A 57671-nucleotide genomic window follows, 5' to 3' on the forward strand; every position below is an offset into this window, starting at 1 on the left:
TACAACGAAGAGCGCCCCCATGATGCGCTGAATGATCTGACACCATGGGAATATTTAACCAAGCATGAACTGGCCGAAACCTCTAATTATGGGTGTAACTAATTAGGGGAGGTTTACATTATTAGCGTGACTAAAATAACCAACCCAGTTAATGACTTAGAAAGAGCATCTTTATGGTACTCAAAAGTTTTGCATCTGGAACCTGAATACCAAGACAACATGTCCGTTAAATTCAAAGTCGGAGATATTGAACTTGTTTTCATAAAATCATCTGAAAAATACCCACCACAAAGCGCGGTAATATACTGGCAGGTAGAAGACGTGGAGCAAGACTTAGCGCGTCTGCTTAAATTAGGCGCGACATTAAAAAAACCGCTAAGCATAAATTTCTCAAGTAAGAAAGAAGCCGTTGTTATAGACCCATTTGGCAACGTAATTGGGCAAACATCACGACCAGTTCACTAATATTTCACACAAGCTCTGACATGTTTTTCTTCGGCTACAAAAACGTGAGAATAGATATAGAAAACCAATTAAGCGAAATAGGTATTTGAGAAACGATGAAAAACTTATTAAAACTTTTAATAATCGCAGGAACTTGCCATAGCTTGGTTATTGAAGCAAAAGTGCCAGAAACGACATTGATAAACCAAACTAATACCCCAGCCTTACTTGACGGTCATTGTGGAAGCGATGAGTGGGAAGCAGCAACTAAGATTGAACACCCGGCATCAGCAACGGTGTATGTGATGCATGACGACCAATACTTTTATATATGTGCCAAAGGCAACGAAGGGGAACTGACGGTTTTAGATCTGTACATTCAAAATACAGAAACTGAAAAACTACACAAATTCCATCTATCGGCGCAAATGGGTGAAGCTATATTCGAAGATAATGATTGGAAAAATGTAGGGACATGGCAGCTTAAAGACTGGGCTGGCTTTTGGGTGCCTTACTTCGGTACCAGAGACACCGATAATGGGAAAGCACCGAAATTTTATTCAGACGCTCACAGACAAGTTCAGATTGCCCGGAGAAAATTTCCAGGTAATACATGGAAAATGATGTTTACAGTTAGTATTCGTCGCGATGGTAATTGGCTAAACATCTTATTTCCAGAAAAAGCTAAGGATAATGACGAAACAACTTGGAACACTTTTAGCTTCTCAGAAAATAACGAACATGCGAAATAAATAATAAATATAGCAACGCCAATTTCATTACTTTAACTGCGAATAAATACACATGGAGCACGCTTTTGGATAAAGCTTACCTGACAAAAATTTCAATATTATTCACGTTTTGGGCATATAACAGCTTTGCTCAGGAGCTATCTGATACATTAAAAGGTCCGTATCTTGGCCAAGAACCACCAGGGAAAACAGCTAAGCCTTTCGCTCTAGGCATCGTAAACACAGAACACTGGGGCGATTCAGGTCGTTTTTCTCCTGACATGAATGAATTTCATGTCAACAGATGGAAGCATTCCAAAGATGCTGCAGAACCAGAATCAGTAACTTTTAGACGAGTTGGCGATCATTGGGTTAAGACGGTATTACCTCCTAAAACCAAAGCACCATACCAATCACCTGACGGCAAGAAACAGTACTTTGGTAAACAATTCAAGCAGCTCACAAATGAAGGCTGGTCAGAATTGCAGAGCCTGGGGCCAGCTTTTGAAGATATACGCGTCATGAGTCTTTCTGAATCAACCAAGGGCATGTTGGTTATCGATGAAGTTGGTAGCGCTAAAGGCGACGGCATTATTCGATATTCAAAGCTCATTAATGGCAAATGGTCCCCTCCAGTAGCATTTGGTAAAGCAATTAATACTGGCACCTGGAATGCCCACCCTTTTATCGCGCCAGATGAAAGCTACATAATGTGGAATGGGCGAAGAGATAACGGATTTGGCAGCAGTGATATCTATATTAGTTTCCAGCTTCAGGATGGTTCATGGGGGGAAGCGATAAACCTTGGTGATAAAGTCAATACTGAAGCAGAAGAAGGTGGGCCAAGAGTAACACCTGATGGTAAGTTTCTGATGTTTAATCGAATGGTACCGAAAAAAGACAACCCACAAGCTTCTCAGTCAGACTTATATTGGATTGACGCAAGCTTTATCGAATCACTTCGTAATAAACAGTAAATGGATAGTTGGAATATCTTACCGGCTATACATGATAATTTACCCTGAAAACGCATCAATAACTCGATTGAACAAGCCGCATTATAAAGCGGCTTGTCTTCCCTTAATATCTTGGAAAGACCCCCTTTAAAACGAGCAAAGTATCCAACCGGTAACTTAGCGAGCCGCAAAACATTACAAATGACAAGTTAAATTTCACCGCTATTTCACACAGCTAAAGTTAATTTGCCAACACGTTTAAAAATCAGGTTATGACTTTAAAAGTTCAAGTAAGCGCATCCAAACGTCGTTTGCTGTGCCTCTAATTTAATTAGCGGATTGACAAGTTATCTGAATACAACCTGTTAATACGTGGAGTCTAATTCTGTCATTCGTCTAAGTGTTGTTGGTAAAGCTTGTCATGTTGCCAACCGGATTATTCGATGCTCAGAAAGTATATGTAACCTAAAGATGAGAGATAAAGATGTCTGAACTATGGATCCCCATTACAGCAATGATTTGTGTTGCAATAGTGACAGTGGCAAACCTGATATTGTCAGCGCACGTGAAAAAGGCAGTTCAAAAAACCTTACAACAGCATTTGGAAAACGGTGGACTATTAACTCCCGACCTTCTCAAACACTTAGGCGCGAATCCTGATAGCAGTACAACAGAATTGAAAAAAGGCTTTGTTCTAACTTCAGTCGGTATTGCTTGTTTAGCAGCAGGGTTCGCCTCTAGCAATTTAACCATCGGTTTGGTTTTCGGCGTATTCCCGTTATTCATTGGCTTTGCTTTTTGCATTGCAGCGCTGCTAAACAAATGATTAGTGACACCGCTTTAATATCAAGGATCGTTCTGGCAGATGACCATCATGCTTTTTCGACCTTGGTACGAAAATACCAACAACCTATTCGCCAGTTTTTGCTACGCCTTACCTTAGGCGATACAGCGCTAACGGATGATCTGGCTCAAGAGGTATTCGTCACACTATATAAAAAGATATCGACTTACAGAGCAGAGTCGTCCTTTAGCACCTGGCTTCATACTATTGCTTATAGACGATTCTTAAATGAGCGGCGAAAGCTTCATTATTCAGAAGAGACGGCAATACTTGATTACGATTGTGCAGAGCTCTGCGCTTTCGGTGCCGAGCCGACCATTATGGTAGAGAGGCTGCTTAGCCATTTAACGTTGGCCGAAAGAACATGCCTGACATTGGCCTATAGCGCTGGATTTAGTCATCCAGAAATTGTGGCGATTACAGAGTTACCGCTTGGCACTGTTAAGTCACACATTAGCCGGGCTAAAACCAAACTTTCAAAATGGTTAGAACAAAGCCAAGAGCAGAATGGAGGGTAACAATGAAAAAGATGACAGAAGACGAGCTAAAAGTGTTACTTAGCTACAAAATGGATATGTTAGATGATGGCTTTACTGAGTCCGTCTTAGGTAGGCTTGGTAAAAGTTATAAGCGGAAAAGTGTCTTAATACTGGCCGCTACGCTTTTAGCGACAATATGTGCGTTCGCTTTTGCCAGTCTATCCGAGCAAAGAATCTTAGAAGTGATGCTTAAGTTTGTTGGTGAAAATCCGCAATTTATTACACTAAGTTTGCTCGGCGCGGTGGCGAGTTATGTGTTACTCCCGCAAGAAAGCGCTTAATAATGTGCATCCAATCTTACCTAGTGACGTGTCTAAGTATTGAAACAATCACATTGGGAATTCAATAATGAAATTTTTACCTTTTAGTTTTTGGGCAACACTCGCAACATTGTCAGTTAACCCTATTTCGGCAAAAAGCATTAACAATGCCGATCTTGCTCGCATCCAAAACACGTTTCCAGAGAATATAGAAACCCTTTACCGCCAAAATGAATTAAAAGGCGACTTGTTAATTGCGGTTGTTGATTCAACAGGTCTTCGCTACAGCTATACACTCAACAAAAACGGGGCAAATGAAAGTAGCGGATTGACAACATCTACCCCATTCTTAATTGCATCACATACAAAAGCATTAACAGGCACGTTAGCACAAACTCTCGAGAGCCAGGGACGTTTTGATATTAATGCGCCAATCAAGACTTATCTTGCCGATAATATCAGTGATAAACGAATAGCGACGAATGACATCACTATAGGGCAGTTGCTAAATCATACCGCTGGATTTACCAGTATTCAGCACACCTTCAAAACGGCATATCTAGGTTTTGAAAATTCGCAAGATGTAAACAACGCCCTTAATTTAGATACCTTAGTTGCCCCTCCAGGTAAGTTTCGCTATTCAAATACAGGCCCTATCCTGGCAGCGACAGCAATGGAGAAAGCCACCGGCAAATCCTGGAAAACGCTAATGCATGATGAAATTTTTGTACCGCTGGGTATGAATAACACCAGTGCATTTATTAGTACATACCCTGAAAATACGATACTTCCCACTATCGAATCTGACAAAGAAGGTAATGTTATTCGTACAGGCCTTTTTAAAACCGACAATACTCTACATGCTTCAGGGGGCATTGTTTCTAACTTGGCAGACATGTCAAAGTGGCTTCAATTTAACCTGTTACAAAGCAAGCGACTGTCCAACAACGCGGATTTCTTCGCCAAATTGCACCAGGCAACAGCAGAGCAAGATAAGCGATACTTTACCTACGACAGAAGTGGCTATAGTTTAGCCTGGGATATCGCCGATTATCATGGTAAAAAGTTGCTGACCCGCTTTGGTGGCTATGCCGGAGTAAGCTTTCACGCATCGTTCATGCCAGAGGAACAGGTTGCTGTAATAAGCTTTTATAATGAAGAAGGCGCCTTTTTATTACCGCATGTGGCAGCAAATTTGATCTATAACCTTATAACCTCACCTGAAGATGCACAAAACCGATATGCAGCTGAGTTAGATAGATTTAACAAAACCCTTCAGCGCGAAATGCAACACGCTTTAGATAGCTCCTTACGAGTGAACAAATTAGATGACGCATATTTAGGAAGATACACTGCAGCACAAGGATGGCCTGAAATCAAAATATTTACCAAGGATAATCAGATTTGGCTTAGCTGGGGCGAGCAGCAAGGGCCGCTGTATCAGCAAACGCCAACAGACAACACCTTTATTGCGGCATTAGGGCCACTTAAAAGAGAAATATCAGTCTCAAGTGTTGACGGAAAAGTCCACCTCAAAAACGGTAGTCTAACTTATGTAAAAGTTTCAGAATAATAAAAACACGTTTCACAAAGTACATTAAATTCAACCAGCCCGCTATCGCGCTTAGCGGGTTGGTATTCAGATCAAACTAAAGCTTTATATTTTAACCTTAGTCTTTCACTAATATTTCACTCGCCTTTCGGCAGATTAATTCCATAGATACTAATTCATTCCCTGACTTCTATTTGGATTAGGATTTTATACACAAAACAATATTTAGTGGTAAACAGACGGAGCGCTATATGAAAATTACCGCAGTAGCACTGACCTTCTCCGATTGTGGTCGATTTCGTTACCGTTTGCTTATCAGAAAAAAAAATGCTCGTGGTAGCAAGAAAGTCTGTGTCATCATGCAAAATCCAAGTGTGGCCAATTCAGAGGTGGCTGACCGATCTGCACAATTCTTAGAAAAACTCATATTTCTGAAAGATTACCCCGAATTTGATGGTGTGAACGAAATCATAATCGTAAACCAGTTTGCTTACGTGCAAACGAATGATTTCAATGGTTCAGTGGCTCATATTGGTCTCGAAAATGATTCGTATATTAAAGAGACTATAGATTCATCAGACATAGTGCTTGTTGCATGGGGTGCGCGTAATGGCTACAGCGAGCGTAAAGCTGCCATTAATGAAATTATTTCAGCAGCAAAGAACAAAATTATACTGCGAACGAAAGCGCATCCTTCGCGGGGAACGTATGTTGATTTCATTGCGCCCTATAGCAACTAACAAAATAATTAAAAATCGCCTGCAAAAAACGCGGGCTGGACTCGCTAACGCTCGCCTTTTATTGCAAAGTTAAAACCCGGGAGGATGCAGTGTCAGGATTGACCCAGCGTTATATATCAAAAGAGCTGGTCCATTTTGTTGGTCGAGGAATTGAAGCTCAGAGGCAGTTCGAACTCCTGCTAAAAATATTATCGGATGGATGGATTACTCACCCTCCACACAATCCTAAGATCAGTGGAAATCTCTCTATTAATGCGGGTGTTTCTATATCCGCTAATGAAATGTATAGCCCGGAAATAACCTGCTTTGCTGACATTCCGGTTTCTGATTTATCACTTCACATGGATAAATATAGTCCTGTCGGTTTGTCGTTCAGCAAAGAGTTTATCGCTGAAGCGGGCGGGGTCCCAGTGCATTATCTACCGATAAACGCAAAGGTCAAAAAAAGCAAGAATATTGATACCGATGAAATCCGTAAATTAATTGAAGAGCATAGCTCTGATGCGCTATATGAGCGGATGTATGAAACTGTTCCCAAAGGACAGCATTTTGACAATATGTTACGTGAGTATCATGATCTATTTTCAATTTTTCAGGATCTTGCCAAGAAGGAGGACCCCAGTCCCGGCGTATCAGGCTTATTTAAGCGAGTAATTGATCTACAAAGTTTTTTCAATTTTCATATTTTTAGCTACTTCAAGTTTTTTGATCACAGAAAATCGGATGACGATCCGGAAAATTTTTATTTCGAGCGTGAGTGGAGAATAGTTGGGAACGTGAATTTCAATATGGAAGATGTAAAGACCGTCTTTTTCCCACGCCGGCATTCAAGTGATTTCAGAGAAGCCTTTCCAAAGTATTCGGGACAAGTCATATTTACAGATTAGTTTTAACGAGGGACTGCAGCGGACCTCTTTTCCGGTGCGTTGCGCATCCAAATCGGCCCCTGAGCCCAGTCGTTGACCGTCCACTCCTTGTTTTAAACAGACATACATAACTACCGAGGCACAGGTCCCGGAAAGCTTCTTTGCTCCCGATGGTCATTATTAAACATAAAGATACACAGCATTGCGGTAGGTTAATCCTGTTAAAACGAAAAGGCCCATTCACGTAGGCTGAAAAGCTCGCGCAAACGGGCTTTTTATGCAGACACACTTAACGGTTTCCCCAAGCCTTTGCTTTAATTTCATCAAACAGCACCGCGTCCAGCTGGCCGTCCTCATCGTAGCCCTGGTCACGCTGATAGGCCTTCACGGCGCGTATCGAATTGGTACCGTAATACCCGTCAATTTCGCCAGGATCGTAGCCAAGCAGATGCAGTGCCCGCTGTGCAGTGGCGATATCGGTATTGTTCAGTGCGCGATTGATTTTGTCATACCACACAAAGAAGGCATCTTGCAGGTCACGCATCGACATGCCGGTAGCAGACTCAATCTGATACCGCTGATTGTCGGCATGGCTGCCACGCATCGCACGTAAGTCCTGATTTTTAATGGCATGGTACACCGGAGCCAGCAGCGCCTTGTCCTGCAGAAATAATACCCAGTAGCGCGCCAGCGCGTGGTTCACCGCCTGTTGCTCAAGAAACTGGTTGTTGCCGTCAAAGGTCGACCAGTCCATGCCAATCAGCGCATCATGAGTTGGATTCGTTTTGTACCAGTAGCGCTGCAGTACCTGACCACGCCAGTTCGGTAATCCACGCAGGTAGTCGCCTTCCATTCGTGACACTTCGTAGAGCGCCGCCAGCCCCTCATCAAGCCAGGCCGGCACATCGCCGAAATTCGTTCTTACCAGCAGGTGGGTCAGCTCGTGCTTGAGTGTGCCGGTCATGGGCCCTTTAACAATGGCGGACACGCTCAGATCATTACGAAATGAATAGCCGATAGTGCCGCGCTTAATGTCCAGCCCGTGCAGATTCGCCCCGACATTACGTAACAGGTTTCCGTCAGGATACAGATAAATGCTGATCAGCTTATCTGGCTGGATGATGGCGTACTGCCGGGTGAAAAAGTCCATTGCCGCATCCAGCAGACGGGCAATTTCTGTCATTTCCCGGTCACTGTGCCCGCTCAGACTGCCAATCACATAGTGTGGGGTGGTCATCACCTTGGCGTCCGGTCCGAGCCGTTGCTGCATCGCCTGACGCGCCTCAGTCTGCTGACTGGCTGTAAACAATCTGGCCTGTATTTCCTGATCAGGGATCTCCCGGGTTGCCTCCAGTGGATCGCCCCCTAGCGCGCGGTTTTCTCCGCCAATAAAATAAAAACTTTTGCCTCTGACACCAACATCGCCGCCACCGGTCGCGCGGTTGGTCAGAAAGGCAATTTCGGTGGGCGCACTGCGCTCCGGACAATGGTTGAGTTCGTTGGCAATCACCACCCGGTTGGTTGTCGACAGTTCATACACCGCCAGAATATGCCCCAGAAAACTGCGGCCCAGATCATCGTCGCCCGGATTGCGACAAAGACTGGTTGCCAGCATATAGTCCACTTCCACATTGCGGCCAAACAAGCCGTCGCGATAATCCAGCAAGCGGGGGATCACGGTGGGATATTCCTGCTGAAGCCACAACGCCCGCAGTCCATTCAGTGTGCTGGCTGCTGCACTAATACTGCTGATAAGCAGCACCATGCTCACAATGTACATGCGCTTCATGGGTTGTTCTCCTTGTCGTTGCCATGGCGCTCACGCACCGCGTTAAGTATGTCCGTTACATCAGCATCGGGAGAACCGGCCGGCGCGCTGTCTGGCATTAACTGCCGCGGCGGCGCTGATGGCGCGGCCTGACCGCCGCCGGAAAGCTGCACGCTGGTGTACACCGGACCATCGGAGACGCTGATTTCGTGATGCGTCAGAATGGTGGTCAGCATCAGCGCCGTGCCCAGTGTTGCCAGCACCAGCCCCGGCGACTGGGTTGCCAGACCGGTACCGAACTTACTGCCCTCTGACAGGGTGACCGAGGCATCCAGCTTGGTAGCGGGTTCCTGTAGCTTACCCAACACAAATACCGCCCCAACCAGCGCCATGATCATGCCGGTAATAAAACCCAGATAGCGGGTCCAGATCCGCGATAACAACAGCACATTGGCCTGGTGATAGCGCTGTTCCAGTACATTGGCCTCCAGCAGGATCAGGTGCTGCCACTGGGTATTTACCAGCGGCTGGTCAGTGGCAGGCGGGGCCTCCAACTGGGCTTTTGGCAAAACGGGGGCATTCTGAACCCGGTCATTCAGGTCATAAAGCTGAACCAGCGTAGCAATGAAGAAAAACAGCGTCAGTGTGATCAGCATGATGATCATGAAGGGCAACAGCTTATTCTGCCATGCGCTGTTTTCGTCCTTGGAGTGAGCCGCAGCCATAGTCATATCCTTCAGGGTTTTACACCAGTATAGTTCAGTGCGCGCATCGCGCTCGCTGACAGAGGTTATTCACATTTCGTCAGTCGCCGTTGTACACTGGCACTGTGGACGATGACATTCAGTCACCGTTCATGCTTTACCGGTTAAATTGACATCATCTGCTCCGATTCAGGTGCGCCTTTCTGTTACCACAGAGTGCGCGTGTACCGAGGTAACTATCCGGGCAGCAGGAGTGAAACATGAAATCTCGAGTGTGGCTGTTACTGACCCTGTTTATGCTGACGTTGTCGGCACCGGTCAGTGCTCAACAATCGCAGGACCAGCGCGGTGCCAGCAGTAAACGCGAAGCTGCCGCACAGGCAAAAAAAGAGGTGGATGGCCGGGTATTGCGGGTAGACCAGCAAAACAGCAAGTACCGGGTGAAAGTACTGAAAAAATCAGGCCGCGTAGTGTCTGTCGACGTCGATAAACGCAACGTGAAAAAGAAAAAAGATAAAGACCAGGACAATGATCACTAATGCGAATACTGGTAGTAGAAGATGACAGCCGCTTACTGACACAACTGGACATGTTGCTGCAACAGCACGGCTACAGTGTGGATTTGTCAGACAACGGCGAGCACGCGCTTTTTCAGCTTAATGAGTACCCGTACGATCTGGCTATCATTGACATCGGGCTGCCCCGGCTAGACGGATTTGAGGTGATACGTCAGGCGCGTAAAGCCAATATTGCCTGCCCGTTCCTGATCCTGACCGCCCGTGACCGCTGGCAGGAAAAAGTGGAAGGTCTGGATGCAGGCGCGGATGATTACCTGACCAAACCCTTTCATAACGAAGAATTACTGGCCCGGGTAAAAGCCCTGATCCGCCGTGCAAGCGGTCAGGCTAACCCAGTGGTGACGATTGGCCCCATTTCACTGGACACGGTAGCGGAAGAAGTCCGGCTGAACGACACTCCGCTGGATCTTACCGCGTATGAATACAAAGTCATGGAATACATGATGATGAATCCGCAGAAGATTGTGTCTAAAACCGAACTGACCGAGCACATTTACGATCAGGATTTTGACCTCGACAGCAACGTTATCGAGGTGTTTGTCGGGCGTTTGCGCCGTAAACTGGACCCGGACGGCGCGCTGAAACCCATCGAAACGCTGCGTGGCCGCGGCTACCGGATTAACCGTAACTTATGAAACAGCTGTCACTGCGCACACGCAGTGTGTTACTGGCCTTACTGGCTCTGGCACTGTTTATTCCGGTTACCGTGTTCACGCTGGATAACGCCTACACCAGCAGCCTGAAGCAGGCCAAACTCAGCGAGCTCAGGCTTATGAGCCTGGCGCTGGTTGCGGCCTTTGAACTGGATGGCGAGGTGCCGGTGATGCCCGAGCTGCTGTACGAAGAGCAGCTCAACCTGCCGGACTCAGGGTATGTCGGCATGATTGTTTTCCGCGACAAGGTGGTGTGGCAGTCTGCGTCAGCGCTGAATGTCGATATGTCATCCCCTCCTGCCGCGCCGAAGGTGGGACAGGAAGCGTTTCTGGATAACGTTCGCCCCAACTTTGACAACAGCCATCAGTACTTTTCTTATGTTTTCACCGCCGAGTTTGCGTCTGAGGACGACTTTGAACCGGTGCATTTTTATGTGCTCAACGACAAAACCGCGTTTCTGAGCGAGCGCAGTGCGTTTCTTAATACCGTATGGAAAGGCATGTTGATGCTCGCGGCCGGTCTTTTGCTGTTACTGCTGGTTGGTATGAATATCATCCTGCTGCCGGTACGCAAACTCATTAGCGAAATCAAGCACACCGCGCGCGGTGGACAGGCGCAGATCAGTGAACATTACCCGCCTGAATTTGACGGACTCAAAGGCTCTATCAATCACCTGATCCGCACCGAATCCCAGCAGCGCGAGCGCTATAAAAACAGTCTTGGCGATCTGGCTCACAGTCTCAAAACGCCGCTGGCCGTTGCGCTCGGCGCATCGCCGTTATCCGCCGAGGCCCGCGATGCCCTGCTTCAGATTGACGCGCTGATCCAGCGTCAGCTAAAACGCGCATCGGCCGGTCAGACGGGCTGGCAGACGGCCACGCCGGTCAGGCCTGTGCTGGAAAAGCTTATCAGTGCAATGAACAAAATTTATCAGGACCGCGGACTCACCCTGTCACTGACGTGTGAGCCTGACACACGGTTTTGGGGTGACCAGACCGATTTGATGGAAATGCTGGGCAATCTGCTGGATAACGCCTGCAAGGCGGCCAGCAGCCAGGTCAAAATCCACGTGAGTGAAGATGACAGCTGGCTTGTGCTGCGCATAGAAGATGATGGCCCTGGCATTTCAGACGAGCACAAGTCACGCCTGCTGGAGCGCGGAACGCGGCTGGATACCTACGCCGAAGGTCAGGGAATTGGTATGGCGGTGGTCAGCGATCTGGTGGGTATTTATGGTGGCCAGCTCGATATTCAGCAGGCACCGTCTGGCGGTGCCATCATTGACATCCGGCTACCCGCCAGCGGTCAGACGTCGTCACTGTTGTTCAGCCGCTGACGGCGTATCGGCAGAACTGGACAGCAGCACCGCCAGCCACTGGCTCTCTTCACGCGACTCCAGGGCGATTTTCACCACCATCGTCAGTGGAACTGACAGCAACATCCCGACCGTACCAAGCAACCAGCCCCAGAACACCAACGACAGGAACACGACCAGCGTGGACAGCCCCATGCCCCGCCCCATCAGTCGCGGCTCGACCACATTACCCATAATGGTGTTGGTCAGCACAAAGCCCAGCGCCGCAAAACCGGCAGACGCGGCGCCGTATTGTACAAACGCAATCAGAACCGCAGGCAACGCAGCAATGATAGAGCCAATATTGGGGATGTAGTTAAGCATAAAGGCCAGTACCGCCCACAACATAAAATGGTCAACCTGCATGACATATAACCAGATCCCGATGATCAGCCCCGTGGCCAGACTGACCATGGTTTTGATTGCCAGGTAGCTATTAACGGATTTGATAAAGCGGTCGATGTGTTTAATTTTCATCTGGGGGTCTGCCATCACAATGTGCAGGCGCTTTGGAATGGTGTCTGCCTCGAACAGCATGAAAATGACGGTCAGCAGGATCAGCACCAGGTTTGACAGCACCCCGCCCATTCCCGTGATAAAGTTGGTGGCGACAGAAATTGCCATACCCGGGTCGAGGTGGGATTCAATCAGCTCGCGATTAATATGAATATTAAACCGGGCCAGTTGCTGAACCAGCCAGGCAAACTCGGTTTCCAGCTGAGCACGGTATTCGGGAAGATTTTGTCTGAATTCGGTCATTGACTGCGCAACCAGACCGGCCAGCAGAAAACCAAAAACGACGATGAGCAGTATTACTAACGTAATTGACAGCCATTTTGGTACACGATATTGCGAGGTCCAGTGAATAATCGGGCTACAGGCAATAGCAATGAAAACAGAAAGTAAAAACGGCACCATAATGGCGCTGGCAGCCTTGATACCGGCCAGCACAACCACAACACAGGCCAGTACAAGAAATACCTTGGCTGTTGGGGACCGCAATTCCATAGGCATGATAATGGTTTCCTTTTCAATAAGGCGACACGTTACCCTGTCTTAATGATAACGATAACAAAGAGATAATCATGACGTTAAACGAGGCAACAATCAAAATCAAAAATCTTCGTCTGCGCACCTACATTGGTATTAACGAAGATGAAATTCGTAATAAACAGGACGTGGTTGTGAATGCCAAAATCCGCTACAACGCCGAGACAGCCACCAACACCGACGACATGAGTGACGCGCTGAACTACAAAACCATCACCAAAGCCATTATTAAGCTGGTTGAGGATAACCGCTTTTATCTGCTGGAAAAACTCACCGCGGATGTACTGGCAATTGCGGCAGAGCACCATTCTGTGACCTATGCCGAAGTGGAAGTCGACAAGCCTCACGCACTGCGTTTCTCGGACTCGGTGTCGCTGACGTTATCCTGCAATAAGCCCTGATCGGACAACCGCATGAAAATACTTGTCACCGGCGGCAGCGGGTTTATTGGCCGCCACCTCATTCCTGAACTGCTGCGCGAGCACCAGATCACGGTACTGACCCGCTCACCAGACCGTGCTGCACGTCTGTTGCCCGCTGGCTGTGAGTGTGTCAGCGACCTCAGTGAAGTCGATATGAACACCATTGACGCGGTGATTAATCTGGCCGGTGAGCCGATTGCAGATAAGCGCTGGACACCACAGCAGAAGCAGCGTATTTGCGACAGCCGCTGGACCCTGACCGCGCGCCTGGCCAGTATGATCAACGACTGCGAGACGCCGCCAGGCGTGTTTCTCTCAGGCTCGGCAATTGGCTACTATGGCCGTCAGGGTGACACGCTGGTGACAGAAGCAACCACCGACGTCCATGATGAATTTACCCATCAGGTATGCGCAAAATGGGAAGCGATTGCCGAGGGCGTTGATCAAAGCAAAACCCGGCTTTGCCTGCTGCGTACCGGGGTGGTGCTGAACGCCGGGGAAGGCGCCCTGGCCAGAATGGCACTGCCCTTCAAACTGGGGATAGGCGGTAAAATTGGCAGTGGCGAGCAGTATCTGTCATGGATCCATATCGACGATATGGTGTCTGCCATGCTCTACTTACTGTCCCACGACAGCTGTCGGGGTGTGTATAACATGACGGCGCCGGAGCCGGTCACCAACAAGGTATTTTCGCAGGCCCTGGCCCGTGCCCTGCACCGCCCCTGTCTGTTTACGGTACCCGCTTTTTCGATGAAATTACTGATGGGCGAAGCCGCGGACATGGTACTGACCGGCCAGCGTGTTGTGCCTGCACGCCTGCAGGAGGCGGGCTTCAGCTTCCGCTATGCGGATGCTGACAGCGCACTGACCGCAATTTACAACAGCTAGCCTCAACTCAATAAAAAAGCCCGCCGGACGCGATGCCTGGCGGGCTTTTAGTTTTTATCAAAACACGCTACACCATGTTGCGCAGCAACTGTGAGGTGTTCAGACGCAACAAGCGCCAGCAGCCAATAGCCCCCAGCACACCCACAACCACTGCACCGGTCAGCGGAGCAATCAGCCAGTAGATGGCGTGCAGGCTGGCATCCATCTGGAACACCTGCGTCTGAAGCAGATACAGACTGAATTCATTCGCAAGCGCAGCCATGATACCGGCGACAACACCAATAATAATAAACTCCAGTACCACACTGGCACGGATCAGGCTGCCACGCGCACCCAGTGTGCGCAGAATGGCCAGCTCCTGAAGGCGCTCGTCCATGCTCGCCTGAACCTGGGCTATCAGCACCAGTGATCCCGCAGCCAGTACCAGTACCAGAATGAATTCCACTGCGACCGAGACCTGGTCGACGATACCCCGTAACTGGTTGATGCGCGCGTCAACGTCAAACATTGTGACAGAGGCAAACGGCTGCATCAGCGCGGTCAGCTCAGCCTTTCGCTCGGTAGGCAGGTAAAAGCTGGTGATGTAAGTAGGCGTAAATGCCGCCATGGCGGCCGGGTCAATCACAAAGAAAAAGTTAGGCTGCATGGTCTGCCAGTTCACTTCCCGTAAACTGGTCACCTGGGTCTGAACAATTTCACTGCCAATATTGAAGGTCAGTTTATCCCCCAGTGCAATGTCGAGCCGGTCAGCCACTTCAGACTCAACTGACACAGGATATACCCCGGCATCCAGAGCGGGCTTCGCGTCTCCGTGCCATTCACCGGCTACCACCTTATTTTCTTTCTGCAGCCTGTTGCTCCATGTCAGGTTCGCTTCGCGTCCCAGCCCACGACGACCTTCCTGTTCACTGCCCTCTTCTTCCTTGGTTACATCGGTGCGAATTTTCTCGTCATTCACTGCGGCAAACCGTCCGCGTACCACCGGATAAAACTGCTCGACGGTGACGCCGCCACTGGCGAAATGGTCTTCCAGTTGAGGACGTTGCTGCTCGGTAATATTGATCAGAAAATAGTTCGGCGTGCCCTCAGGCAGCTGCGCCCGCCACTGCGCTACCATGTCATTGCGCATGACCAGCACAATCAGCAGCAGCATAATCGTGACCGAGAAACTGATAAGCTGAATGCTGTTATCCATCGCGCGCCGACGGATGCGGGCCCAGGCGAGTTGCCATGCGCCCATGCTGCCCTGACCCAATCTGCGTCCCAGAGCAATCAGGCCAAAGGTCACTGCCAGCAGGCCCGCCACCAGCACCGCTCCGGAGGCAAACAAAATAGCACTGATGGTAACATCCTGACTGTACAGCCACATGAGCAGGAATACTGCACTGCCGGCCGCACCAAACTGCAGCGAGCGGGAACTCAGATTCGACGACAGATCACGGCGCAGCACCCGCAATGGCGGCACCGAGAAAAGTCGCATCAATGGGTACAACGAAAACAATGAGGCACACAGCGCACCGGTAAATACCGCGATAAGTAGCGGTCGCAGGTGCCAGACGCCAAGGCTGACATCGATACGATCGGCCAGCGCCCACACCACCACCTGCTGTATGAGCAGGCCAAACACCACACCAATCACAATGCCCAGCAGGGTAATAAAGACCACCTGTAGCACGTACACACGCTGGATCATCGACCGGGTGGCGCCGAGGGTTTTCATAATGGCCACCGGGTCGAAATGACGCTGACTGTAGCGCTGTGCCGCCACTGCGATAGAGACCGCAGCGAGAATAATCGCCAGCAGACTGGCCAGCAGAAAATAACGCTCCGCGCGGGCAACAGAGCGCCCAATGGCAGAGTCATCATCGGCAACCGCACGCCAGTTATGAATTTCATCGTTGAGCTGAGGCTCCAGCGCCTCATAATAGGCCTCTAGATCTGACGCGTCACCGGTAAAATAGGCGACATAACGGGCCCGGCTGCCCGGCCCGGTCACATTGGTCGCAGCCAGGTCATTCAGGTTCATCAGGACAATCGGATCGGCAGAAAACACGCTAAAGCCAGCATCAGGAATTTCACCCAGTACCCGGCTGACGGTGAAGGTTGCATCACCGATGTCAATTGACTCCCCGACCCCGACCTTCAGCGTCTGAAACAGCCGGGAATCCATCCACACTTCACCCTGTCCAGGCAGACCGTCGGCCGGCCGCGAGACACCAAACGGCTTGTCGGCAACCAGCACCTCGCCTTTCAGCGGATAGGCGTTATTCACTGCCCGCAAGTCGACCAGCGACATCTCATCGCCACCAAACACCATCGAGCGGGTGCTGACCTGCCGGGCGGTTTGCAAATTGTAGTCCCGCGCCAGCTGCAGCCAGTCTTCGGCGATGGGTTTATCCGAGCGCAGTTGGGTGTCGGCAGCAATGAAGGCTGCCGAGCGCTCGGTCAGCGCATCCTGCAGACGTTCACTGAACAGCGATAATGACAGCACGGCGGCGACCGACAACACAATCGCCAGCAGAATGATGGTCAGCTCACCGCGCCTCGCTTCGTGACGGAACAGCCGCCAGGCCAGGTTAAACGTTGAGGTCATTTAGCCTGCCTCCCGAGCCAGACTGGCGTCGTCCTTTCCCGCTTCGGACAACTGGCCGCCCTGCATGATCAGCTGACGATCACACTGTTGCGCCAGCGCATTGTCGTGCGTCACCAGCACCAGTGTCGTGCCAAGCTCTTTATTCATGTTAAACAGCAAGTGTTCAATTTTTTCGCTGTTTGCTTCGTCAAGGTTACCGGTAGGCTCGTCGGCAAATAGCAGTTTAGGCTCGCCAATAAAGGCGCGGGCGATAGCAACACGCTGTTGCTCCCCACCCGATAACTGGTTGGGGTAATGATGCGCGCGATGGCCAAGACCGACATCATCGAGGATCTTCTTCGCGCGGGCTTTGGCATCTTTCCGGCCGGCAATTTCTGCCGGCAGCATGACGTTTTCCAGTGCCGTCAGACTTTGCACCAGCATGAAGCTCTGAAAGATAAAACCGACTTTTTCGCCGCGCAGCCGCGCCCTTGCCTCTTCGTCCATCTGGTGTAATGGCGCCTCATCCAGATAAATCTCGCCGGAAGACACCTGGTCAAGACCCGCCAGCAGGCTCAGCAGCGTCGATTTACCGGAGCCTGACGCGCCGACAATGGCAACGGACTCACCGGCCTTGACTTCGAAGGAGATCGGCTGAAGGATCTGGAGTTCGCCTTCACTCGTACTTACGGTTTTGGTTATCTGTTGTGTTCTAATCATAAAGGAGTCGTTACTGTCGTGTTTCATTTTCTGCGTGGCAGGTGGTTGATTGCCCTGTGTTATACCTTACTTTTATTCCCGTTACAGAGCTATTCAGATCAGGCTCAGGCAACGTCTTCTTCCAAAGTCACCCTGTTGGTACTGGGTGACAGCCTGAGCGCAGCCTACGGACTAAAAGCCAGTGAGGGATGGGTCAGTCTGTTACATTCACGCTGGCAGGACGAGCAGCTTCCGATTGACGTCATAAATGCTGCGATAAGTGGTGAAACCACCGACGGCGGACTGGCGAGGCTGCCGCGCTTACTTGAACAACATCAGCCAACGCACGTGCTGATTGAATTAGGCGGGAATGACGGGCTTCAGGGTCACCCGGTCAGTAAACTGCAGAACAATCTTAAGGCCATGATTGACCTGGTGCGTGACAGCGGCGCAACGCCCCTGCTGCAGGACATGGCAATTCCAACCAACTATGGCAGGCGCTATACCGAGATGTTCACCGGCAGTTATGAAAAAGTAGCCAGTGAAACGGACGTCACATTAGTGCCCTTTTTTATGCAGGATATTGCCCTGGAGCCTGCTCTTATGCAGCGCGACGGCATACACCCCAATGCCCAGGCACAACCCCGCATTGTTGCATTTATGTATGACCAGTTAACCCCGTTGCTGTTGCCGTCACAGGCAGCACTGGGCGAATCTGACATTGCAATTTCGTATAATTTTTATACACTGTAACCACACCTTAACGAATGTAAGGAGGGCAAATGGACGTATCATCAGCAACGTCGTCACCGGTGTCTTCAGCAATTGAACCCGCACCAGCACAGCAAAGTGCGCAGTTGTCGTCACCCGAAAGCCGGTATCCCTCTGGCAGTAATGTCACGGCAGATACCTCGGTGCAGTCGGCACCACCAGCACCGGATCCCAACGCCAGGGTCGGTGGCACCGTAGACACCTACGCATAAAAAAAGCAGAGCAAACGCTCTGCTTTTTTTGTTCAGGCGTTACGGCCTGACATATTGCGACGGCTCATCAAACGCTGCTTTCTCAAGCGTCAGATAACGGTCTCTGAGTCGCGTCTGACGCGATTCCATTTCTACCGGCTCACCGTTGATAAACACCTGTTCAGCCACTTCCGTTACTTCCAGCGGATCACCACTCCAGATAACCACGTCACCGCGGTAGCCCGGAGCAAGACGGCCAACCTGCGTGTCGAGCCCCATGATGTCGGCTGGCACGCTGGTCAGCGCGGCAATACCGGCCTCATGAGGAAGACCAAAGGCTACAGCGTTGCCGGCATGCTGGGTCGCCAGGCGGATATTGTGGGTATCCATACCAATCGCAACTTTAACGCCAGCGGCATGCAGGCGGGCTGCATTGGCCAGGGTGGCACCGAGCTGATCAAAGTTGCCCGGCAGGTTGTATTCGGGGTCAATGATGACCGGAATATCGTTAGCGGCCAGCTCGTCTGCTACGCGCCACGCTTCCACACCATGCACCAGCACCACCCCAATCGCCGGATGGCGTTGTTTAAAGGCAATAACCTGACGAATATCAGCGGCCCTGTCGGCAGTCATCAGCAGCGGCATATCACCACGCAGCACCTTTTTCAGGGCCTGAGTGTCGGCCACGGTATTCAGGCCGTGCCACGGTGTTGTCGGACTGACCGAACTGCTGGCGTTAGCGGCCTCGTCCAGTACTTTTTCCAGCGTCACCCATAATGCGGCACGGGAACCGCCGGTATGCTCACTGCCATCGGCACTGACATTCACCGACATAAACGCACGGGGCTTGAGCACCGGCGCATCACCATCAAGGCTGATTACCGCACCCTGACCGTTGAACAGGAAGTCCGAACGGGTAATCGTGGTGGCTGCTGACGTCATCCCTTCCAGTCGCGTGATCCCCATCAGACTGGAGTCCGGGTTGACCGCATAGCTGACATCCAGTGCAGCGCCGGTTTGTGTGATTGGCGTTGCTTTCACTGAGGCGTCAACCACGCCCGCAGACAACGATACCTCAACCAGACCCAGCGAGGTATACGCGCCGACCAGGCCTGGCGTAACGATTTTGCCAGTGGCATCAATCTGCTCGTAACCAGCCGGCACAGTGTCACCGGTCACAACACCTTCAATTTTGCCGTCTTTGATCAGCACCGTCGCGTTATCCAGCGTGCCGGCATCAGACAGGGTAATGACCTTGCCACCGGTAATAGCGAAATTGTCCGCCAGTGCAGTTGCTGAGAACAGCCCTGCCAGCGTTATTGCGAGTAAGGTTTTCATTTTACGTCTCCTTCTCCAACCTGTCCGATTTCAAAGTCACTGACAGGCCATGTTGACGGGTCATTGAGGTCATAGGCCAGACCTCCGTCAATATAGACCTTTTCGGCTTTGGTGTAGGTTGAGAACGGGTTGCCATTCCACAACACCAGATCGGCATTTTTACCTTTTTCCAGCGAACCGGTTTTATCAAAAATACCCAGTGACTTCGCCGGATTCGCTGACAGCCAGATCCAGGCCTCTTCCATAGGAATGTCAATTCCCGCACGTTTACCGTCAGACCAGGCTTTTGCCGCTTCCTGATTCAGGCGCTGGATCCCCAGGTCACTGTCAGAGTGCACAATGGCGCAGGCTCCCGCCGCATGGACGGCAGGAATGTTTTCACGGATCCCGTCGTAGGCTTCCATTTTAAAGCCCCACCAGTCGGCCCACATGGCTGAACAAACATTATTTTCTTTCAGCTTGTCAGTGATTTTGTAAGACTCAACGGCATGATGGAACGTACCAATCTGGTAGTTAAACTCTTTCATCACATCCATCATTACCGTCATTTCATCCGCGCGGTAGCAGTGCATGTGAATGCGAATATCGCCTTTCAGGACACCGGCCAGCGTTTCCATTCGCAGATCACGCTTAGGTGGCTTCGGATTTTTACCCGCCTTGTAATCGGCTTCATAGCGTTCCCACTGACGGATATAATCCTGAGCGTCAGACCACGCCTGACGGTAACCGGCGACGTTCCCCATGTTGGTTGACGGACCGCCTTTGCCACCGTAAACCCGCTTCGGGTTTTCACCACAGGCCATTTTCAGACCGTAAGGCGCATCAGGAAATTTCATGGCCTGCATGGTGCGATCGGGCACGTTTTTCAGCACCACTGAGCGACCGCCGAACAGATTGGCAGAACCCGGCAGAATTTGCAGTGTTGTCACACCGCCGGCCAGGGCACGGCCAAAGCCCGGATCCTGAGGCCAGACAGAGTGCTCTGCCCAGACTTCAGCGGTAACCGGCTTGGTGGCTTCATTGCCGTCTGAGTGTGAACGGGTTGAAGGTGAAGGATACACGCCTAAGTGGCTGTGATTATCAATGATACCCGGTGTGACCCATTTGCCTTCACCGTCGATTACGATGACATCATCGCCCACCGACAGGTTCTCGCCGACATCAACCACTTTGCCGTCCGCAAAATAAATCATGCCGTTTTCGATGCGGTTTCCAACGCCATCAAGAATGGTCACATTGGTGATCAGCGTTGGCTGCCCGTCGATAGGTGTGTAAGTACTGGGATATGGGTTTGGATCGATACTGACTTTTGCCGACTGCTCTGCTTTTTTGTCATCTGCACCACACCCGGTCAGGGCCAGTGCACACAACAAACCAGATAACAGCAACGGCAATCGTGTGCTGAACGTTTTCATGGTTTCCCCGTTTAATAATGATTATTGTTATTGCGTATATTAGTTGCTACGCGGGACCGTAGAGTGCTAACTCTGGTTCCAGTATGTAACAAACTACAAATGTAAACGAGGAACAATCCCCTTTGGGATCAACCTGCCTGCCTTTGCGAGGAATGACGATACAGCACATCGACTATCTGCGCTGAGTCATTAAGACGGCGAATATCGTTAAACAGCACATCCGCCTCGGTGTACTGACGTTTCAGGTAGCCGCACCACTGTTTAATCCGGTTGGGAAAATACCGTCCTTTGTCACCGGTGATTTCATAGCCGCTGTAACGAATGAGCCAGTCGGCCACTTCTGCCCACGGCATAGGCGCATGCCCTGCACAGATGGTTTGTGCCAGATTGGGCATGGCCAGAGCGCCACGGCCTATCATTAAATCGTCACAGCCTGACTCCTCGCGACACCGCTGTGCGTCGGCGGCGGACCAAATTTCACCATTTGAAATCACGGGCAGGCTGGTATGCTCACGAATGCGGGCTATCCAGTCCCAGTAGGCCGGAGGCCGGTAACCATCCCGCTTGGTTCTGGCGTGCACCACCAGTTCAGAGGCACCAGCAGCTTCAATCGCCTGGGCATTTTCAATCGCCAGGCTGGGATCATCATAGCCAAGCCGGATTTTTGCGCTGACCGGCTGAGTGGCATCAACCGCATCACGTACCGCAGAAACAATGGCATACAGGGTGTCTGGCTCTTTCAGCAACACCGCGCCACCTTTGCTTTTATTGACGGTTTTCGCCGGACAGCCAAAGTTCAGATCAATGCCGGGCGATCCCAGCTCAACAGCCAGATTGGCATTTTCAGCCAGCCATTGTGGGTGCTGTCCCAGCAACTGTACCCGGACCGGTACGCCCGAGTGGGTTTTGCCGCCCGTCATCAGCTCCGGACAAAGACGATAGAACGTGCGCTTGGGTAAACGCTGATCGACCACCCTGACGAACTCGGTTACGCAGCGATCAAAGCCACCTATCCGGGTAAGCATATCCCGCATCAGACTGTCGACGACGCCCTCCATCGGGGCCAGCATGATTTTCATAAAACGTAAACTCGGCGTTGTACTGGGTGTGACGAAATTTCAGGCGCGCGAGTATACCAGTTTGCGACACATGCTGACATGCTTTCGCACACAGAATGTCAGGCACTGTCGGCGAATGGGGTACGGTCATCCTGCGGCATCTCTTTTAGCCACAAGCAGACATGTACACCTAATTCCACGTCAAGTTCCGCAATGAACTGCGTTTCGGAGGGACATTCTTTTTGTATGACATGCTGGCGCTTGCCGTCAAAAACCAGCGCCGAATAGACAGGCATTACCAGGCCTCCTTCTGATTAAGGAGGCCTGATAATACATTTAGACGTCTAAACGTTCAAGCGTCCAGATATCTATTTATCGTTCTGTCAGAATAAACTGCAGGCCACCCTCGATGGCCGCAACCTGTGCGTCATTACAAATGGCATCTGTTGCGTTCGGGCTGTCAGGGTACACTTCTGTTGTTGTGACATAGGTAGCGTCGGTCAGACCACCACACAAAAACAGGGCTTTTTTGTCGTAGCAAATCACGCCCTCTGAGACCACGTCAGCACCAATGATTTTGCCCTGCTCATCCGCCGGCGCGATATGGGTGACGGCTTTTACAGCGCGAATAACAGCCTGTTGAAAGTCCAGCTGCGGATTGCTTTCGTTGGCCACCAGATAAAAACCGTCGGGAATGCTCCAGACATCATGGGTGACACCGTCACGTGCCGCCAGCGCAGGACGGAACTCACTGTTATCGGTATCAGTGGTTTCATGCAGGTCGATATGCATAACAAAATCCAGCTTCAGACTGTGCACAAAGTCGAACAGTTGTGCAGACTCCGGCGCTGGTGAATCAGCATAAAATGAACGATTTGGATCGATGGCAAGCGGATCCCAACGGTTAATGGTTTCATAGCCCCAGGGACTTACGCACGGGACCACAATAATATTAAAGTCCGCCGCGTAATCACTCAGGCGCGTATGGATAAACTTCAGCGCGCCCTGCACACCGCTGGTTTCGTAGCCATGCACACCACCGGTTACCAGCACGTTGGGCAGCGCCGGATCAAACCGTTCCGGCATCACCGCATACAGCGGATAACGGTCCTGATCATAAGGCAATGCACCGTATTGCTGGCGCACAAAGCCTGACGGCAGGGTTGCCAGCTTATCCAGCACCTGTTCTTTATAACTGCGTTTAACCGACTGATTTGCCAGCCACTGCGCTTTTTCTTCATCGCCCCAGGGCTGACCTGGCGTACCAATAGGATAATGATCCAACTCACCTCTCCTTTTTCTTGTTCTGTGATAACGGCGCTATGCTATCACCCGGACCACAGCCACGAAAGGCTGCTTGTCGGCGCACGGCGCAACTGGCGGACTCTGTATAAAGATTAGTTGAGGATTGACGGATGTACGAGAGAGAACACCGGCCAGCGATGTGTTGCTACGGGGTTATCCGGCTGACGGAATATGTTGTTTAAGAAAAGCCTGTTTGTTTTAAATGTGAAGAAACTGAAGTCAGAAACGAAAAAACCAGCCGGATGGCTGGTTTTTTGATATGGCGTCCCCTAGGGGATTCGAACCCCTGTTACCGCCGTGAAAGGGCGGTGTCCTAGGCCTCTAGACGAAGGGGACAGAAATTTTTCGACGAAGCTTCGCTTCGTGAAATTTCTGAAACGCGTATGTTTACGACTGTTCAGAACTTCTGCCGGGAACTACGTTCCCAAGCCTATTTCACAGTTACGGACTGTGACACCGGAATATGGCGTCCCCTAGGGGATTCGAACCCCTGTTACCGCCGTGAAAGGGCGGTGTCCTAGGCCTCTAGACGAAGGGGACAAAATTTCTTATCATCGTCGCGCTGCGACGATAAAATTTTGTCAGGGAAATTTCACTGATGAACTTTCCCGGCCTGCTTCACGCTACTGCATGAAACTGAAATTTGGTGGAGCCAGGCGGGATCGAACCGCCGACCTCTTGCATGCCATGCAAGCGCTCTCCCAGCTGAGCTATGGCCCCGTCACTGCGTCAATTTGTGACTGTTCCGTGACAGCGGGGCGCATTTTAGGTACACCCCCCTGCCATGTCAACGCTTTTTTTATGAATTTTCTCTGTTTGCTATAAAAGTAATCGCATTGTCGATTCTCTCGCCAACTTTCTCTTTTGGTAGCAAATTCAGAGTGATATCTAACGAAGGCGAGTTACCACTTCCGGTTACTGCAACCCGAAGTGGCATACCGACTTTGCCCATTCCCACATCCAGGGATTCGGCCGTTTCGTTAATGGCCGCCTGGATCGTTTCCGGGTTCCAGTCGGTCAGTGCCATCAGCTTTTCACGCACAACCATGAGCGGTTCTTTTGCCACGGGACGCAGGTGCTTTTTCGCCGCTTTCTCGTCAAACGCGTCAAAATCCTGATAGAAATAGGTACTGATTTCAGCCAGCTCTTTCAGCGTTTTTACCCTGTCGGCCTGAATACTAATAACCGAAGCCAGTGACGGGCCGTTTTCCAGTGACACCCCAAGTTGTTCAAAATGCCATTTTGCGTGCTCTGCCACTTCGTCTGCCGGTAACGTTTTAATGTAGTGCTGGTTTAACCAGATAAGCTTCTCGGTATTGAATGCCGAGGCCGACAGGCCAATCGCATCCAGTGAGAACAGATTAATCATCTCTTCAACAGAGAAAATTTCCTGATCACCATGCGACCAGCCCAGACGAACCAGATAGTTCATCAACGCCTGCGGTAAGAAACCGTCATCGCGATACTGCATCACACTGACTGCACCGTGGCGTTTCGACAATTTTTTACCGTCGTCACCCAGGATCATGGACACATGGGCATATTCAGGCACTGGCGCACCCAGCGCTTTCAGAATATTAATCTGACGCGGCGTATTGTTGATATGGTCCTCACCACGAACCACGTGGGTAATACCCATATCCCAGTCGTCCACCACCACACAGAAGTTGTAGGTCGGCGTACCGTCAGAACGGGCAATGACCAGGTCGTCCAGTTCCGAGTTTTTAAATTCGATACGACCGCGGATATTGTCGTCAAACACGACACTGCCTTCCTGCGGATTTTTAAACCGGATTACAAATGGCTGACCTTCAGGGTGGTCGGTGCGGTCGCGCCATGTGCCGGGATAGCGGGGTTTCTCGCCCTTCGCTTTTTGCTCTTCGCGAATGCGATCCAGTTCTTCTGAAGGCATGAAACATTTATAGGCTTTGCCCTCATCCAGCAGCTTCTGAATAAGTTCGCGATAACGATCAAAACGCTGTGTCTGATAAATCGGGCCGGTATCCCAGGTCAGACCCAGCCACGTCATTCCATCCAGAATAGCCTGCTTGGCTTCTTCGGTTGAACGCTCAATATCCGTGTCCTCAATACGAAGTACGAACTGACCGCCGTTGCGCTTGGCCAGTAACCATGAATATAAAGCTGTTCTTGCACCACCTACATGAAGGTATCCGGTAGGGCTTGGGGCAAATCTGGTAATAACCGACATAATTCTCTCTTGTCTGAATCAGGCTAATAAATAAATGCGCGCATTCTACCAGCCATTACGAACAGGCAAAAGCGCCTATCGGCGACCTCAGCCGGAATTGTGGAACTTTGTTGTGGCTACTTTTCGGGCAAACGCACTTTTTCATGCGATTTTATTATTGACAGTGCCATCGTCGACTCTATAATACCGCCCCACTTGCCCATGAGGCAGATGACAATCGGACGCTTAGCTCAGTTGGGAGAGCACCGCCCTTACAAGGCGGGGGTCACTGGTTCAAGCCCAGTAGCGTCCACCACTCTTTTCAGCACGCAAAGAGACGCAGATTGTCAGACCAAACAAGCCGGACGCTTAGCTCAGTTGGGAGAGCACCGCCCTTACAAGGCGGGGGTCACTGGTTCAAGCCCAGTAGCGTCCACCACTCTTTTTGAGTATTGGCGGGGGTCACTGGTTCAACAACTTCGTTGCGAGCCACAGTAGCGTCCACCACTCTTTTTGAGTATTGGCGGGGGATACTGGTTCAACAACTTCGTTGCGAGCCACAGTAGCGTCCACCACTCTTTTTGAGTATTGGCGGGGGTCACTGGTTCAACACTTCGTAGCGACTACTTCGTAGCGAACCACAGTAACATCCACCACTCCACTCAGGCTTGTTGCAAAAATATGGACGCTTAGCTCAGTTGGGAGAGCACCGCCCTTACAAGGCGGGGGTCACTGGTTCAAGCCCAGTAGCGTCCACCACTTCCACAGTGTTTATTTCCTTTGACCTGTCATTGCATAAAAAGTAATCTTTTTACTTTCGACGCCGATAATATCCATTACTGGCAAAGTACTACTACTATCGACTACGCTTAAAGGTGTAGTTGAAGTTGGGACGAGCAATGAATATTAAGCTTGCAAGGCAGATGCGGGTACTGATTGTGGACGATCAGGTGCTCGCCAAAGGTTATCTGAAGTATTCCCTGGAAGAACTTGGGTTTCAGGATATCGAGTATGTCGATAAAGCCAACCTTGCTATTTCCGCTATGCGTCGGCAAAAGTACGACTTAATCATCTGCGCCTACGACCTCAAGCAGGAACAGGAAGGTTACTTCTTCTACGACCAGATCCGTTCGCAACATATTTTGCCCGTCAGCACTGCATTCGTTTTTATCAGCGCCGATACGACAGCGGATATTGTCCACGCCATTGTCGAGCTTCAGCCTGACGAGTTTCTTGCCAAGCCGTTTACCGTTCGCGAACTCGATAAGCGGTTGTCGCGGGTATTGCATCGTAAACGGGCTCTTGCTCCGGTTTATGAGCACATGGAGCGCCACCAGCCAGACCTTGCACTCAATGCACTGGATGCGTTTCTTACCGAACCGGCGAACGCCGAACTGTTTCCGTTGGCGCTAAAAACCAAAGGCGAGTTACTGCTGTCAAATCGCTACGTCAGTCAGGCAAAAGAATTCTATGAAGCCATCATTAACGTTCAGAATTTTACCTGGGCCCAGTTAGGGCTGGTGAAATGCTATATCCAGTTAAATGAAGATGAAGAAGCCGAAAAGCTGATACTGCAGCTGGCCCTGAAACCGGACTCAATGCTGGCGGCCTACGATTTGTTAAGTGCCCTGCAGATTAAACACCAGGAATTCGATGACGCACTGGAATGTGTGATTACCGCCAGCGAGCTGTCGCCACGCAACCTGCATCGCCATCGCAAGGCGTTCGACTTATCCCGCCTGACACATGATTACGAGGCGCAGTTCGAAACCGCCAAGAAAATTGTGAAGTATGCCAAGAACTCCATTCACGATAAGCCGGAAAATTATCTGAATGTGGCAAGAGCCGGGGTCGACTTCGCCATGACCGCGGATGAAACACAAACCAACAAGCTGATAAAACAAACCAACGACTACCTTCGTCAGATGAAGTCCTCTTTCCCGAAAGCGGATGTCGACGAGCAGATGAAAGTCATTGATGCGCGCATCCTTTACCTCAAGGATGAAACTGACAATGCACGCGAACTGTTGTCACAGTTGAGTGATGAGACCTGGGAAACGGAAAGTGCCGAAGCGCTGCTTGATAAAGCCAAAGCGTTTCATGAGGTAGGTTTGCGTGATCACTCACTGAAAATTCTCGATTTACTGGAGAAACGCTGCTCTACAGAGACCGCACCGGGTGACCTGTTTGCCCATTACGTGCGCCAGCAAAAGTCTGAGAAAACCGAGATCATGCTGAGTCCCAAAGCGCTCAACAACTCAGCGGTGTACGAATACAATCATGGTGATATGAGTAAATCACTGAAAACGTTCCGTCAGGCATTTCGTGTTATGCCCAAAAATCCGGCTATTGCGCTTAATCTCTTACAGGCAACCGCAATCCGCTGGCGCGACGAACGTCAGGATGACAATACCATTCAGCCGACGATTCACCGCTGTATGCAGACCATTGAGTCATCCCGTCTGACAGATGAGCAGGAACGTCGTTATCAGCGTGTCAAAAGCGTACTGAAAGATCTTTCTGTGTAACACCTGCGCGGTTAGCGCGAGAAATGATGCAGGACCTGCTCGTACACTACGACATCGCCATCGTAAAGCTCATCGGTGTAACGCTCTGTCCCTTTGTACTGCATGCCAAGCTTTTCCATGACACGCACAGAGCGGGTATTCTTCGGGTCGGCGATGGCAGAAAATTTTTGCACGCCCAGTTCAATCAGCGCATCCTGCACCTGCTTTACGGCTTCTACGGCATATCCATTGCCCCAGTAGGCGCGCATAAACCGCCAGCCCAGCTCGATATTATCCGGATCGGGTGACGCGCTGAAAAAGCCAAACGGCCGTACCAGTATCCACCCCATTTTTTCCCCGGTGTCTTTTAGATCAACACGCCACAGTCCCCATCCCAGTGAGGGATTACTGAACGCTTTCAGTCGCGGCAGAAATACCGACTCAACGTCTTCCCGGGTGGTTTTCTTTCCGCCGTTGATGTACTGCATCACCGCTTCGTCCTGCCCGAGTTCCCACAAAAACTCTGCGTCAGACTCGTCGATAAAATGAAACTGTAAACGGTCTGTGTCGTCTATCTGCACACTTCCTTCTCCTATCCTCCCAGCATCGCAAGATGTCGGGTCGCGCCGGTTTTTCCTTCATGCAGGGAATGGGTTTCCTGCTTTTTTCCCAGTAATTCCGTCAGTTGCGTCATGACAGCATCAACATCGCCATTGGCCAGATGTGGACGCAACGAAATACCTTCTTCGCTGAACAGACACAAATGCAGCTTTCCGTTTGCGGCTACCCGCAGCCGGTTACATCCCTGACAGAAGTCTCTGGCGTACGGCAAAATTACGCCAATTCTTCCCACGTAGTCAGGGTGTGCATATTCCAGTGCAGGCCCTGCATCACGGCGTCGCTGAACCTGCTGCCACCCCTGCTGTTCAAGCCATTGTTTAAGCGGCTCTCCCGATAACCTGTTCTTATTAAAGAATAACGTGTGATCGCCAGTTTGCATTAATTCTATGAAACGTAATGTGATCGGGGTGTTTTTCAACCAGTGTAAAAACGGTTTAAGCTGCGATACTGAAAACCCGGCCATCAGTACCGTGTTTACCTTTACCGTCAGACCGCAGTCCAGCGCTGCGTCGAGCCCGCGCAATACCGCTGACAGACAATCTTTGCCAGTGATGGCGTGAAACTGTCTGGGGTCAAGGCTGTCGATACTCACATTCACCTGATCAAGTCCGGCCTGTTGCCACTGCCGCGCATATTTTTCAAGACGTGCGCCGTGGGTAGTTATCGCCAGCTGTTCTATACCCGCCGTATGATGAATGCGTGACAGAATCTCCGGCAGGTCACGGCGCAGCGACGGTTCGCCTCCCGTTACCCTGACTTTGGTGGTGCCAAGTGCCGCAAACGCACTGACCAGTGTCTCTATTTCTGCCAGCGACAAAAATGCCGTCTCGGGCTTTCCCTGATAGCCGTCAGGCAGACAATACTGACAACGAAAGTTGCACACCTCGGTGACCGACAGCCTCAAATAGCGAAATGTTCTGCCCATATTGTCTGTTAACACACGGCTTTCCACTGTTTCTCCCAACTATTACCCTGCCACAGTCTGCGCTGAGGAGGAAGGCGTTCTGTCTGACAGACAAGCATTTGCCCGTAACCGCTCACCCACATAGAATACCTTCTTTACGCCAAACACACACAGACCGATTAGGTCTGATTTTTCTTACATTTTAGTAATGGCTTTGTATGCGCAAATCCCGTTTTCCGGTTGATACGTCGGCGCCTGTCCGCTGGCAGGTACTGGGCGAGCTCTGGCCCTATCTTCTTGAGTTCAGACATCGTGTCGTGCTGGCACTGGTATGCCTGATAGCGGCTAAGCTGGCCAGTATCGGCCTGCCTTACGTGCTGAAGTACACCGTAGATGCCCTGAATACAGATAACGCAGCAGCTGTCGCATTGTCAGTGCCGCTGGCACTGATAGTAGCTTACGGCGTGCTGCGACTGCTCAACGTCATACTGGGTGAGGTCAGAGATACCCTGTTTGGCCGCGTGACCGAGCGCGCCATGCGACGTCTCGGCTTAACCGTGTTCAGACATCTGCACCAGCTTGACCTGTCATTCCACGTCAATCGGCAAACCGGCGGATTGTCGCGTGATATCGAGCGCGGCACATCCGGCATCAGCTTTCTGATGCGTTTTATGGTGTTCAACATTGTTCCTACGCTGCTGGAAATTCTGCTGGTGACCGGGCTGCTGTTAACCCAATATGGTCCGTCGTTCGCGCTCATCATTTTTTCTTCGGTGGTGTGTTATGTCGCATTTTCCATGAAGGCCACCGACTGGCGAACGCGCTTTGTGTCGCGGATGAACGAAGCCGACAGTACCACCAATACCCGTGCGGTCGACAGTCTGCTGAACTTTGAGACCGTCAAATACTTTAATAACGAAACGTTTGAGGCCAACCGCTACGATGTCGCACTGGCCGACTGGGAAGAGGCGCGCCGGCAAAACAGGCTGTCACTGTTTGCCTTAAACGGTGGACAGGCCCTGATCATTGCGACGGCAATGACCGCCATGATGGCGAATGCAGCCATGGGCGTCGCCGACGGCAGCATGACCATTGGTGATTTTGTCCTGATTAATGCCTTTACGATGCAGATTTTCATGCCGCTGAATTTTCTGGGCTTCGTCTATCGGGAGATACGTGGCGCGCTGGCAAACATCGACAACCTGTTTTCACTGCTCGACAAAAAGCCTGCAATAACCGATGCACCGGATGCTACAACACTAAAGGTGTCTGACGGACGCATCACATTTGATCGTGTCAGCTTCTCCTACACGCCCGAACGCCCCATTCTGAAAGAAGTTTCATTTTGTGTGGAGCCTGGCGAAAAAGTCGCGATAGTTGGCGAAAGCGGTGCCGGCAAGTCAACGTTAGTCAAACTGCTGTTTCGTTTTTATGACGTCACCGGCGGCGAAATTCGTATTGATGAGCAGCCCATACACGCCGTAACGCAGCAATCTCTGCGTGAACACATTGGCATTGTGCCGCAGGACACCGTGCTGTTTAACGATACGCTGTACGAAAACATCCGTTATGGCCGGCCTGACGCAACAGACGAGGAGATCCGTCAGGTTGTCCGTCAGGCGCACCTTGACCACTTTGTGGCGTCGTTACCTGAAGGACTGGAGAGCCGGGTCGGCGAGCGCGGGCTGAAACTCTCAGGCGGCGAAAAGCAGCGTGTTGCTATTGCCCGGGCACTGCTCAAAAATACCCCGCTGATGATCTTTGACGAAGCCACCTCGTCCCTTGACAGTCATGCTGAGCAACACATTCTGGGCGCGCTCAGACAGGCCGCAAAGAACCATACCAGCCTGGTCATTGCGCACCGCTTGTCTACCATCGTCGACGCCGATCGCATTATTGTGCTGCAACATGGTCAGGTGGCAGAATCCGGCACACACAATGAACTGCTTCAGCGTAACGGTCTGTACGCGGCCCTGTGGCAGTCACAACAACAGGACAAAGCATGAATCCCGACGTCGTAAAAAAAGCGGTCAACACCGTGATGCCATTCGGTAAATACGCCGGGCGCAAGCTGATCCACCTGCCTGAGCCCTATCTGGTTTGGTTCCATGCCAACGGGTTTCCGGATAATCAGCTGGGCCAGCAACTGGCACTGATCTATGAGATAAAACTGAACGGACTGGAATCGGTGGTCAGCCCACTGATTACCGACCACTGAATCACCATGAATGTAAGCCGACGTAAACAACAGACACGCGCTGCGATGGACGCACGTATTCTGAAACTGCACGAGATTATGGCCGATAAAGTGCTTAATGATCCGACCCTGCTTGAGCAGGTCAGCACCACCCTCACCCAGCGCTATGAAGGCGGACTGATGCGCTATGGTAGTTACCTGTTGTGGCAGGGGATCCTTGATGCGGCGGGTGAACCGGCTGCGTTTAAGGCGCTGCTGCTGGCAAACGACACCCGCACCGCCAGCCTCAGACGGGAAACCATCTTTACCGGCATTCTGAGCGAGGAAGAACGGGCGCAGATCCTGGCCTGACGCCCGCGTCTTACGTGGTTAGTTTCTGAGGTGATCTGCCACCAGAAACGCCATTTCCAGTACCTGGTCCGCATTCAGACGCGGATCGCACTGTGTTTTATATGCCTGTGCCAGATCCTCATCACTGATTTTGTAGGCACCACCGGTACATTCGGTCACATGTTGGCCGGTCATTTCCAGATGGATACCGCCCGCGTGCGTGCCCTCGGCTTCATGCGCTGCGAAGAACTGCTTGATTTCACGTAAGATCGCATCAAAATTCCGGGTTTTATACCCGTTAGATGCGCTGAATGTATTGCCATGCATCGGATCGGAACTCCACACCACATGCCGGCCTTCCGCTTTTACCCGACGCAACAGCCGCGGCAGGTTGTCTGCCAGATTGTCCGCCCCCATACGTGTGATGAGCGTCAGACGTCCCGGATCATTGTCCGGGTTCAGCGCGTCGATCAGGCGGATAAGTTCATCCTCCTGCATTGACGGTCCCACTTTCACACCCACCGGATTATGGATACCCCGGAAAAATTCAATATGTGCGTGGTCGAGCTGACGGGTGCGTTCACCAATCCACACCATGTGTGCCGAACAGTCATACGGCTTTCCGGTCAGGGTATCGATACGGGTCAGCGCCTGCTCGTAGTTCAGCAGCAAGGCCTCGTGCGATGTAAACAGCGACGTTTCATGCAACGTGGCATTGTTGGACGAATTAATCCCCAGCACATCCATAAACTCCAGGGTGTCCTGAATACGACGTGCCATATCCTGATAACGGTCTTTAAGCGGATTGTTCTCAACGAAGGCCATGTTCCAGCGGTTCACCTGGTGCAGGTCAGCCAGACCGCCCTGGGCGAACGCCCGTAACAGGTTCAGGGTCGCTGCGCTACGATGATAGGCCTCCAGCAGCCGGTTAGGATCGGGGCGGCGGGCCGCTTCATTAAACTCAAAGCTGTTGACAATATCGCCGCGGTAACTCGGTAACGTTACGCCATCGCGGGTTTCTGTGTCAGACGAACGCGGTTTTGCGTACTGCCCCGCCATACGCGCCACTTTGGTCACCGGGCATCGACCGGCAAAGGTGAGAACAATTGCCATCTGAAGCAATACTTTAAAGGTGTCACGAATTTTCGGCGCGTTAAATTCATCAAACGATTCGGCGCAATCTCCGCCCTGCAATAAAAAGCCTTTACCCAGGCTGACCTGCCCCAGTTGTCTGCGAAGTTCACGGGCTTCTTCGGCAAATACCAGCGGCGGATATTTACTCAGTGTGTCCTCTACCTGTTTTACCTGCTTGGGGTCGTCATACACCGGTTGTTGAAGAATGGGCTTATTGCGCCAGCTGTCAGGCTGCCAGTTGTTCAAGAGGAGCTCCTTGTGAAGAAAGAAAACAGAGAAAGAAGAAACGACACCTTATCACATGTTGCCTTTACCGACAGGCTCGACAACATGAATTTCCCTCAAGTTCTGGTGGTGGGAGACCCGCATATCACAACCATAAATCAGCGACAGGTTCTCGCTGGTCAGCACCTCGTCCGGGCAACCGGAAAACCTGACCTCCCCGCCCTTCATCAGCCATACACTGTCACTGTAATTCGCACTGAGTGTCACGTCATGGGAGGTCAGTAACACCAGGTTGCCGGTTGCGGCCAGTTGTTTCAGTAACACCACCAGTGCATAGCGATGACGAATATCGAGGCTGGAAAAGGGCTCATCAAGACATACCAGTCCCTGCCCCTGTTCCAGCGCAGGCCAGATCTGCAGCAGCGTTCGGGCAATTTCAACCCGCTGACGCTCGCCGCCCGACAGGTGCGTCAGTGGTCGTTGCATCAGGTCTGCAATATCCAGACACGCCGCCACACTGTCTGGCATGACCGTGTCAGCCGGACAGTAAAAGCAAAGGTATTGCTGCACGGGTACAGCAAACGTATCGGCGTTTTGCTGCGCCATCACACTGCGTACCGCTGCCAGCCCGGACAGACCATAGTCATCAGGCGTTCGCTGATTTATCCATATTTCACCGGTATCTGCGGGAAGCACACCGGCAAGTAATAACAGCAGGGTCGACTTACCGGCCCCGTTCTCCCCAAGAATATGCACCAGTGCGCCACCATCCACACTAATCTCGGTGCGTTTCAGCCGATGACGACTACTGAGTTCCGAGGCGCGTAACTGCATCATAATCGCCATTGTCCGCGGTACAACGTGACAAGCAACAGCGGACCGCCGAGGGTAGCGGTCAGCATCGATACCGGCAGCGTAATACTGGCGCTGACTTCCGTGATGAGTACGACCAGCAGTAATACCAGTGCGCCGGTTAATGCTGATGCCGGCAGAATAAGGCGGTTATCAAAGCCCAGCCAGAGACGCAAAAGATGAGGCACCAGCAGACCCAAAAACGCAATCGCACCGGCCACAGCCACGGCGGCGCCAACACCGATGGCAGCAGCAACCAGCACCGTCATGGTCAGCCGCTGTGGATTGACGCCGGCCGAGGTTGCTGTCACATCGCCCCCATACAGCCAGTTCAGTTTACCGGCCTGACGCAATTGCACCGCGATGCTCGCAAGCATAAACGGTGCGCTGACAAACAAAATGGTCCAGTCTGCCTGGTAAAGATTGCCCATCAGCCAGAAGGTGAGGTTTCTCAGCGACTGCGCGTCACTGAACAGGTAAAGCCAGGCAATGATGGCCCCGGAAAGCGTGGAAATAGCTATCCCAGCCAGGATCACCGCGGTGGTCGCACCGCGCAGACGAGCCGCAATACGATAAATCGCAAAGGTGGAGACCAGCGCGCCGGTAAAACACCCCAGAGGCAACAGGTAATAGACCGGAAGCCGGCCTGCGACCCCCGGCACTAGCAGCAGCGTGGCGGCAACCAGACTGGCACCCGAGGTAATACCGATAATACCGGGGTCAGCGAGCGGATTTCTGAGTACCACCTGCAAACTGCCGGCACTGACACACAACACGGCCCCCACCAGCACGGCGGTCAGTATCAGCGGTGCGTGCAGATTCCAGAAAATATGCCAGTTTAGGGCACTGTTATCCGGCGCGAAGGTCATCGCGGTAATGGCCACCGCGCTGGCCAGACAGGCCAGAACCAGCACAGGTAACAACCAGCGATACGGCATGTGCAGACTACCGGCTGTTCTGAATATGAGAAATCAGCCCGTCTGAGGCATCTTCAATTAAATCAAGCACCAGGTCGAAGCCCCGTCGTCCGCCGTAGTACGGATCTGGCACCTCAGGTTCGTCGGTTTCACCGTAGGTCAGAAACAACTGAATTTTGTCATGGTGGGTTGGGCTGGCCATCTTTCTGAGATTCTCAAGGTTGCTCTCATCCATCGCCAGAATCAGGTCAAATTCATCAAAGTCATTGCTCTCAACCCGTCGACAGCGAAGTCCGGCAAAACTGTACCCTCTTTCTTCGCCAACCGCCTGGGAACGCTGATCAGGTGACTTGCCAATATGGTAACCATGCGTACCGGCAGAGTCGATACGCACATCCAAACCTGCTTCAGCAGCCTTATGACGGAACACGGCTTCTGCCGTGGGAGACCGGCAGATATTGCCAAGGCAGACAAATAAAACTGAGCTTACTCTTTTATAATCAGACATTTACATGAACTTTTTTCGCAAAAAACCTTGAAAAATAAAACACTACTTATCAATGGCTTACTTTTTATTTTGGGGAATATCTGGGAAATTTCGTCCCAAGCAAATTGAGAGACTAATCATGACATAAAACCAAGTTGCATACATCTCTATCTTGCTACTACCCGCATTTTTCATGAGTGGAGCATATGTATGACTGTGACCCTATTTGGAGAATAAAACGCAGGATCGAAAAATTCATTGGAATATCGATTAGTAAATCGAAAGCGGATGAGCAATATGATGGAAACCGACAATATCTACGGGAATTGGCGGTGAAAGCCTGATCGAAAAAATTGACCAGATAATACCCGCAACTCCATTGGCAGAGAGAATGAATTACGAAGCTACTTATTCTTCAACGCCTTTGTATCAATGAGCTAGTATGAATATATAGTTTTCATATATAGCTAACAATGATCATCGCTGAAGAAAGTGAATTACCCTGGCGTCTCGTAGGGCTTGTAAAGTCTTTGGTAAGGCCATTTGGTCTCTCAGCCATCCTATTTGGTATTTTCTCTTTGTTGGGCTATTGGGGTTCAATGGAAGTGTTATATCGTCCCATAGAGAATGGCTCCGCGACACACCCGCTCACTGCGTTAATTGTTACCTTGCTGGGATTTTCTTATTACATCAATTCAGACCATTTTGCTAAAGAATGGGTAGTAATAGGGCTGTCTCTGAGCGCTTTGGCAATTTCCATATTCAGACTTATTGATATTGCAAACGGCACTGAACTCGCAGACATTTTTACCCCATTCATGCGCTTTGTTGAGAGTGAACAGGCGCAGGGAATGGATAACAGGATGGGGGCAAATACAGCAATAATGCTGGCGGGAGTATCTACCGCCTCACTCGCAAAGTCATTTCAACGACCAATTTTATCGCAGCTTCTTGCATCTATTTCTTTTTCAATTCCACTTATCTCAATGCTGGGCTATGCCTATAGCATAGGTAATTTTTATGGTCATATGTCATTAATTACCGCTAATGCAGGGATAGCACTTTCGGTTGCAGCTCTTTTTTCAACCGCGTCGGAAGGACCTCTCAAAGCTGTTCTCAGTCCCTATATCGGAGGAAAAATAGCGCGATTCCAGGTTATAGCAGGCTACCTTGTTCCTATAATGATGGGTTATCTTTTAGTAAGGACGATCGTAACCGCCCAAGGGAGCTTATTTGGGTTATTTGTAATTGGCATTTGCTGGTTTATTCTGATTATGGTTGGGGCGTCAGCCATCATCATAGAAATTGTCGACAGCGAACGTCGCGACAAAGAACGCAAACTACGGCTTGCAGCGACCACCGATGAGCTTACAGGGTTACCAAACCGAAAAATGTTTTTTGACGCTTCTCAGCATGAATTTGCAAGAATTAATCGCCTGCACACTGAAGCATGGGTCTTGATGATAGACATAGACAATTTCAAGAACATAAACGATACCCAAGGTCATGCTATTGGCGACATGGTACTTCGCGCTGTAGGTAAGACGCTGACAAGTTCGCTACGAGAAGTCGATCTCGTTGGTCGTATTGGCGGAGAGGAGTTTGCAATTATGCTCCCGGATACCACAAAAGAGGGGGCTAAGCGAGTAGCTGAAAACATTCGAACTAAAACAGAAAAAATTCAGGTAAAAGGAAGGACAGACATGTCTGGTCCTGTAACCGTCTCCATTGGTGTCGCACTGGCAAAACCAGAAAGCAACGTAAAAACAACATTAGCCCAGGCTGATATGGCGTTGTATAACGCCAAACATGGCGGTAAAAATCAGGTTCACTTTTTGGATTAATGAAATGTTTTTAATGCAGTAATTGGGTTGGAGAAGTCTTTGATAAAATGCATACTTTGTTCACAAGCTACCATTTTGGGTTATTGTGAATAAATTTATTAAATCATTTCTCAATGAAAACAACTGGCAACCTCTTGTGTTGGTTGTCGACGACGATGCTATAAGCCTTGAAATAGTATCTGAAAACTTAAAACAATATTGTAACGTTATAAAATGCGAAAATTCAGAGAGCGCTTTGCTGACCGCGATATCACATCATCCTGATCTGATAATCTTAGATTATGAAATGCCCGGCTTGTCAGGCCCTGAGCTTTGTAAGCAAATAAAGTCTCATGATTCCCTTGAAGACGTTCCTGTGATTTTTATGACAGCAAATTCTGATGCCAAATCACAGATAACTTGCTGGGACTCGGGATGTGTTGATTTTATTATTAAACCATTTATTGCAAAGACGCTAGAAAAACGTATTCAAACACACTTAAAAATTAAACGTCTCACTGACGAACTTGCCAAGCTTGCCGTAACGGATGGTTTAACAAAAACATATAACCGTCGCTTTTTGAAAGGTTTTTTAGAAGAACAGAATAAACTTGCCGCACGTCACAATGATGATTTTACATTAGCCATAGTCGATATCGATTTTTTTAAAAATTATAATGATACGTATGGCCATTTGGCGGGCGACAACTGCCTGAGAAAAGTCGCCGACGTTATCAATAGCTGCATTCTCAGACAGTCTGATTTTGTTGCACGATACGGTGGGGAAGAATTTGTTATTGTCATGCCATCTACATCTCATGATGGGGCACTGAAAATCACGGAAACTATTCACCATAAGCTTGCAGAACAAAACATTCATCACGCCAGCTCACCATTCGGGAAAGTTACAGTCAGTATCGGCTGTGTGACTCAATCTGCCCCATCGATTCCGGGAAACTTATTAGAGGACGCAGACAAATTACTGTATCGGGCGAAAGAACTTGGTAGGGATCAAACCCAATTTGGAGAATAGAAACGTGTGAATTGGTATTTCACACATTTTGGAAGAAAAGCCACATAATGTGGCTAAGAAGGAGATGGTGTCGATTAATAATTAACCGCACAATCAGGTTACACCTTTTTTCCCCTCGTAAAATTAGTCTTTAGTCTACTTTTCAAACAAAAAGTGTCTACATGAAAATGGTTGCATCAAATTTGTGACCAAATGAGCAACCTAAGCTTAAATTTTATTAATCTGACTATTTTTTAGACTAAAGTATGAAAACTAACAAAGCCATACTCGACTATACATAACGTAGCTTGAATGGACTGACGCAATAGGTTCGCAGTATCAAGTGTCTTCTACTTTACCGAGGCACTTTTCATGGCAATTTCTGAAGAAAACGATCAGGGACCACCAATACACATTCGTGAATTTGAGCGAATCGACGCTCTCAGGAAAACAAGGCTACTGGATTCGTCTCCTAGTCAGCGTTTTGATTTAATAACGCAACTTGCTTCATGTATTTTTGAGGTGCCAATTGCGCTGGTATCATTAGTTGATACAAACCGACAGTGGTTTTTGTCACGCTGCGGTTTGAGTGCGTCACAAACGCCACGCAGAGATGCCTTCTGTGCCTATGCTATACATCACAATGATATTTTTATTGTCGAGGATGCAAAAGCCCATCCGCTATTCAAGGATAATCCACTAGTTACTGGTGAACCATTAATTCGCTTCTACGCTGGTGTCGTGATAAAAGGCCATGATGATTTACCTTTGGGGACATTGTGCATCATCGACACCACACCAAGATCACTCACCGACAATCAACGTGAGGTCCTCAAAGGCCTCGCGAAATTAGTCGAAAATGAAGTCATGCTACCCAATGAAATTTCGAGTGATCGCATCAAGCGTCAATTGCTATCTAATCGGGATATCGTGACTAATGCGCTTGTCGGTGAGCACTTTTTAAACCAGGTGGAATTGACAAGAAAACAACACAGTGAACCTCACACCGCACATTTGTTGTTTCTTATTAAAGTAACAGACTCAGATACTATCAGCGATATGTATGGAAGCTCAGTCAGCGATGAACTATTCCTTGAACTTGCATCCCGCATAAATCAATACACGTCGGATATTGGTTTTGTGACTGTTGGACGACTTGAAGTTAACAAAATTCAACTATCAGTTATCCCTGATCGCCAGAACACAAGCGCGGCACAGGTATTAGAGCGTCTGAAGTTCTGTCTGACTCGGCCTTTCGAAACGTCAACAGCGACAATCTTTCCAACCATAAAGTTAGTTGCGCTTGAAAGCACTACTAATAAGCCTATAAGAGACAAATTTTGCCTGATGCACACTTACGCGAAATCAATGGGTAGCCACGAAGGCGTTGTTGCGAAAATCATTAGTCAAAAAGATAAAAGTCGAATCAGGCAGCACTTGCGGCTAACGCGAGAACTTAGCAGTGCGATTCATAACAACGAATTACACCTGGTTTATCAGCCTAAAATCGAGGCAAAAACAGGCACATTTTCAGGTATGGAGGCATTGTTGCGATGGGAACATAAAACCGAAGGTTTTGTTTCTCCTCCCGAAATTATAGCGATGGCTGAAGAATCTAACTTATTGTATGAGTTAGAAAAGTGGGTATTTAAGCATGCCTGCCTGCAAATAGCGAAATGGACAAGCGAAGGCTTTTCTGTCCCTCGGGTTTCAGTGAACCTCACAGGCAGTTCACTTTTACAACCAGACTTTGCACAGTTCATAAAAAAAGTTATACAGCAGTACGATTTACCTAAAAACGCACTCGATATTGAAATTGTAGAAAGCTCAGAATTTGAGGATTTTATCAACGTCGCAAAAGTCATGAACCAGATCAATCGTATGGGGATTTCGTTTTCTCTGGATGATTTTGGCACAGGTTTCTCGAGCCTTTCATACTTAAAAAATCTCCCCTTCAGCAATATGAAAATAGATAAGCGGTTTGTTGATAAAATCATTGAAAGTCAAACAGATGCCAAGCTTTGCCATAGCGTAATTTCATTGGCAAAGAGCCTGGATCTGGATGTGATTGCCGAAGGTATTGAATATGAGAGTCAGGCGATGGTGTTAAAAGCGATTGGCTGTGATTCATTTCAGGGATATCACTTTTACAAACCTATGTCACAGGTAGACATGACGAATAATGTGCTGCAAATGACTTTCGAGCATGCTACCTCGTTGCCACACTAACAATCAATATGACAGGGCGACTTACTTATCAGATTTACTAACGTAGTTTCCGCCTGGCACTGACAAGTCGTTTTCTAACTTGTCAGAAATTCGAGTGAAATCTATTGGCATTATCAAATATCCAATTGGCACAACTGAGCAATCACTGTATCCCATTCATTCAATTGGGGTTTTATGACTCTGTGAGAACGGACAGTTTCGGACGGCATTCATGACCACAGGAAGACAAAACCCTCTTCGCACCTTCCACAATATCACAGCTAACCAAAGGTTAAGTTTTGAAGAAAAAGTGGAAGAACTGCTTATATTCGGCTTAGCACTTTTCGGGCTGGAAATAGGCATCGTGAGCAAAATTGAAGGAGAAAATTATCAGATACTTCATACTGTGAATAACATAGATGGATTGACTGATGGGATTTGCTTTAGCTTGGGTGATACCTATTGTGCTCATACATTAAAAGCAAGGAATGTTGTCGCGCTTCATCATGTAAAAGACTCACCTTTAGCTTCTCATCCATGCTATCAGTCACAAAAACTGGAGGCATATTTAGCGTCACCAATTTTTGTAAGTAACGAGATATTTGGCACCATAAACTTTTCGTCCCCTTCACCAACCAGTCCATTCCACGATGATGCTATTGATTTTATCGAGTTATTGGCACAGTGGCTTGGCTCAGAGATTGCTCGTAGGCAATACTTAGAAACATTACGCGCGCAGGCAGTGACATTAAATAAGCTGGAAAAGATCGGCAGAATTGGAACCTGGGCAGTCGATCTTAAAGCCAACAAAATCACATGGAGCGAAGAAACAAGACGAATTCATCAAGTGTCGCGAGACTACGAACCTGAAATGGAAAGTGCAATCGCCTTTTACGTGGCAGGTGAAAATAGAGAGAACCTAAAAAACGTTGTAGAGAGTGCAACAAAATCAGGAATTCCATGGGATCTAAAAGCTCAGATCATCACCGCAAAAGGTGAGAAAAGGTGGGTAGTAACCAAAGGTGAAGCCGACTTTCACGGTGGTGAATGCATTCGACTTTTCGGCACCTTTCAGGATATTACGGAAAGCGTTCATGCTTCTCAAAAATTAGAAGAAGCAAAAGAAAAAGCTGAGCTAGCTACTAAAACGAAAAGTGAATTCCTTGCGAATATGAGCCATGAAATACGGACCCCTATGAACGGCATTCTCGGTACGTTGCAATTACTCGAACGTGCTGAACTCGATGACCATTCAAAACTTCTGATTTCTCGCGCCACGTATTCTGCTACCAGCCTGCTAACCATCATTAATGACATATTAGACTACTCGAAAATTGAAGCGAACAGACTTTCGCTTGAGCACCGGCCTTTTTCTATGCTCGAGGTCATGGAGTCTGTTAAATCCGACCTGAGTGTAGAGGCAAACAAGAAACGTATTGGCTTTCACACTAAAACCTCTGAAAACTTCACCGATGGCTGGTCTGGCGACATTGTGCGGGTTAGACAAATACTGCTTAACCTGGCTTCAAACGCGGTAAAATTTACTCAAAAAGGCGAAGTTACTATTCTGTTAGCTAATTGTTCCCATGAAGGAAACCGCGCCCTATGTTTTACCGTTTCAGATACAGGAATAGGCATTTCTCCTGCTGCACAAAAAAGCATTTATGAACGATTTACCCAGGCAGATTCGTCAACAACCAGAAAATTCGGAGGAACCGGGCTGGGTATGTCAATCACTGTTAGCCTGATAGCGATGATGAAAGGAAAAATTGACGTAAACAGTACACCAGGTGAGGGTACGAAAGTTCATGTTATGCTTCCACTACAGCCCAAGAAGCTGCAGCAAAAAACGGGAGTTAAGAAAAATGAGGTTGCACCAAATTTATCTGGTAAACGGCTACTTGTTGCCGAAGATAACGAAATTAACCGGATGATTATTGAATCTATGTTAAAGCCAACCAATGCAGATGTCACATTTGCATCTAATGGTGTCGAAGCTGTACAAGCATTTAAGTCTGATTCATTCAATGTCGTATTCATGGATATTCAAATGCCTGAAATGGATGGTATACAGGCGTTTGCGGAAATAAAAAAAATAGACGAAGACATTCCTGTAATCGCACTCACGGCAAATGTGATGAGTCAGGATGTAGAGCACTACCTGCAGCTAGGCTTCTCCTGTCACTTAGCGAAGCCGCTTGATATACCTCAACTTTATAAAACGCTGACCATTTTCTCCAAGGTAACAACGTGACAAGACTACAACTGGTAATGGCTAAGAAAGATAGGGATTAGTGTATGAGTATCACGGCACGATACATAATTGCTTTATTGTTAATAGCTTGTCTTGTAACCGCTTCAGCCTTGAGTATGAAGTATATCTTTACGGTTCAGAACAACGACGCTGAAATTATTAACCGTGCTGGTCAGCAGAGAATGCTGTCGCAGAGAATTTACCTCTACGCCACAAAAATTTCGGCATGTAGCGATAGAAATGCGTCAGAAGAACAGAAGCTTGAAAGTGCCCTTAGTCAATTTTCAGACAACCACCTGTTTCTTACCCAACTACCTGAATTAAGCCCTCAAATAGCATCAGTTTTCTTTGGAGAAGCGGCTCTCGATACGTCTGTGAAGTCCTACATCAAGTCAGGAAGAGATATACTTAACAGTAAAAGCTGCGGCGCGTTACCTTCCGCTTTCACTTCCGATAAATCTGATGATTTACTTGGTAAACTTGATGCTGTGGTCACATTATTTGCCAACGAAGCAAGACAACACGTTCGTAACGTTGAAACACTCGAAACATACCTATGGATTGCAACCCTTCTTTTACTTCTTGTAGAAGCCCTTTATATTTTCCGACCAATGGAACGACAAATCATTTCCACGATTGCTAAGTTAAAGGACTCTACCAAAGCTGCTGAAGCTGCAAATAAGGCAAAATCAGAGTTTCTTGCGAGTATGAGTCATGAGCTCAGGACTCCCATGAACGGCATGTTTGGAATGATTGAACTTGCTATGGACAACCCTGACAGATCAAGTCAATACCTCAAGAAGTCACAGGCCGCAGGCAGGCAATTGCTCAACCTAATTAATGACATTCTGGATTTGTCAAAAATCGAAGCGGGCAAGTTAAAAATCATCAATGAGTCATTCAATCTACTGGAGTTACTCGATGATATCGTCAATATCTATTCAATAGGATGCCAGAGAAAAGGCCTTAAATTTCAATATCAAAAAACTGAGCAATTGCCGCCCAACATTATCGGTGACTCAAACCGTATTGCCCAGGTGCTCCATAATTTGTTAAGCAATGCATTGAAATTTACAGAAGTGGGAATAATAACGTTTGAAATCGAACTCGAAAAAAAATCCGGACTCTATTGGCTTAAGTTTGTTGTGACAGATACAGGTATTGGTATCAGAGAAGAAAAAGTAGACAATATATTTAATAAATTTGAACAGGCTGATCAGTCAACAACCAGAATATATGGTGGTACTGGACTTGGATTAAGTATTGCAAAACAGCTCACTGAACTCATGGGAGGTGAACTCTCTGTGTGCAGTAATCATTACTCCGGAAGCGCGTTTACATTTTCAGTTCCAGTCAAAATACACTACAAAAAGCATGAAGATTTTCTTCCTGCCACCACGCTTCATTGCGCAATTGTGGACGATTTACAAACGAGCAGAGAATACCTTAATCACGTTGTAACGGGAATGGGTGTTCGCGTTAAAGAGTTTGATTCAGCAGAAGCTTACTTAAAGTCAAAAGATGTCTTTGATTTGGCCTTGATTGACCTGTCCATGCCAGATGTTGATGGCGTTCAGTTATTGCAAAGACTGTTAAACAGGGAGTCGTCCCGCATTCCATACATTATTGTCATTTCAGCAGTCCTGGAGCACCTGAGGGCTGAAAAAGAAATTTATGACATGATTTGGCGGTCACATGCAAAGCCAATAAGCCGCAGCGAGCTTGAGTCTGATATTCTGGAGCTTCAAAATACGATATCTACCGTTGAGAAAACAGAATTAACATCCGCTGTCAATAAAGTGTCGATTCTTGTTGCAGAGGACAACGACATCAACGCAGAGGTAATTAAACATATGCTTAGCTCCGAGGGATATGATGTCGTTATTGCAAGTGATGGTCAAAAAGCGGTAGATGCACTGACTGTTGATCACTTTGATCTCGTGTTAATGGATTTACAAATGCCCGTGATGGACGGCATCGAGGCAACTCAAAAAATCCGTCAACAACTAGTGATGAACACACCCATCATCGCGTTAACTGCAAATGCTTATGCAGAAGATAGAGACAATTGCCTGGCAGCTGGCATGAATGACTTTTTAACCAAACCTGTTACTAAAGAGAAGCTACTCAGGATGATTAGGCGTTTTGTTTATGTAGAATCAAACTAAGCACAGCTAACCTGTAAAGTTAATCGCGCACTCTCAACCACTTTTACGCACGTTAAAACAAAAATACCCTGAGTTATCCCGACCAAAGTCATTTATAAAACGTAAGCTAAAGCGCCAGACAATCTGCAAAAAAACAGGACCAGGACAGGTCGGGAGTCTGACAGCGCCGATAAAAATTGCTGCGCTGTACCATACCATAAATTTGTCGGTCGGCATGAGTGGCTTTGCGGTTTTCCCACCGTCGTAGCATGACCGCTGGCGTTTACGTCAATTCTGTCAAATACGCATGACAAAAATGACGTAAAGCAAGGACGACGCCAGGCATTCCCACTGAAATAAATTCAGAATAATCATAAATATCAACGCGATAATACAAACTCTCTGCACTGGCACAGTATTTGACTGTTGTTAACGTAACGTTAATAAACACTGTCAGGTGTGTCTGCCTCGTCACGACCCACCTGCGTCAACGTGGTGGATCACACTATGGCAAAAGTTGTCGTTTTAGGTGCGGGTACAGGTGGTATGCCTGCCGCCTACGAAATTAAAGAAGCGCTGGGCAAAGATCATGAGGTCGTCATGGTGAACGAACGCGCCGAGTTTCGCTTTGTTCCCTCCAACCCGTGGGTTGCGGTTGGCTGGCGCGAGCCTGACGCGGTGACGATCCCCATTGAAAAATACCTGGCTAAAAAAGGTATCGGCTTCGTTTGTGCCCGTATTGAAGAAATTGATGCCGAAAATAACGTCATGCTGACGGCGGACGGACAACAGATAGCCTATGACTTTCTGGTCATTGCAACCGGTCCGAGACTGGCGTTTGACGCGATAGAGGGCGCTGGTCCTGAGCATTTTACTCAGTCAGTGTGCACGCTGGATCACGCCATAAACTGCTACAAGGATTTTGAGCAGCTGGTAGCCAGTCCGGGCCCGGCCATTGTTGGCTCATTTCAGGGAGCCAGTTGTTTTGGTCCGGCATACGAATATGCGTTTATTCTGGACAAAGCCCTGCGGGATGAAAAAATCCGCCACAAGGTGCCCATTACCTTTGTGACCAGTGAGCCCTACATTGGTCATCTCGGGCTTGGCGGTGTCGGCGACTCGAAATCCATGCTCGAGTCTGAACTGCGCTCGCGCGACATCAAATGGGTGTGCAATGCCACCGTCGATGCCGTTAAAGACGGCATGATGCACGTCTCTGAAGTGGACAGAAAAGGCGAGGTGGAATTCAGTCACGAACTGCCTTTTAACCATGCCATGCTGATCCCGCCTTTTGGCGGTGTGAAAGCCGTCGCCAACGTTGAAGACCTGTGCAACCCGAAAGGGTTTGTGATCACAGACGAGCACCAGCGTTCGCCAAAATACCCCAATATCTTTTCTGGTGGCGTATGTGTGGCTATTCCGCCTGTTGAAGCCACGCCGGTCCCCACCGGTACTCCAAAAACGGGCTACACGATAGAAACCATGATGACGGCCATCGCCCACAACCTGAAATCGCTGATTATTGACAACGCGGAACCCAAGGCCAAAGGCACCATGCACGCCATCTGCCTGGCGGATATGGGAGACACCGGCGCGGCCTTTGTGGCGATGCCACAGATCCCACCACGTAACGTGACCTGGTTTAAAAAAGGCAAATGGGTGCATTTAGCCAAAATTGCCTTTGAGAAGTACTTTATGCGCAAAATGAAAACCGGCACCAGTGAGCCGGTTTACGAAAAGTATGTGCTTAAAGCCCTCGGCATTGAACGTCTGGAGTCGGATGACTGATGCGACTGTGTAATGCCTGCCACCGCAGTTTCACCCTGCCCTGAAAACGGCTTTTGCGTTTTGCTGGCGGACAATTACGGTCCGCCACTAAACCTTGGCGCTGGTTTGGCGTATGATACTGCGGTTTTTGCTATCCGGAGTGATTATGTCAGCACACGTTCTAATGCTTAGCAGCTCCCGTCAGGGTCAGGAGGCATACCTCGAGCATGCCCGCCCACTGATGCTGGAGCACCTTGGTGATTGCCGGGATATTCTGTTTATTCCTTACGCTGCCGTGACCAAAACCTATGACGACTATGTCAGCGCTGTCGCTGAGGCCCTGCCTGAGTGTCGCGTGACCGGACTACACAGTCATACTGATCCGGTAAATGCAGTAAAAGACGCACATCAGCGCGGTCACGCTATTCTGGTTGGCGGCGGTAACACGTTCCACCTGCTGTACACCCTGTATCAGCAAAATTTACTGACACCTCTGAAGCAGGCCGTGGCTGAGGGCATGCCCTACATCGGCTGGAGCGCAGGCTCCAATATTTGTGGCAACAGTATTCGCACGACCAATGATATGCCTATCATTGAGCCGCCACAGTTTGACGCCCTGCAGTTTGTGCCGTTTCAGCTTAACCCCCATTACACCGACTATCAGCCCCCTAACCACAACGGTGAGACCCGCGACGAGCGACTGGCCGAGTTTACCACCCTGAACCCGACAATGCCGGTGGTCGCGATACGTGAGGGCACGGCGCTGAAGCTCAGTAACAATTCACTGACCTTACTGGGTGAACTGGGCGGATTTATTTTCCAGGGCAGCCAGAAAACCGCCATCGCGCAGGGCGACGATCTAACTTATCTGCTCGACTAACTGTTGCAGCGCCGCTGGTGACGGCGGCGCCTTGTAAGGTACTTCGAGCAACATCGGCGCTGGCATTGCCTGCGTTAAATACGTCAGGTTTTGCTGATATACCGGCATGTCATCACTGAGCTGATTGGCAACCCACCCCGCGATTTTCAGGCCATCACGCTGCACCGCCTCGGCCGTCAGCAGCGCGTGGTTCAGACAGCCAAGACGCATACCCACAACAATGATCACCGGCAGATCCAGGGTTTTTACCACGTCGGACAAATAGCGCCCGCCACCGAGCGGTAATCGCCAGCCGCCGGCGCCTTCCATCAGCAGAAGATCGGGCGCATACTGTTGCAGGTGCGCAAAACCGGCAATGATGTCCTGCTCGCGCAACTCCCGCCCCTCCTGCTGCGCGGCAATATGCGGCGCGATTGGCGATTTAAGCGCCACGGGATTGACCTCGCTAATCGACAATTTCACACTGGATGCCTGGTGCAGGGCCGCCGCATCCTCATTTATCCATTCGCCGTTGATATTATCGCAACCCGCCGATACCGGTTTGTAGCCGACAGTCTTTCTGCCCTGTCCGGCAGCGGCCTCCAGTAGCGTACGCGAGACATACGTTTTGCCGACTTCGGTGTCGGTACCGGTCACAAAGTAACTGCTCATACTTTCTCCAGTGTGAAATGCAATACCTGATAAGTCAGTGGTAGCTGCCCCTGTTCAGCCTTTGGCCAGGCAGCCTCAAGCCTGGCCAAATCGCGCCGTGTCATCGCGCGCGCTGGCGTTACGCTACTGCCCGCGCCCACTTTGCTGATTGAGCGCAGTAATGGCACCACCCCGTCAAACATATCGGTGTAAGCCTGACAGCACTGATGACGAAAAGAAAAGGGCTGTGCCTGTGCGGCGGCTATCCAGTTACCCGCGCCGGGTAAGGGCATCACCACGTCCGCAAGCCCAGCGGCGCTTCTGGCCTGGTGCAGTTCGCTAAACGATCCTCCCAGCATGATTGCCAGCACCGCTCGTCCACCGGGGCGAAGGACACGGGCTATCTCAGACAACACCTGTCCCGGCGACGCACACCACTGAAGCGCCATTGACGAATACACCACACTGAACCGTGCGTTACTAAATGGCAGGGCCTGCGCGTCGCCCTGAACAAACGGAATATGCGGATAGCGCCGCTGTGCTTCCGTGATCATCCCGGTGGCAATATCCAGTCCGGTCACCTGTGTTACCTGTCTGGCAATCTGCGCCGTATTCCGGCCACTGGCACAACCAATATCCAGCACCTCATCCTGCGAACCAAATCCCGCAAAATTGCAGGTATCAGCGGCAATACGCTGCTGGATGGATGCAAATTCATCATACTGTTTTGCGGCGCGGGAAAAACGCGTGGCAACCTGACTGACTGACACCGTTAGCATGGTCATGACAGACACAGAACTCATAGCGACTCCTGCGCCAGAACGAATGCGTCACATAAGGCTTCAAGATCGCGGCGGGTATGGGTCGCCGTCAGCGTGATTCTGATCCGGTCCGTGCCTTTCGGCACCGTTGGATAGCGCATCGGTACCGCCCAGATCCCGCGCTGGCGCAACGCGTTACCTAACGCGACTGCACGTTCCGGTGAACCGACAATGACCGGCTGAATGGCACTGACCGACGGCATCACCGGAATGCCCCGTTCTGTGGCTAACTGGCGGAATGTCGCAATGGTGTTATGCAATGCTTCTCGTCGCTCCGGCGATTCAAGTTGCTTCAGTGAATACAGGGTGGCCACGGCCTGCGCTGGCGGCAGTGCGGTGGAGTAAATGTAATGGCGGGCGAAATTAACCAGATAATCAATCAGTACCTGGCTACCCGCGACGAAGGCGCCCGCTGTGCCAACCGCCTTACCAAAGGTCCCCATCAGAACCGGCAGTTGCGACTGACTAAGGCCACACGCCTCGGCAGTTCCCAGCCCAGAATCACCGAGCACGCCAAACCCATGGGCATCATCCAGCATAAACCACGCATCAGCCTGCACAGCCATCGCTGCCAGCTCTGACGCGGGAGCCGTATCACCGTCCATGCTGAATACGCCTTCACTGACAATCAGACGGTCACCGTTTTTTTCGCGCTCAAGCAACCGTGCAAGATGTCCGGTGTCGTTGTGCCGGAAGCGTTGCAGCGTGGCTGACGAGGCCATCGCGCCCTCCAGAAACGAGGCATGCATCAGTTTATCAGCAACTATCTCGCCGCCATCTTTGAACAGGGCCTGACATAATGCCTGATTTGCCGCATAACCTGAGTTGAAAAGCAGCACAGCATCACGGTTAAGGCGCTCTGCCAGATACGTTTCCAGCGCCTGATGGGCGTAAGTATGGCCGGTAACAAGAGGTGACGCTCCACTGCCTGCACCATACTGTGCCAGTCCTTCGGTCCAGGCCTGCAGCACCCCTTCATGGTGACGCATCCCCAGATAATCATTGCTGGCAAAATTCAGATAGTGCTCACCATCTATACAGACGATGTTATCTTTTTCATAATGCTGGCAGCGTCGCTGGCGCAGGTACCCCTGCGCCTTCCGGTGACTCAGGTAATCGGCCAGCCGTTCAAATGCCATTAGCGGGTGGTCTGCGCCGTGCGTGGCGCGGTCGCGTCATAAAACAGAGGCTCTGACAGCTGGTTAGCCTGTGCCATCTCTTCTTCCAGTACCTGCTGATGGGCTTCATCCGAGTAAGCACGGGTACGCTCGGTATTGATACCCAGTTTTTTAAACAGCAACACGTCTTCGTGAGTATCCGGGTTAGAGGTTGTCAGCAGTTTACAGCCGTAAAAGATTGAATTGGCGCCCGCCATAAAGCAGAGGGCCTGCATCTGTTCATTCATATTCTCACGTCCGGCAGACAGCCTGACGTGGGACGCTGGCATCATGATCCGGGCAACCGCAATGGTGCGGACAAATTCAAACGGCTCAAGGTCATCGACCTTTTCCATTGGGGTGCCTTTTACTTTAACCAGCATATTGATTGGCACACTTTGCGGATGCTCCGGCAGGTTTGCCAGTTGCATCAGCAGACCGGCACGATCAGCCGCGGTTTCGCCCATCCCGACAATGCCCCCTGAGCACACGTTCATGCCTGCTGCACGCACATTTTCCAGGGTTTCCAGTCGATCCTGATAGGTGCGGGTAGTAATGATATCGCCATAATATTCCGGCGAGGTATCCAGATTGTGATTGTAGTAGTCAAGCCCGGCCTGTTTCAGTGCAACCGCCTGATCGCGGGTCAGCATGCCCAGTGTCATACAGGTTTCCAGCCCGAGCTTTTTAACTTCCTCTACCATTTTCAGCACATACGGCATATCCCGCTCTTTAGGGTTACGCCAGGCTGCGCCCATACAAAACCGCGTTGATCCCGCCTGTTTCGCTTCACGCGCACGCTGAATGACCTTTTCAATCTCCAGCAACCGCTCTTTTTCAAGACCGGTGTCATACCGGGCGCTCTGCGGGCAGTACTTACAATCTTCCGGGCACGCCCCGGTTTTAATCGACAGTAATGTGCTGACCTGCACCTCGTTGGGATTAAAATGTTCGCGATGCACCGTTTGTGCTTTGAACAGCAGATCGTTAAACGGCAGGGCAAATAATGCCTCGACCTCTTCACGGGTCCAGTCATGACGAACCGGGGAGGAATGAGAGAAACTGACAGGCGCTACAGTCATGGCCTTTCCTTTACTATTTGAGAATGCTGGCTTAGTCTATGCGCGTCACCTGACTTGTCAACTCTGACCAATTACAAAGCTTTACTAATGGTTACATTTTGAACAATATAGAATTTGATAAACAGCACATCTGGCACCCTTATACGTCAGCCGTATCTCCCCTTCCCTGCTACGAGGTCGTGGCTGCAGAGGGCGCGACCCTCACTCTGGCGAGTGGTGAAACCCTGGTTGATGGCATGAGCAGCTGGTGGGCAGCCATCCATGGTTACAATCATCCCTCGCTGAATGCAGCCGCCCATGCACAGATAGACAAGTTCTCCCATGTCATGTTTGGCGGACTGACCCACGACCCTGCGGTGTCGTTGTGCCGACGGCTGCTTGATATGGTACCTGCCGGTCTTTCGCGGGTCTTTCTGGCTGACTCGGGATCGGTCTCTGTTGAGGTCGCCATCAAAATGGCGATTCAGTACTGGGCTTGTCAGGGGCGCAGTGAAAAACACCGCATTGTTGCGCCACGTAACGGTTATCATGGCGACACGTTTGCCGCCATGTCGGTGTGCGACCCGGTAAACGGCATGCACAGTCTGTTTGCCAATGTCCTCAAATCTCAGCTTTTTGCACCGGCCCCACAAACCCGTTTTGGTCAGACGTTCAGTGAAGATGACATTCTGCCGCTGGCCGATCTGTTTGAGCAGCACCATCACGAAATGGCAGCCCTGATCCTTGAACCCATTGTGCAGGGTGCCGGCGGTATGCGGATGTACCATCCAGAATACCTCAGACGCTGCCGCCAGTTGTGTGATGAGTACGATGTGCTGCTTATCTGTGACGAAATCGCAACCGGCTTCGGTCGCACCGGAAAACTGTTTGCCTGCGAACATGCCCAAATCAGCCCGGATATTCTGTGCCTGGGTAAAGCCCTGACCGGCGGCTATATGACCCTGGCGGCCACCCTGTGTACTGACGACGTGGCGCTTGGAGTCTGTCAGGGCGAGCCCGGCGTGTTTATGCATGGCCCGACTTACATGGGCAACCCGCTGGCCTGTGCAGTGGCAGGCGCCAGTCTCGACATCATCAGTCAGAATCACTGGCAGCATCAGGTTAAGGCCATTGAGCAATGGCTGACCACCTATCTTGCGCCCTGCCGCGGGTTAAACGCGGTTGCCGATGTCCGGGTGCTGGGTGCTATCGGCGTCGTCGAAACCCACCAGCCTGTCGACGTTGCCGCCCTGCAGCGCGTTTTCGTCAGCCACGGCGTGTGGATCCGTCCCTTTGGCAAACTGGTATATATCATGCCACCGTATATCATTGATGAATCGCAATGCCAGCGGCTTGCCAACGCCATTTATGAGGCGCTGCATCGCCGCTAAACAGCCGGAGGAAACATGGGGATAATCAGTCGTACACTCGACAAACTGGTGTTTGCCGCATTGTTGCTGGTCACCATGCAGGTCCCCATTCTGGCCGATCACTATCTTCAGTACCTGAGCGGTTATGCCGATGCCACACAGGCGCAGGTCAGTCAGTATCAGCGCCTCGCCGATGAATTCGGTTACCCGTCGGTGCAGGCCATGATTGATGATCTCAGTCGCAGCGACACGCCGCTGATAAAGGCAGATGCTCAGAATAAGGCGGCGCAAATCTCGCAGCTCCATGCATTGCAGGAAGGGATTAGCGTACTTAAGGACGGCCACTACTTTGCGCAGGCCTGGTATATGGTTCAGCCTGCCCGCACTGATACCTTAAGGCGGGTACTCGATAACTTTTCACCTTCAATCCCGCTGCGTCCGACAGACATCCTGTTCAGTCTGATCGCGGCGCTGGGGCTGAATCTGCTTATCATTAGTCCGTTTGCTGCTGCACGGGCAATACAACACCGCAAGGCGGCGCACAGAGCACCGCCCTTCCACACCTCCTGACATATCAGTGCCATAAGGCCCTGCACGTTCAGGTATTGATTTTGCTACCTGATTATTAAACGCGCTACGCCAGTTGTTCAAAGTATGCACTATTGTCGGTCAATGAACTGGTCAGTCATACCCCGTCATACCGGCGCACCGCGTACATCAGCCATAAGACTGAATGAAGAATAAGAGGCAAAAAACATGAACAGCAAAGAGACCCTGTTAGTTGGCAAAGTGTTGCAGTTAAGAGACAAGCTGATGGCGAAACGTCACCAGATCCCGCAGCGTTTGCAGGACGAGTGGCATACACTGACAGAACAAACGGCCTGTTTCGATCCGAACTGCCTGTACTCACATGCGGTTAAGGGACAAACCGAGGCGAAGCCGGCGCTGTTTAGCGGAGACACCAAAGAACTGGAAGCGCTGGTCAGCGAACTTCAGACCCTGAATTCAGAAGTGATCCACGCGCAGTGGCGCCACTGAGTTTTCTCAGCGTCGCCTACACATTCAGAATGACCAGTGCCCTGACTTTGCGCTGGCCATAACTGGCAAGACGCAAAAAGTCCTCCTTAGCAACCGGGATATGCTGGTACTCGACCGGCTGTCCGTCTTCGGCATCCGGATCGTGAAGATACACATTATGTTCGTCAAATGACGTCACGGTCACCCAGTGCGGGGCTTTTCGCTTATCAAAGGCATACGTGCTGATAAGGCAAAGTATGGTTTTGCCTGCCCGCAGGGCATCTGTCACATCGTCAAGCCGCCAGTCCGCTTGCGATACCTCAATCCCCCGGGTAGCCGCTTCTGTTGCAAAATCCAGTTCAACCGCCTCAATAATCTCTTTTTTGTGCGCACTGCGCACCCCGTCGACAAACAGCGGTAAGCCCTGATTCACCCAGACGGTGGCGTTCACCCCATGATCATACGCAGCCAGCGCCAGCCCAATCGGATGACAGCCGCCGTGGCCGGATGTCATAAAAATGGTGGTTGCCCGGCGCCACAGTGACAGCTCAGTATGTTGTGTCAGAGGAATCTCATGCCCCAGCGCCCGCAGCGCCATCATCAATGACGCCGGCCCACAGGTAAACTCAGTGGTTTGCTGGTACCAGGGATATGGCACCTGGCGTACATGACTGTGACCGGCGACCAGCACCTTCTGCATCCGCAGAGCGTCTGAATGATCATCATAATAATCGGTGTACATGCCAAACCGCCTGAACCCCAGTCGTGTATACAGAGCCACTGCGCCATGATTATCGGTAGACACCTCAAGGCGCATAAAGCGCTTTCCCCGTTCGAGCGCTCGCTCCTCAAGCGCTGTAATAAGCGATTCCGCGATTTTGTTGCCTCGCGCCTCCGGCAGCACCGCTATCGAATAAAGTCGTGTCAGTTGCGTACCACGACGCAATAACAGTAAGGCGTAGCCGACCAGATGCACAATATTACCTGTCTCATCGGTACGTCCCGCCACCAGCAGCTCGGCATGCGGCGCGTCGATGTAAAACCGCAGACGACGGCGGCTTAGCCGGTCAGAATCAAAACAGGCCTTTTCAATGGCATCAAGCTGGTTGAGATCAGCAAGATTCGCCTCGCGCAGCGAATAAACGGCGTGTTCGCTGCGCATTATCGGCCACGCTGCTCAAGACGGTCAGCAAACTCCTGCATGATCAGCTCATACAGCGTATTGCCAAGGTATTTATCTTCTATCCCGGAATCGATACTGGGGTTGTCATTGACTTCAATCACATACACCTTGTTACCGGTTTGCTTGATATCCACACCATAGAGACCGTCGCCGACGGTTTTTGCCGCTTTAATGGCAGCATTCAGCACCGGTTTGGGCACCTCGAACGTGGGCATGGTGGCAAACCCGCCTGAGCTGAAACGATCCCCTTCATGGTGATAAATCTGCCAGTGGTTACGCGCCATAAAGTACTTACACGCATAAATGGGTTTACCCGCCAGCATGCCAATACGCCAGTCAAAGTCAGTCGGTATGTATTCCTGAACCAGCACCAGCGCCGATGACGCCAGCATCTCTTCCAGACGGCTTTTCAGTTCCTGTTTGTCTTTGGCTTTGTGCACGCCCCGGGAAAACGAACTTTCCGGCAGTTTCAGCACAATCGGCAGGCCGAGTTCTTCAATCAGTGCATCGCAGGCTGCATCATCTGCCTGTGACACAAATTTGGCTTTGGGCGCCGGCACCTGCTGATAGGCAAACGCATCCTGCAAATAGACTTTGTTGCAGCAGCGCAAAATCGACTGAGTATCATCCATAACCACAATACCCTCACGCTCGGCCGCTCGCGCAAGCCGATAGGTATGGTGATCAATTGCCGTGGTTTCGCGAATGAACAACGCGTCATAATGCCCCAGTTCTTCGGGCGACAGACGCGATACCACATCCGCCTGAAAGCCCACTTTCGCCGCTGCTTTGACAAACTGTCGCAGCGCCTTGTCATCACTCGGTGGCGTCGGTTCGTCAGGGTTGACCAAAATGGCCATATCCCAGCGCATCTTTTTGCCCTTGCGTGACGCGCGCCATTGCTTATGCATGTACTGCTTAAGCGCGGCAATGCACTGTTGCTGTTCGTCACCGTTAAGCTCGGCAAAGCCCAGTGGCTCGCACTCGATGTGTCCGAGTGGCTGACTGACTGACTTTGCATTCACCGGCGTTACGTCGCTGGCGATATGCAATACCACCCGCAAAATCGGACAGCGGAATGACTCAAACGCCTTACGTGCAACTTTTTTCATTGCAGGCTGTGACGGCTCACCAAACATCACCAGACAGGTTGCGCCATTTTCAACGTCACCGTCCTGCAGAACGCCGGAAGGCAACGGTAAGCGGCCACGGTGACTGCCATCGTCGGTACGCAAGTCATTAATGGTATTCACACTGGGCAGTACCAGGTGGTTGCGGGCCTGTGCCAGTAGCGAACAGTAATAGCCTTCGCTCAGATAGCGGCTGGTGTCACACAGGTTGATCACCCGCGTTTTCGGCTCGTTGCGCTTGGGAAAGTCAGCCAGATAATCGGCAAATGTCAGTACCGTCAGGTCAGTGCCGCTGAACAAACTGGGATCATCTGCCACAATAAGGGTGTTGTGCATAGCGATTGCTTCTATAAATAAGTGAGAAAGCGATTTAGCGCGGAGTGTACTGCATCGGCGTTATTTGCATAGTAGAATGCGATCGGAATTTTTTCATCGTAATGACAATAAAAAACGATACCTCTCAAGCAGATATCATCATGTTGCTTCGCCGCAGACGTAAAAAGGAGAAAGTATGATTTTAGCGAGTCTCGCTATTGTGATTGGGCTACCGGTTTTACTCTGGAGCGCCGGAAAATTTGTCGGTGGCGCAGCGGCTGTGGCCAATCATTTCGGAGTTTCTCCTCTGCTTATTGGTATGCTGATTATTGGGTTTGGCACCTCTGCTCCTGAAATTATTGTCTCTGTTTTTGCTGCCGTGCAGGGTAATGCGGGCATTGCCCTTGGTAATGCCTATGGCTCAAATATTGCGAACATTCTGCTGATCCTGGGGATCACGGCGCTCATCAGTCCGATTGCCGTCAAGTCGGAAATCATCAAAAAAGAAATTCCGGTTTTGCTGGGGATCACGTTTTTTGCCGCCTGGCAGATTCTGGATCTGCACGTGTCTCAGGATGACGCGTTTTCTCTGGTGGGCCTGTTCGTACTGCTCATCTCCTGGAGCATCTGGCAGGGCATGAATACCAGTAAAGATGCGCTGGCCGATGAATATCAGGACGAGCTTGCCGCCACCGAGGGGCCGGTAAAAGTCCATCTGGTATGGTTACTGGCAGGCCTGCTGCTGCTCGTGGCCAGTTCACGTATTCTGGTCTGGGGCGCGGTTGAGGTAGCCACCTTCTTTGGCGTCAGTGACACCATTATCGGTCTGACCATC

General features: G+C 50.2%; 54 protein-coding genes and 6 tRNA genes (1 of these 60 running past the window's edge). 34 read left to right on the forward strand and 26 right to left on the reverse strand.

The features are described 5' to 3' along the window. Positions 1-126: 126 nt before the first annotated feature. The 9 genes from AB1N33_RS13555 to AB1N33_RS13595 all read left to right on the forward strand — a co-directional run bounded on the left by AB1N33_RS13555 (position 127) and on the right by AB1N33_RS13595 (position 6953). A complete protein-coding gene (locus tag AB1N33_RS13555) occupies positions 127-465 on the forward strand; it encodes a VOC family protein (RefSeq protein WP_411272102.1) in 339 nt (112 codons plus the stop codon). Between the two features lie 95 nt (positions 466-560). Beyond that, a complete protein-coding gene (locus AB1N33_RS13560; protein WP_411272103.1) occupies positions 561-1196 on the forward strand; it encodes a hypothetical protein in 636 nt (211 codons plus the stop codon). 65 nt (positions 1197-1261) lie between these two features. Beyond that, positions 1262-2152: a TolB-like translocation protein gene (locus AB1N33_RS13565; RefSeq protein ID WP_411272104.1), complete on the forward strand. Its 891-nt coding sequence runs from the start codon at positions 1262-1264 to the stop codon at positions 2150-2152. Positions 2153-2615: 463 nt separating this feature from the next. Then, positions 2616-2957 (forward strand): DUF6249 domain-containing protein, encoded by a 342-nt coding sequence (locus AB1N33_RS13570; RefSeq protein ID WP_411272105.1) that lies wholly within the window; start codon positions 2616-2618, stop codon positions 2955-2957. Continuing rightward, entirely contained in the window at positions 2954-3493 is a 540-nt protein-coding gene (locus tag AB1N33_RS13575; protein WP_411272106.1) for an RNA polymerase sigma factor, read from the forward strand. Before AB1N33_RS13570 ends, AB1N33_RS13575 begins: the two co-directional genes overlap by 4 nt. 2 nt (positions 3494-3495) lie before the next feature. After that, positions 3496-3795, forward strand: coding sequence for a hypothetical protein (locus AB1N33_RS13580; RefSeq protein ID WP_411272107.1), 300 nt, complete (start codon positions 3496-3498; stop codon positions 3793-3795). A gap of 67 nt (positions 3796-3862) precedes the next feature. Continuing rightward, positions 3863-5347: a serine hydrolase domain-containing protein gene (locus tag AB1N33_RS13585; protein ID WP_411272108.1), complete on the forward strand. Its 1485-nt coding sequence runs from the start codon at positions 3863-3865 to the stop codon at positions 5345-5347. A gap of 230 nt (positions 5348-5577) precedes the next feature. Further along, the gene (locus AB1N33_RS13590; protein WP_411272109.1) at positions 5578-6066 is read left to right on the forward strand and encodes a DUF1643 domain-containing protein; all 489 of its coding nucleotides are present in this window, start codon (positions 5578-5580) and stop codon (positions 6064-6066) included. Between the two features lie 89 nt (positions 6067-6155). Next, a complete protein-coding gene (locus AB1N33_RS13595) occupies positions 6156-6953 on the forward strand; it encodes an abortive infection system antitoxin AbiGi family protein (RefSeq protein ID WP_411272110.1) in 798 nt (265 codons plus the stop codon). 268 nt (positions 6954-7221) lie between these two features. Here AB1N33_RS13595 and AB1N33_RS13600 read toward each other — a convergent pair whose 3' ends face one another. Beyond that, the gene (locus AB1N33_RS13600) at positions 7222-8721 is read right to left on the reverse strand and encodes a peptidoglycan-binding domain-containing protein (RefSeq protein ID WP_411272111.1); all 1500 of its coding nucleotides are present in this window, start codon (positions 8719-8721) and stop codon (positions 7222-7224) included. Beyond that, positions 8718-9425 (reverse strand): hypothetical protein, encoded by a 708-nt coding sequence (locus tag AB1N33_RS13605; protein WP_411272112.1) that lies wholly within the window; start codon positions 9423-9425, stop codon positions 8718-8720. The genes AB1N33_RS13600 and AB1N33_RS13605 overlap by 4 nt, the downstream gene beginning before the upstream one ends. A gap of 239 nt (positions 9426-9664) precedes the next feature. Between AB1N33_RS13605 and AB1N33_RS13610 the strand changes: the two genes are divergently transcribed. The 3 genes from AB1N33_RS13610 to AB1N33_RS13620 are packed head-to-tail and all read left to right on the forward strand — an operon-like array spanning position 9665 to position 11972. Then, a complete protein-coding gene (locus AB1N33_RS13610; RefSeq protein WP_411272113.1) occupies positions 9665-9943 on the forward strand; it encodes a PepSY domain-containing protein in 279 nt (92 codons plus the stop codon). Continuing rightward, positions 9943-10617: a response regulator transcription factor gene (locus tag AB1N33_RS13615; RefSeq protein ID WP_411272114.1), complete on the forward strand. Its 675-nt coding sequence runs from the start codon at positions 9943-9945 to the stop codon at positions 10615-10617. The genes AB1N33_RS13610 and AB1N33_RS13615 overlap by 1 nt, the downstream gene beginning before the upstream one ends. Next, on the forward strand, positions 10614-11972 hold the full coding sequence (locus AB1N33_RS13620; protein WP_411272115.1) for an ATP-binding protein: 1359 nt from the start codon (positions 10614-10616) through the stop codon (positions 11970-11972). Before AB1N33_RS13615 ends, AB1N33_RS13620 begins: the two co-directional genes overlap by 4 nt. Here AB1N33_RS13620 and AB1N33_RS13625 read toward each other — a convergent pair. After that, the gene (locus AB1N33_RS13625; RefSeq protein WP_411272116.1) at positions 11952-13004 is read right to left on the reverse strand and encodes an AI-2E family transporter; all 1053 of its coding nucleotides are present in this window, start codon (positions 13002-13004) and stop codon (positions 11952-11954) included. The genes AB1N33_RS13620 and AB1N33_RS13625 overlap by 21 nt on opposite strands. A gap of 71 nt (positions 13005-13075) precedes the next feature. Between AB1N33_RS13625 and folX the strand changes: the two genes are divergently transcribed. Both folX and AB1N33_RS13635 read left to right on the forward strand, forming a co-directional pair. Next, positions 13076-13441, forward strand: a complete 366-nt coding sequence (folX, locus tag AB1N33_RS13630; protein ID WP_411272117.1) for a dihydroneopterin triphosphate 2'-epimerase — start codon at positions 13076-13078, stop codon at positions 13439-13441. Positions 13442-13453: 12 nt separating this feature from the next. Next, complete coding sequence (locus tag AB1N33_RS13635; RefSeq protein WP_411272118.1) at positions 13454-14350, forward strand: TIGR01777 family oxidoreductase; 897 nt, start codon at positions 13454-13456, stop codon at positions 14348-14350. 67 nt (positions 14351-14417) lie between these two features. On the opposite strand, the gene AB1N33_RS13640 is transcribed toward AB1N33_RS13635, so the two are convergent. After that, complete coding sequence (locus AB1N33_RS13640; protein ID WP_411272119.1) at positions 14418-16943, reverse strand: ABC transporter permease; 2526 nt, start codon at positions 16941-16943, stop codon at positions 14418-14420. Then, positions 16944-17642 (reverse strand): ABC transporter ATP-binding protein, encoded by a 699-nt coding sequence (locus tag AB1N33_RS13645; protein WP_411272120.1) that lies wholly within the window; start codon positions 17640-17642, stop codon positions 16944-16946. 18 nt (positions 17643-17660) lie between these two features. Here AB1N33_RS13645 and AB1N33_RS13650 point away from each other — a divergent pair, with 18 nt between their 5' ends. Beyond that, the gene (locus AB1N33_RS13650; protein WP_411272121.1) at positions 17661-18374 is read left to right on the forward strand and encodes an arylesterase; all 714 of its coding nucleotides are present in this window, start codon (positions 17661-17663) and stop codon (positions 18372-18374) included. Between the two features lie 29 nt (positions 18375-18403). Further along, the gene (locus tag AB1N33_RS13655; protein ID WP_411272122.1) at positions 18404-18604 is read left to right on the forward strand and encodes a hypothetical protein; all 201 of its coding nucleotides are present in this window, start codon (positions 18404-18406) and stop codon (positions 18602-18604) included. 39 nt (positions 18605-18643) lie between these two features. Here the strand turns inward: AB1N33_RS13655 and AB1N33_RS13660 are convergent, their stop codons facing one another. The 9 genes from AB1N33_RS13660 to gltX all read right to left on the reverse strand — a co-directional run bounded on the left by AB1N33_RS13660 (position 18644) and on the right by gltX (position 25908). Beyond that, positions 18644-19921 (reverse strand): amidohydrolase family protein, encoded by a 1278-nt coding sequence (locus AB1N33_RS13660; protein WP_411272123.1) that lies wholly within the window; start codon positions 19919-19921, stop codon positions 18644-18646. Further along, positions 19918-21336: an amidohydrolase gene (locus AB1N33_RS13665; protein WP_411272124.1), complete on the reverse strand. Its 1419-nt coding sequence runs from the start codon at positions 21334-21336 to the stop codon at positions 19918-19920. Before AB1N33_RS13665 ends, AB1N33_RS13660 begins: the two co-directional genes overlap by 4 nt. 128 nt (positions 21337-21464) lie before the next feature. Then, complete coding sequence (locus AB1N33_RS13670; RefSeq protein WP_411272125.1) at positions 21465-22415, reverse strand: tRNA-dihydrouridine synthase; 951 nt, start codon at positions 22413-22415, stop codon at positions 21465-21467. Positions 22416-22513: 98 nt separating this feature from the next. Then, complete coding sequence (locus AB1N33_RS13675; protein WP_411272126.1) at positions 22514-22690, reverse strand: hypothetical protein; 177 nt, start codon at positions 22688-22690, stop codon at positions 22514-22516. A gap of 76 nt (positions 22691-22766) precedes the next feature. Further along, positions 22767-23678, reverse strand: a complete 912-nt coding sequence (locus AB1N33_RS13680; RefSeq protein WP_411272127.1) for a M14 family metallopeptidase — start codon at positions 23676-23678, stop codon at positions 22767-22769. A gap of 281 nt (positions 23679-23959) precedes the next feature. Beyond that, positions 23960-24035, reverse strand: a tRNA-Glu gene (locus AB1N33_RS13685). A 128-nt stretch (positions 24036-24163) separates the two neighbouring features. Continuing rightward, a tRNA-Glu gene (locus tag AB1N33_RS13690) sits at positions 24164-24239 on the reverse strand. 104 nt (positions 24240-24343) lie between these two features. Beyond that, positions 24344-24419, reverse strand: a tRNA-Ala gene (locus AB1N33_RS13695). 79 nt (positions 24420-24498) lie between these two features. After that, positions 24499-25908, reverse strand: a complete 1410-nt coding sequence (gene gltX, locus AB1N33_RS13700) for a glutamate--tRNA ligase (protein ID WP_411272128.1) — start codon at positions 25906-25908, stop codon at positions 24499-24501. Between the two features lie 219 nt (positions 25909-26127). Between gltX and AB1N33_RS13705 the strand changes: the two genes are divergently transcribed. The 4 genes from AB1N33_RS13705 to AB1N33_RS13720 all read left to right on the forward strand — a co-directional run bounded on the left by AB1N33_RS13705 (position 26128) and on the right by AB1N33_RS13720 (position 28415). Continuing rightward, positions 26128-26203: transfer RNA gene (locus tag AB1N33_RS13705), tRNA-Val, on the forward strand. A 47-nt stretch (positions 26204-26250) separates the two neighbouring features. Next, positions 26251-26326: transfer RNA gene (locus AB1N33_RS13710), tRNA-Val, on the forward strand. 244 nt (positions 26327-26570) lie between these two features. After that, a tRNA-Val gene (locus AB1N33_RS13715) sits at positions 26571-26646 on the forward strand. Positions 26647-26786: 140 nt separating this feature from the next. Next, a complete protein-coding gene (locus AB1N33_RS13720; protein WP_411272129.1) occupies positions 26787-28415 on the forward strand; it encodes a response regulator in 1629 nt (542 codons plus the stop codon). Positions 28416-28426: 11 nt separating this feature from the next. Here AB1N33_RS13720 and AB1N33_RS13725 read toward each other — a convergent pair whose 3' ends face one another. Both AB1N33_RS13725 and moaA read right to left on the reverse strand, forming a co-directional pair. Further along, a complete protein-coding gene (locus AB1N33_RS13725) occupies positions 28427-28975 on the reverse strand; it encodes a GNAT family N-acetyltransferase (protein WP_411272130.1) in 549 nt (182 codons plus the stop codon). A gap of 11 nt (positions 28976-28986) precedes the next feature. Then, a complete protein-coding gene (gene moaA, locus AB1N33_RS13730) occupies positions 28987-29955 on the reverse strand; it encodes a GTP 3',8-cyclase MoaA (RefSeq protein ID WP_411272131.1) in 969 nt (322 codons plus the stop codon). A 182-nt stretch (positions 29956-30137) separates the two neighbouring features. Between moaA and AB1N33_RS13735 the strand changes: the two genes are divergently transcribed. Genes AB1N33_RS13735 through AB1N33_RS13745 form a run of 3 tightly spaced genes read left to right on the forward strand, consistent with a single transcriptional unit; the run spans position 30138 to position 32467 of the window. Beyond that, positions 30138-31925 (forward strand): ABCB family ABC transporter ATP-binding protein/permease, encoded by a 1788-nt coding sequence (locus tag AB1N33_RS13735; RefSeq protein ID WP_411272132.1) that lies wholly within the window; start codon positions 30138-30140, stop codon positions 31923-31925. Beyond that, positions 31922-32137: a DUF3820 family protein gene (locus AB1N33_RS13740; protein WP_411272133.1), complete on the forward strand. Its 216-nt coding sequence runs from the start codon at positions 31922-31924 to the stop codon at positions 32135-32137. The genes AB1N33_RS13735 and AB1N33_RS13740 overlap by 4 nt, the downstream gene beginning before the upstream one ends. Positions 32138-32143: 6 nt before the next feature. Beyond that, positions 32144-32467, forward strand: coding sequence for a hypothetical protein (locus tag AB1N33_RS13745; protein WP_411272134.1), 324 nt, complete (start codon positions 32144-32146; stop codon positions 32465-32467). 18 nt (positions 32468-32485) lie between these two features. Here AB1N33_RS13745 and AB1N33_RS13750 read toward each other — a convergent pair whose 3' ends face one another. From AB1N33_RS13750 to AB1N33_RS13765, 4 genes are read right to left on the reverse strand one after another with little or no spacing between them, the layout of a single operon-like run. Then, positions 32486-33826: a class II 3-deoxy-7-phosphoheptulonate synthase gene (locus tag AB1N33_RS13750; RefSeq protein WP_411272135.1), complete on the reverse strand. Its 1341-nt coding sequence runs from the start codon at positions 33824-33826 to the stop codon at positions 32486-32488. Positions 33827-33877: 51 nt separating this feature from the next. Next, complete coding sequence (locus tag AB1N33_RS13755; RefSeq protein WP_411272136.1) at positions 33878-34642, reverse strand: ATP-binding cassette domain-containing protein; 765 nt, start codon at positions 34640-34642, stop codon at positions 33878-33880. After that, a complete protein-coding gene (locus AB1N33_RS13760) occupies positions 34639-35595 on the reverse strand; it encodes a FecCD family ABC transporter permease (protein WP_411272137.1) in 957 nt (318 codons plus the stop codon). Before AB1N33_RS13760 ends, AB1N33_RS13755 begins: the two co-directional genes overlap by 4 nt. A gap of 7 nt (positions 35596-35602) precedes the next feature. Beyond that, entirely contained in the window at positions 35603-36082 is a 480-nt protein-coding gene (locus tag AB1N33_RS13765) for a low molecular weight protein-tyrosine-phosphatase (protein ID WP_411272138.1), read from the reverse strand. Between the two features lie 452 nt (positions 36083-36534). Here AB1N33_RS13765 and AB1N33_RS13770 point away from each other — a divergent pair, with 452 nt between their 5' ends. From AB1N33_RS13770 to pepE, 7 genes are all read left to right on the forward strand, one after another. Beyond that, positions 36535-37905 (forward strand): GGDEF domain-containing protein, encoded by a 1371-nt coding sequence (locus AB1N33_RS13770; protein ID WP_411272139.1) that lies wholly within the window; start codon positions 36535-36537, stop codon positions 37903-37905. Positions 37906-37990: 85 nt separating this feature from the next. Continuing rightward, the gene (locus tag AB1N33_RS13775) at positions 37991-38917 is read left to right on the forward strand and encodes a diguanylate cyclase (RefSeq protein ID WP_411272140.1); all 927 of its coding nucleotides are present in this window, start codon (positions 37991-37993) and stop codon (positions 38915-38917) included. Between the two features lie 351 nt (positions 38918-39268). Continuing rightward, the gene (locus tag AB1N33_RS13780) at positions 39269-41125 is read left to right on the forward strand and encodes an EAL domain-containing protein (protein WP_411272141.1); all 1857 of its coding nucleotides are present in this window, start codon (positions 39269-39271) and stop codon (positions 41123-41125) included. A gap of 211 nt (positions 41126-41336) precedes the next feature. Then, a complete protein-coding gene (locus AB1N33_RS13785; protein WP_411272142.1) occupies positions 41337-43358 on the forward strand; it encodes a GAF domain-containing hybrid sensor histidine kinase/response regulator in 2022 nt (673 codons plus the stop codon). A 44-nt stretch (positions 43359-43402) separates the two neighbouring features. Beyond that, a complete protein-coding gene (locus AB1N33_RS13790; RefSeq protein WP_411272143.1) occupies positions 43403-45526 on the forward strand; it encodes a response regulator in 2124 nt (707 codons plus the stop codon). A 486-nt stretch (positions 45527-46012) separates the two neighbouring features. Further along, a complete protein-coding gene (locus tag AB1N33_RS13795; RefSeq protein WP_411272144.1) occupies positions 46013-47293 on the forward strand; it encodes an NAD(P)/FAD-dependent oxidoreductase in 1281 nt (426 codons plus the stop codon). Positions 47294-47438: 145 nt separating this feature from the next. After that, positions 47439-48152 (forward strand): dipeptidase PepE, encoded by a 714-nt coding sequence (gene pepE, locus AB1N33_RS13800; RefSeq protein WP_411272145.1) that lies wholly within the window; start codon positions 47439-47441, stop codon positions 48150-48152. Here pepE and bioD read toward each other — a convergent pair. The 4 genes from bioD to bioB are packed head-to-tail and all read right to left on the reverse strand — an operon-like array spanning position 48132 to position 51842. After that, entirely contained in the window at positions 48132-48803 is a 672-nt protein-coding gene (bioD, locus tag AB1N33_RS13805) for a dethiobiotin synthase (RefSeq protein ID WP_411272146.1), read from the reverse strand. The two genes, pepE and bioD, sit on opposite strands and share 21 nt — an antisense overlap. Then, complete coding sequence (locus tag AB1N33_RS13810; protein ID WP_411272147.1) at positions 48800-49585, reverse strand: methyltransferase domain-containing protein; 786 nt, start codon at positions 49583-49585, stop codon at positions 48800-48802. Before AB1N33_RS13810 ends, bioD begins: the two co-directional genes overlap by 4 nt. Continuing rightward, entirely contained in the window at positions 49582-50742 is a 1161-nt protein-coding gene (gene bioF, locus AB1N33_RS13815) for an 8-amino-7-oxononanoate synthase (RefSeq protein ID WP_411272148.1), read from the reverse strand. Before bioF ends, AB1N33_RS13810 begins: the two co-directional genes overlap by 4 nt. Then, positions 50742-51842 (reverse strand): biotin synthase BioB, encoded by a 1101-nt coding sequence (gene bioB, locus AB1N33_RS13820; RefSeq protein ID WP_411272149.1) that lies wholly within the window; start codon positions 51840-51842, stop codon positions 50742-50744. The genes bioF and bioB overlap by 1 nt, the downstream gene beginning before the upstream one ends. Positions 51843-51940: 98 nt before the next feature. Between bioB and bioA the strand changes: the two genes are divergently transcribed. From bioA to AB1N33_RS13835, 3 genes are all read left to right on the forward strand, one after another. Continuing rightward, the gene (bioA, locus tag AB1N33_RS13825) at positions 51941-53212 is read left to right on the forward strand and encodes an adenosylmethionine--8-amino-7-oxononanoate transaminase (protein WP_411272150.1); all 1272 of its coding nucleotides are present in this window, start codon (positions 51941-51943) and stop codon (positions 53210-53212) included. A gap of 15 nt (positions 53213-53227) precedes the next feature. Beyond that, positions 53228-53761: a DUF2937 family protein gene (locus tag AB1N33_RS13830; protein ID WP_411272151.1), complete on the forward strand. Its 534-nt coding sequence runs from the start codon at positions 53228-53230 to the stop codon at positions 53759-53761. A 186-nt stretch (positions 53762-53947) separates the two neighbouring features. Then, complete coding sequence (locus tag AB1N33_RS13835) at positions 53948-54229, forward strand: hypothetical protein (protein ID WP_411272152.1); 282 nt, start codon at positions 53948-53950, stop codon at positions 54227-54229. Positions 54230-54245: 16 nt separating this feature from the next. Here the strand turns inward: AB1N33_RS13835 and AB1N33_RS13840 are convergent, their stop codons facing one another. Continuing rightward, complete coding sequence (locus tag AB1N33_RS13840) at positions 54246-55370, reverse strand: GNAT family N-acetyltransferase/peptidase C39 family protein (RefSeq protein ID WP_411272153.1); 1125 nt, start codon at positions 55368-55370, stop codon at positions 54246-54248. Then, positions 55370-56857 carry a RimK family ATP-grasp domain-containing protein gene (locus AB1N33_RS13845; RefSeq protein WP_411272154.1) on the reverse strand — a complete coding sequence of 496 codons (1488 nt, stop codon included), beginning with the start codon at positions 56855-56857 and terminating at the stop codon, positions 55370-55372. Before AB1N33_RS13845 ends, AB1N33_RS13840 begins: the two co-directional genes overlap by 1 nt. 175 nt (positions 56858-57032) lie before the next feature. On the opposite strand from AB1N33_RS13845, the gene AB1N33_RS13850 reads away from it, so the two are divergent. Further along, positions 57033-57671 carry the 5' portion of a calcium/sodium antiporter gene (locus AB1N33_RS13850; RefSeq protein ID WP_411272155.1) on the forward strand. The gene runs 333 nt beyond the window's last position, so only the first 639 of its 972 coding nucleotides appear in the window; its start codon is at positions 57033-57035; the stop codon falls past the right edge of the window.

The organism is Alteromonas nitratireducens, assembly GCF_040812025.1.
Lineage (GTDB): Bacteria > Pseudomonadota > Gammaproteobacteria > Enterobacterales > Alteromonadaceae > Alteromonas > Alteromonas nitratireducens.

Bases quoted from the DNA above. Each gene is read 5' to 3' on its own strand.
- AB1N33_RS13560 (WP_411272103.1), top strand. From the start codon at position 561: ATGAAAAACTTATTAAAACTTTTAATAATCGCAGGAACTTGCCATAGC.
- AB1N33_RS13570 (WP_411272105.1), top strand. From the start codon at position 2,616: ATGTCTGAACTATGGATCCCCATTACAGCAATGATTTGTGTTGCAATA.
- AB1N33_RS13575 (WP_411272106.1), top strand. From the start codon at position 2,954: ATGATTAGTGACACCGCTTTAATATCAAGGATCGTTCTGGCAGATGAC.
- AB1N33_RS13580 (WP_411272107.1), top strand. From the start codon at position 3,496: ATGAAAAAGATGACAGAAGACGAGCTAAAAGTGTTACTTAGCTACAAA.
- AB1N33_RS13585 (WP_411272108.1), top strand. From the start codon at position 3,863: ATGAAATTTTTACCTTTTAGTTTTTGGGCAACACTCGCAACATTGTCA.
- AB1N33_RS13590 (WP_411272109.1), top strand. From the start codon at position 5,578: ATGAAAATTACCGCAGTAGCACTGACCTTCTCCGATTGTGGTCGATTT.
- AB1N33_RS13600 (WP_411272111.1), bottom strand. From the start codon at position 8,721: ATGAAGCGCATGTACATTGTGAGCATGGTGCTGCTTATCAGCAGTATT.
- AB1N33_RS13605 (WP_411272112.1), bottom strand. From the start codon at position 9,425: ATGGCTGCGGCTCACTCCAAGGACGAAAACAGCGCATGGCAGAATAAG.
- AB1N33_RS13610 (WP_411272113.1), top strand. From the start codon at position 9,665: ATGAAATCTCGAGTGTGGCTGTTACTGACCCTGTTTATGCTGACGTTG.
- AB1N33_RS13615 (WP_411272114.1), top strand. From the start codon at position 9,943: ATGCGAATACTGGTAGTAGAAGATGACAGCCGCTTACTGACACAACTG.
- AB1N33_RS13620 (WP_411272115.1), top strand. From the start codon at position 10,614: ATGAAACAGCTGTCACTGCGCACACGCAGTGTGTTACTGGCCTTACTG.
- AB1N33_RS13625 (WP_411272116.1), bottom strand. From the start codon at position 13,004: ATGCCTATGGAATTGCGGTCCCCAACAGCCAAGGTATTTCTTGTACTG.
- folX (WP_411272117.1), top strand. From the start codon at position 13,076: ATGACGTTAAACGAGGCAACAATCAAAATCAAAAATCTTCGTCTGCGC.
- AB1N33_RS13635 (WP_411272118.1), top strand. From the start codon at position 13,454: ATGAAAATACTTGTCACCGGCGGCAGCGGGTTTATTGGCCGCCACCTC.
- AB1N33_RS13640 (WP_411272119.1), bottom strand. From the start codon at position 16,943: ATGACCTCAACGTTTAACCTGGCCTGGCGGCTGTTCCGTCACGAAGCG.
- AB1N33_RS13645 (WP_411272120.1), bottom strand. From the start codon at position 17,642: ATGATTAGAACACAACAGATAACCAAAACCGTAAGTACGAGTGAAGGC.
- AB1N33_RS13655 (WP_411272122.1), top strand. From the start codon at position 18,404: ATGGACGTATCATCAGCAACGTCGTCACCGGTGTCTTCAGCAATTGAA.
- AB1N33_RS13660 (WP_411272123.1), bottom strand. From the start codon at position 19,921: ATGAAAACCTTACTCGCAATAACGCTGGCAGGGCTGTTCTCAGCAACT.
- AB1N33_RS13665 (WP_411272124.1), bottom strand. From the start codon at position 21,336: ATGAAAACGTTCAGCACACGATTGCCGTTGCTGTTATCTGGTTTGTTG.
- AB1N33_RS13670 (WP_411272125.1), bottom strand. From the start codon at position 22,415: ATGAAAATCATGCTGGCCCCGATGGAGGGCGTCGTCGACAGTCTGATG.
- AB1N33_RS13675 (WP_411272126.1), bottom strand. From the start codon at position 22,690: ATGCCTGTCTATTCGGCGCTGGTTTTTGACGGCAAGCGCCAGCATGTC.
- gltX (WP_411272128.1), bottom strand. From the start codon at position 25,908: ATGTCGGTTATTACCAGATTTGCCCCAAGCCCTACCGGATACCTTCAT.
- AB1N33_RS13720 (WP_411272129.1), top strand. From the start codon at position 26,787: ATGAATATTAAGCTTGCAAGGCAGATGCGGGTACTGATTGTGGACGAT.
- AB1N33_RS13735 (WP_411272132.1), top strand. From the start codon at position 30,138: ATGCGCAAATCCCGTTTTCCGGTTGATACGTCGGCGCCTGTCCGCTGG.
- AB1N33_RS13740 (WP_411272133.1), top strand. From the start codon at position 31,922: ATGAATCCCGACGTCGTAAAAAAAGCGGTCAACACCGTGATGCCATTC.
- AB1N33_RS13745 (WP_411272134.1), top strand. From the start codon at position 32,144: ATGAATGTAAGCCGACGTAAACAACAGACACGCGCTGCGATGGACGCA.
- AB1N33_RS13755 (WP_411272136.1), bottom strand. From the start codon at position 34,642: ATGATGCAGTTACGCGCCTCGGAACTCAGTAGTCGTCATCGGCTGAAA.
- AB1N33_RS13760 (WP_411272137.1), bottom strand. From the start codon at position 35,595: ATGCCGTATCGCTGGTTGTTACCTGTGCTGGTTCTGGCCTGTCTGGCC.
- AB1N33_RS13765 (WP_411272138.1), bottom strand. From the start codon at position 36,082: ATGTCTGATTATAAAAGAGTAAGCTCAGTTTTATTTGTCTGCCTTGGC.
- AB1N33_RS13770 (WP_411272139.1), top strand. From the start codon at position 36,535: ATGATCATCGCTGAAGAAAGTGAATTACCCTGGCGTCTCGTAGGGCTT.
- AB1N33_RS13780 (WP_411272141.1), top strand. From the start codon at position 39,269: ATGGCAATTTCTGAAGAAAACGATCAGGGACCACCAATACACATTCGT.
- AB1N33_RS13785 (WP_411272142.1), top strand. From the start codon at position 41,337: ATGACCACAGGAAGACAAAACCCTCTTCGCACCTTCCACAATATCACA.
- AB1N33_RS13790 (WP_411272143.1), top strand. From the start codon at position 43,403: ATGAGTATCACGGCACGATACATAATTGCTTTATTGTTAATAGCTTGT.
- AB1N33_RS13795 (WP_411272144.1), top strand. From the start codon at position 46,013: ATGGCAAAAGTTGTCGTTTTAGGTGCGGGTACAGGTGGTATGCCTGCC.
- pepE (WP_411272145.1), top strand. From the start codon at position 47,439: ATGTCAGCACACGTTCTAATGCTTAGCAGCTCCCGTCAGGGTCAGGAG.
- bioD (WP_411272146.1), bottom strand. From the start codon at position 48,803: ATGAGCAGTTACTTTGTGACCGGTACCGACACCGAAGTCGGCAAAACG.
- AB1N33_RS13810 (WP_411272147.1), bottom strand. From the start codon at position 49,585: ATGAGTTCTGTGTCTGTCATGACCATGCTAACGGTGTCAGTCAGTCAG.
- bioF (WP_411272148.1), bottom strand. From the start codon at position 50,742: ATGGCATTTGAACGGCTGGCCGATTACCTGAGTCACCGGAAGGCGCAG.
- bioB (WP_411272149.1), bottom strand. From the start codon at position 51,842: ATGACTGTAGCGCCTGTCAGTTTCTCTCATTCCTCCCCGGTTCGTCAT.
- AB1N33_RS13830 (WP_411272151.1), top strand. From the start codon at position 53,228: ATGGGGATAATCAGTCGTACACTCGACAAACTGGTGTTTGCCGCATTG.
- AB1N33_RS13835 (WP_411272152.1), top strand. From the start codon at position 53,948: ATGAACAGCAAAGAGACCCTGTTAGTTGGCAAAGTGTTGCAGTTAAGA.
- AB1N33_RS13840 (WP_411272153.1), bottom strand. From the start codon at position 55,370: ATGCGCAGCGAACACGCCGTTTATTCGCTGCGCGAGGCGAATCTTGCT.
- AB1N33_RS13845 (WP_411272154.1), bottom strand. From the start codon at position 56,857: ATGCACAACACCCTTATTGTGGCAGATGATCCCAGTTTGTTCAGCGGC.